Raw genomic sequence first — 57,671 nt, 5'->3', positions numbered from 1 at the left:
GATAATGTTTCCTTCGGCATCGGCAAATGAGTTGATGAATTCCAGCAGATCGGCACGCTGAATGTTTTTATACTGAAATAATCCCCACATTACGTGGCCGTTTCCTTCCATTTTGTAATGCGTACTCCCGCCTGTCCGGAAGTCAAAACGTTCCACGAATAGATTGCTGCCGGCGGGGCCCCACCATTCGCTAAATGCTTCGGGCGATGCAAATGCGTCGAATACAAGCGTTTTAGGTGCTTTAAATTCCCTGACAATTTTTAATCCTTCTGTCTTTGCTGTTTGCTGGTTCATACTATTGATTGTTTGATTGATTCGTATTTGACTCTTTACCTGACTCGTCATTTGCTTGAATACGGCTTAAATAGCTTCCCAGAGAATCGAGTTTTTCATTCCAGAATTGTTTGTACTGATCTACCCAATCCGATACTTCACTTAGCGAATCGAGCTTTGCCTCGCAAAATCGCTCACGCCCTTCCTGCCTGACAACCACCATTCCGCACTCCGTCAGAATCTTAATGTGCTGGGATACAGCTGGTCTGCTGATCTCAAAATTTTCCGCAATGGCATTAAGATTCATGGATTTATGTGCGATCAGGCTGATAATCTGCCGCCGCGTCGGATCTGCTATGGCTTGAAAAACGTCACGTCTTGCTTCAATGGACATATATGTAAGTGTTTGCTTACACAATATTAAATGTAAGTATTCGCTTACGCAAATTTTTGCAAAAAAATCTGCATAAGATTTTACAGAAAGGATTATTTCAGTTTAATAAGCGGATGGTTAAGCCCGTTAATCTCGTTATTAACGATCTTGTATTTGGGCAGACTTTTTAGCAGTTGCGTTAAAGTCTTGAACCCATAAGTGCGGGAATCGAAGCTTGGGTCAATTTTTCGAAGGGATGATCCTAATTTGGAAATAAGCGCTTCCTCTTCCTCGTTGGTGGATATTTCAAATGCCTTATCAATGACCGTCATATCAATTTTCGGATACTTTATCTTAATTTCCGGTTTTTTAGGATCCTTTTTGATTTTCTCTTGTGGTGTGACGTCGATCTTTTTAATCTCCGCTTCTTCTGATGTCGCATCCAGTTCCGCAATCAGGTTTTCGCTGAAAGTAAAGATCTCGCAGGAATTGACGAATGCAAGCGGGGTGGTTTTTCTGCCAATCCCCATAACGAAAAGCCCTTCCTCTCTGATCCTTTTGGCTAGCCCGGTGTAGTCGCTATCGCTTGAAACGATGCAAAATCCGTCCACACTTTTGCTGTGCAAAATATCCATTGCGTCGATTATGAGCGAGCTGTCAGTGGAATTTTTGCCTGTCGTATAGGAAAATTTTTGAATCGGACTGATTGAATGATTGTTGACAGTTTCTTTCCAGCTATTCATGTGAGAACTCGTCCAGTCGCCATAAATTCTCCTAACCGTAGCTTTCCCATATTTGGAAACCTCTTCCAGCATTTCCTTCATAAACTTTGCCTGTGCATTATCGCCATCGATTAATACCGCAATGTTGAATTTTGTTTCGCTCATTAATTTCGACGGTTTTATGAAATTTGCTGGTCCTGGTATAATGGTTTGTTTGGCCTACAAGTTAAGTTTTTGTAAGTAAATAAATATTGCTGCATAACCATTAAAAATTCTTTCCTGAAAATTTGCGCAACTATAAAGTTGCATATATATTTGCAATCATAACGTTGCATAATTATAAAAAGCGTATGGCAAAAGAGTTTAGAAGAGATGTGTTTCAGGCCATTGCGGACCCAACGCGCCGGGCCATACTGAGCATGGTTGCCGTGCAAGCAATGACGCCTAATGCTATGGCTGAACATTTCAATACCAGCAGACAGGCAGTTTCAAAACATATAAAAATTTTGACCGAATGCCAGCTGATAAGCCAAGAATCATCTGGCAGGGAAATTTATTACCACTTCAATGCAAAGCAGATGAAGGATGTGGATCAGTGGCTGGAACAGTTTAAGAAGCTTTGGGAAGATCGATTTAACCAACTAGATGAAGTATTAAATAACTTAAAACCAAATAATTATGAAAACTGATCTTTTTTTGAACTTCACAGTGGACAAGGAAAATAAAAAAATAAACGTTGAACGGGAATTTGCTGCTCCGGTAGCGAAAGTTTGGGCAGCCTGGACCCAAAAAGAACTTCTGGAACAATGGTGGGCGCCAAAACCCTGGAAGGCAAGGACCAAAGAAATGGATTTCCGTGAGGGCGGGCACTGGTTATATGCCATGGTCGGGCCGGAAGGAGAGGAGCATTGGGCGCGCATGGAATACAAATCGATCACGACACAACAATCCTATTCAGCTTTGGATCATTTCTGTGACGAAAGTGGAAAGCCAAGCAACTTTCTTCCAGGCTCTCAATGGCTTATATCCTTCAATGAAAACAATAGCAATACGATCGTGGATGTTTTAATAACATTCAACGAACTTTCCGATCTGGAAAAACACCTTGAAATGGGTTTCAAAGAAGGCTTCCTGATGGCATTCGAAAACCTCGACGACATGTTGGAACCGCAGCAGTAATTTATTCTATATATCTTTTAAAAGCTCCTCAATCTCCGGCCTGGTTGAGGGGCTTTTTTGTTGGTGTATGTTAAAACAAAGTAAAGAAAATTCTTGCGACTAAACAAGAGATTTGATATCATTGTGACCAAGTTATAGATATCAAAAATATCATTTATATATCAATTAATTAATAATCAAGTGTTTATGTGAAATAGTTATTATTATGCAACAGCGCTTTGCCAACATATGGTTTCGACATTTAATCACAGACTGGGTTGTGACTGAACGTCCTGAGCTTACTAACGAGCAGTTTGTTTTGGCAGCTCCCGAGCGTGGAAGAATGGTCGTAAAAGCGGCCAGTCCGAAAGCGATTGAAAGCGGGATCATGGTAGGAATGGTGGCTGCTGATGCCCGGGCCCTTTTTCCGGCTTTAGAGGTGATAGATGACGACCCCGACAAGGCAGCCGGGTTGCTGAACGAGCTGGCCGAATGGTGCCTACGCTATACGCCCATTGTTGCAGTAGACTTGCCCGACTGTCTGATGCTTGACATCACAGGATGTGCACACCTGTGGGGAGGTGAGCGGGCTTACTTGAAAGACATCGTCATCAAACTCAGGCACAAGGGTTATGAGGTAAGCGTCGCCATAGCGGATACAGTGGGCAGTGCTTGGGCAGTTGCGCATTATGGCCAGGATAAGCGCATTATTCCGCCAAATGGCCTTTCCGGGGCATTGTTGCCTTTGCCACCGGCGGCCTTAAGGCTGGAAGCAACAGTTCTGGAACGCATGCAGAAGCTGGGGTTATATCAGATCCGGGATTTTAGCGATATGCCGCGTTCGGTGCTTCGCAGGCGCTTCGGGCAGCCGCTTTTAGATCGGATTGACCAGGCTTTCGGACATGCCATAGAAATTATTCAATCGGTTAAACCGGCGGTGCCTTACCAGGAAAGGTTACCGTGCATGGAGCCGATTGTGACGGCCGTTGGCATTCAGATCGCTTTAAAACGGCTTTTGGAAATTATCTGCCGTCGCTTGGTGAAGGAAGGGAAAGGGTTGCGGTCGGCCGTTTTCACAGGTTATCGCGTGGATGGAAAAGTGGTGCAGATCGACATTGTAACCAACCGGGGATCATTTCATGTAATGCACCTTTTCAAGCTTTTTGAACTGAAAATATCCACCCTCAGGCCAGGAATGGGTATTGAGCTATTTGTGCTGGAAGCCCCTGTTACAGAAGATGTTACTGAGGTCCAGAAAAAGCTTTGGAATACGCAGGCGGACTCGGGAAATGTAAATCTGATCGAGCTGCTGGACAGGCTTGCTGGCAGGGCAGGCATGGAGACGATCCACCGGTATCTTCCGGATGAACATTATTGGCCGGAAAGGTCTGTGAAAATCGCTGATTCCCTGGTAGAAACGCCTCAAACGGCCTGGCGAATCGACAGGCCCAGGCCGATTATTTTATTGGCAAACCCGCAACTGATCGATGTGGCTGTGCCTGTGCCGGATTATCCGCCGGTGCTGTTCCGTTTTAAAGGAACGGTCCATTATATGAAACGCGCCGACGGCCCGGAGCGAATTGAAAGGGAATGGTGGCTGGAACAAGGCATGCATCGGGATTACTATTGTGTTGAAGATCAGGATGGTGCGCGGTTCTGGATTTTCCGTCTCGGACATTATGATCATAATGATTCCAAATGGTTTATCCACGGTTTTTTTGCTTAAATGAATATGTGCTACACGGAATTACAGGTGACGACTAATTTCAGCTTCCTTCGTGGTGGATCGCACCCGGAGGAATTGGTGCAGCAGGCATTGCTATTTAAATACAAAAAAATCGCAATTACGGACCGGAATAGTCTGGCCGGAATTGTCCGGGCCCATGCGGCTGCAAAAGGAAAGGACATTCGTATCATTCCGGCTTGCCGCCTGGACTTGCTGGATGGGCCCAGTTTGCTGGCTTATCCCACTACGCAACAAGGTTATGCCCAGCTTTCTTCTCTGTTAACCGAAGGCAACCTGAGGACGGAAAAAGGTCAGTGTCATTTATACAAAGCAGATGTTTTTCGCCATGCGGGTGAAATCAAGTTCATAGTGGTTCCTCCTGCTGCTTTGAACAGTCATTTTGATTTTGAACCTGATTTCAAAAAAACATTAAAAGAATATAAGAGGGCTTTTGGCAAGGACATTTACATGGCTGCGGCCCGTTCGTACCAGGGCGATGATACGAAGAAGCTGCACCGGATTTCGCAGCTGGGCCATCAGCTGGACATTCCTATGGTGGCCACTAATGATGTGTATTATCATAATCCGGTGCGAAGGGAATTGCAGGATATTCTTACCTGTATCCGTGAAAAATGCACGATTCACAACGCAGGATTTAAGCTTTATCAGAATGGGGAAAGGTTCCTGAAGCCGATTGATGAAATGCAGCGGCTGTTCAGGCAATATCCGGATGCGATCCAGCGCACGCAGGAGATCGCGGACGCCTGCCAGTTTTCGCTGAATGAACTCAAATATGTTTATCCTGAGGAAATTACGAGCTCCGGAAATTCGGTAATGATAGAGCTGGAAACGCTAACCTGGAAAGGGGCCAGGGAGCGTTTTGGCGATTGCATTCCTCAAAAAGTTGAAGATGCGATTGCATATGAAATGAAATTCGTGGAGGAAATGGATTATGCGCCCTGTTTCCTTACCGTTTATGACATTGTCCGGTTTGCGCGTGAACAAAAGATACTTTGTCAGGGCAGGGGATCAGCGGCTAATTCCACGATCTGCTATTGTCTTGGCATTACGTCGGTGGATCCTTTGGAAATCGATCTGCTTTTCGAGCGGTTTATATCTTCCGCACGCAATGAGCCACCCGACATTGATGTGGATTTTGAGCATGAGCGCAGGGAAGAAGTGATCCAGTATATCTATAAAAAGTACGGTCGTGACAGGGCCGGCATTGTGGCTACGGTAACACAAATGCATCAGCGCGGGGCCATCCGTGATGTTGCTAAGGCAATGGGCATGTCGCTGGACGCTATTAATCGCCTGGCCAATTCAATCTGGGAGTTTACAGATGAGTGGTTTGAAGGCAAACGTGTTGCTGAACAGGGATTTAACCCTAATGATCCGCATTTGCTCAAAATCCTGGACTTGACCAGGCAGTACGTTGGATTTCCCCGTCAGCTAGGGCAGCATACCGGCGGTTTCGTGATTACGCAAGGCAAACTTTCCGACCTGTGCCCGATCATGAATGCGCGTATGGTGGACAGAACCTGCATTGAATGGAATAAGGATGACATTGATACCCTGGGTTTTCTCAAAATCGACGTGCTTGCTTTGGGAATGCTCACCTGCATCCGGAAAGCTTTTGATCTGGCCAAAAAACATTACGACAAAGACTATACGCTGGCCAACATTCCCCAGAATGACGAAGGTGTTTATGATATGATCTGCAAGGCGGATACGATCGGTGTGTTTCAGATCGAAAGTCGTGCACAGCAGTCCATGTTGCCCCGATTGAAACCAAGATGTTTTTATGACCTTGTTATTGAAGTTGCTATTGTACGTCCTGGCCCTATTCAAGGGGATATGGTGCATCCTTATTTACGCCGTAGAAATAAGGAAGAGGAAGTAATTTATCCTTCCAAAGAACTGGAAGACATTCTGGGCAAGACACTCGGCGTGCCGTTATTCCAGGAACAGGCTATGAAAATCGCGATTGTGGCAGCCGGTTTCACACCTTCGGAAGCGGACGAATTGCGGCGGAGCATGGCTACTTTCAAAGTGAAAGGAATGGTCACCCGGTTCGAGAAAAAGCTTGTGGCCGGTATGACGGCACGTGGTTACACCGAAGAATTTGCATTGCGTGTTTTCAGGCAGTTGGAGGGATTCGGGAGCTATGGTTTTCCCGAAAGCCATGCTGCAAGTTTTGCTTTGCTGGTGTATGTTTCCTGTTATCTGAAATGTTATTATCCCGATGTGTTCGCCGCTGCATTATTAAACAGTATGCCGATGGGTTTTTATCAGCCGGCGCAGATTATCATTGATGCCAGAAAGCATGATGTGGAAGTAAGGCCTGTGGATATCAATTCCTCCGATTGGGACAATTTACTGGAAGAGAAAACCGGGACATACTGCCCGATCAGGCTGGGTTTCAGGCAGATTAAGGGAATGCGGGAGGAAGATATTGCGGCGCTGCTAACGGCAAGGCAACGGCCATTTACAAACATTCATGCCCTGCGTGATGCTGGTGTTTCGCAAGCTTCCCTGGAAAAACTGGCCGATGCCGATGCATTCCGGTCCATAGGGCTGGACCGGCGGCAGGCGCTCTGGGAAGTGTCCGCAATGAACGACAGGCCTATCGGATTGTTTGAAGGCCAGCCATCGGAAAGCGCGTCGGAAGCAGCCGTGAATTTGCCTCTCATGAGCGCTTCGGAGCATGTGGTTCAGGATTATGCTTCAACTTCTTTGTCCTTAAAAGCGCACCCGGTCAGTTTTGTGCGGGAAAAATTGGAAATGCTTAATGTTTTTTCAACCAGAAAACTGGATCAGATCGGAAATGCAATGAAGGTAAAAGCCGCAGGACTGGTGCTGGTAAGGCAGCGGCCCGGAACTGCCGGCGGGGTTTGTTTTATTACCATTGAAGACGAAACAGGCTTTGCAAATCTGGTCGTATTTCAAAGTCTTTTTGAAAAATACCGAAAGGAAATCTTGTATGCCAGACTGTTAATGGTTGAAGGGAAATTGCAGCGTGAAGGAGATGTGACGCATGTAATTGTATCAAAATGCTACGACCTTTCTGTTTTACTCAAAAAACTGACAGCCGTTGAGGATGAAAAACCAAACATTCTGACCCTTTCGCGGGCGGATGAAAAGGATGAGTATGCCACAATGGCCGTGAACAAAAGGACACAGGTCCGCAAGGATGTGCAAACAGAGATTTTTCCCAATGGTCGAAATTTTAGATAGCGCTTTTACAACACATTACCGGCCGAACCTCAGACCTGCTAAAACACCCACCCGGTAAGGCTGGTAATAAAACGGGTCGCCTGATCCGGTGAATTTCACCGGACTGAATTCTGCATAGGGGCCAATGTGCAGGGAAGTTTTTCTGTTAATCGGGAATTGCTTGCCGATGCCCGCATTCACCCAGCCAATGCTTTGCTTCCTGATCATTCCATACGAATATTCCAGTCCTGCGGACGCATAATATTTGCCCACCGAAGCATTTCCCCATTGCACCTGCTTGTTGACGCCAATCCCTAAGAGACTAAATTGATTCTCCTGACTAACCCGCGTTCCCTGGCGTATCACGACAAATTTACCCTGATCAACCGTGTGTACAACGTAGTCATTACCAGCTATTTCGTACGAATAGGACTGCTGAAAACGGCTATAATGCAGCATAAACTGAAAACCTTTTTTCTCTGCACCCACACTGACTTTATATCCAAGTGAACGAAGAGAAAATGTAGAAGGGAATTCAAAATTCTGGAAACTCTGGCCACCAGCCGGCACTGTTAGGATCTGGTAAGATTGCAGCACAGCCGCATTCACAAGCCAGTTAAAATGGCCTCTTTGATAACGAACAACGGGTTTAACATCAGCCTTTGGAATATCAATATGCGGTAAGCTGGAATGATCAGCTGAAAATTTATATGGTTGATTATCAAGTATATCAGCGGTAATGTCAATGGCTTCACCAGCAGCCGGTTCCGCACCAGGCTGTGCTTTTTCAGAGTTGACAATAATGTCTGATTCAGCATCATTACTATCGCTTCCATAGAAGCTTGGCATTTCGTGTAGCTGGGATTTTAAAGACTCATTCTTCAACTCACCTCTCGAACCAGCCAAACTGTTTTGATCAACATGATCTGAATTCTTAAACGTTGCCTTTGATAAATGAATAACCTGACTTGCCACAACCGACTTTTTGGAAATTCCCCGTTCCAAGAAAGCGGACTCCTTAACCGATGATTCTGCGGCAGACGCTTCTGCGGCGGGCGATCCCGCGGCGGGCGATTCTGCGGCAGACGATTCTGCGGCAGACGATTCTGCGGCGGGCGATCCCGGACTGGAATTTTTTAGGTTAGCTGCATGCACGGAGGTTAGTTTCTCAGCTCTGTTCTTTAAGAAATGTTGGTCTGTAATGATGCCAGTAACGGCTATGCCTACGAACAACAGGCTGAAAAACAAATATTTCCACTGCGGAATAGGTTTGATATTGGCGCGAATTTTCTCAAATGCAGACGGGTCAGGTGCCTTTTCAAAATTGTCGAATTTGCGTTTAAGGGCTGACCGCAGTGCCTCATTGAGTTTGTTCTCAGAAGTTTTCATGATGCACGATCCCTTTAAGTTCTAATTTTTTTAACAGCAAATTACGCCCCCTCATAAACTGTGACCGCGAAGTCGCGTCGGGAATGGAGAGTAATTCGCCAATTTCAGCATGTGTATAGCCGTCGATCAGGTGCAGGTTTATAATGGTCCTGTATTTGTCGGGCAGCTCGTTGATGATGGCCAGCAAATCTTCCACATTCAACTGGTCGACAATTTTTTCATAATCATCGGATTCCAGCTGAATATCCATATTGTGAATTGAACCATTGAGGTCCTGTTGCTTCGTGGTGCGATGATAATAGTTAATCGCCGTCCTGACGACCGTTACTTTAACCCAGCTGTCCACCGATTCCGGGTCCTTTAATTCCTGAATGTTATTGAAAATCTTAATAAATGCTTCCTGAAAGATATCCTCTGCTTCCATTTTTGTCCTCGCATAACGCTGGCAAACACCCGTCAACCGGCCTTTGTATCGCTCATAGAATGCAGTCTGCGCACCTGGATCCTGCTTTTGACAAGCTTTCACCAAGGAGGTCAGGTTACTGAATTTCTTTGAGAGAAAAAACTTCATAAAGTACGGACCGTGAGCACGTTGTGAGTAAATTTATTACGATATAATCAATTTTATTGATAATAAATAGAGTACATTTTGTTAACCAGTTTCCCATCTTTGCTAAACTGCAAATCACACGAATCGAAAGTGGTGTTATTAAGATATCGGATCCAGTAGCATTTCTCTCCCCGATACTCCGCCATCCACTGCATGCCGGCGATCGGCTGGCTGGAAAATCCAGCTAGTTCTTTCGAAGAGTCCAGATATTGCTGCATTGCCTCAGGCAGTTTATCATAATTGGGCGGCCCATTAAGGTCTTCCGGCTCATTGAATGCCCTGCTAAACCATTGTAAATCACCTGCTTCGTCAAATATAAAAGTTGCATACGTTTTCACCCCCGCCTTATCAAAACTGACCTGCACCTCGTAAGACTTTTTATAGCTCATATCAACTTGCAGTTCCAAACCTTCGAATTTGATCTGTGGATCAGCATTAATGAAGTCTTGTGCTTTTTTGGGCACCGTGCTCATGTCATGATATGAAATCCAGTAGAGCTTTTCCCCAAAAGCCGCACCCGCAACCCTATTATCAACATAGACCCAGTTAAAACTATAGTCACTCCCATGCAGTTTATATATCAGCCTGTTATATTCATTCGGAGGAACTGGTCCGATCATGTCCCTGTTCGCACTAAACGTTCCTCCCCGGAAGGCACTTTTCTCCAACAGCGCCAGCATTTTTGGAGGTGCATTTTCTGCACTAAAACGATACGTCTCCCAAATTTTCGTGCTGTCTGCAAGCGATATATACTTATCTGCGCCTTCATCAAATTTCACCTCCCAAACCAGCTTTTCAACCAACGGTTTAAACACCAGGTTTTCTGCCTTCGGATACCACTGTTTTACTTGTGCAATCACTTTCGAAGGCACCGGCTCCGGTTCAAGTGGCTCCAACTGATTCACTTGGTTACAGGAAACAACGGAAAGCAAACAAATGACGCACATTAAAAAAACTCTCATACCAACTAAAATCTTATGTCTTCAAACCCATAGACACCATATCAAAATCAAAGCGTTGCGTTAAATTGAAATATATTTTTTTAAATAAAATCTCAATAAAAATGCAACGCATTAAAAGATGATTCGTGTCGTTAGAGTGAGCAATAATATTAGTTTTCTTTTCATCTTTATTACTACGTATATATTCATAGGTTAAGCTAAAATAAAGCTTTAACCAATTCCTTTTTTTGTTGCCATTGTGATATGCACGGATGGTAACCATGAAATCTATTGGCCATATATTAATTCCCTTTCGTTATGATCAATTATATCACATCAAAACCAAAAGTTATTTCATTTGTTTCGGGCTATAATTTTATTCTAAAACGGAAGAGAGTTTATAAGCCATCTAATAATGTAGCATCTTCTCATAATTTTAAAATAGTCGACAGGGCTAATTTTATCAATGTTTTGATCGGTCTGTCATTTATTTACCTGACATTACCAGTCATTATTTTTATAAATGGCTATTTAAAATTGGAGCTCGCTATCCCTTTGGATGCACTCATTTGTTTTTCTCTTTATAGATCTTTTTCGACAACAGTTCAATTCAATCAAGTGTTGAAATCTGTCCGTCACGCTTATTACTATGCATTGAATCATCGCATTGCCTTGATTTTCCTGGCAACATTAACTTTTGTATGGCTCCTGTTTTCAAGCATTGGCGGCATCGGTTACCGGAATTTCGACTCAGGAATCAGGAGTTCGTTGCTGTGGCATTTGACTGTGGATCCATGGCCGGTTTGGTTTTCGCCTGCATACATGGGGGAGCGGTTCGGGTATGCTACGGACAAGCCGTACGTTTATTATTTTGCTTATTATATGCCTGCTGCACTTGTAGGGAAGGTTTTTGGATGGAAGGCCGCAAATCTTGCTTTGTTTGCCTTCTCCTATTCCGGCACATTGCTTTCTCTGTTACTCGTCGCATTTTCACAAGTGCAGAAAAGCCTGCTCGGCATGTTTTGCATCTTTATCAGCATTTGTTTCTTCGGTGGCTTCGACTATGTTGTAAACCTGCTTTTTCATGTGACCGAAGACCGGGCTGAGACTTGGCTGACACCATTCTTTTATTTTTCAAATATGTGCAATTTATATTGGTCCCCGCAACATTGTATTCCTGCGTGGATTATAATTGGCATTTTATTAAATCGAAGATACATTAATCCCACTCTCAACAAGATTATGACCATTGCTGTGGTCTCGCTCATTCTTTGGTCGCCATTGTGTCTGCTGGGATTAATGCCTTTTTTTATTCCTCATTTTATCAATCATTGGAAGCAGTATTTTTCTTTTTCGTTGATTAACCTTTCTGCATTTATTTTTTTCTGTGTGCTGATCTTGTTTATATTATCTAATGACTTTTCATTTCCAATTCACTTCTCTATTCTGATTTTTAATGATTTTTGGAAAAGATATCTGCTATTTATTTTGGTAGAGTTTATTTTTATTTTGCCTATCATAATTTACAGAATCAGTCATTTTAGCACTGACGAAACGCAATTTATTTTCACAGCTATATTTTCTTTAATTCTTATTCCGTTTATTATTCTTGGCACCTGGAATGATTGGGCTATTAAAGTTTGCATGCCTTCCATATTTATCCTCAGTATTTTTGTAGGCAAGCAATTTATTTTATTGATAAAATCTAAAAGCAGATTGCTTTACTACGCTGGCTTCTTGTTTTTCCTCGCTTCTTTAACCGCAGCCGAAGAGCTTATTTTCAGTGCGACGCACTACGAGATTAGTTTCAGGTTCCCGCCGGAACTTCGTGATTTCGGGCCCGGATACATTGTGAGTCAGCAGCTGGGGAAGGGGGATAGTTACTTCTTTAAGTATCTTGCAAAAGCCCAGTAAGTCAGCGCTTTATTTTATGCTGTTATGCACCCAGTGCATAGGTTCGTTCAGGCGGAATGGCTGGCTCTTTTTGCGCAAAAGAATGTGCAGCGAATCATTGCCGCCTTTCCCGTAAAGGAGCATGCGCGAGCTATCCGGTTCTTTATAATGCAATGTAAAGTTGCGGGTTGAGTCTCTGTATTGCATTTCAAATGTCTTTTTCGCAGTGTCCGCTTTGTAAGTAAAATACTCCCGTCCGTAGCGCATCAGCGGGCTGTCCGCAGGCTGACGTTTGATGCTGCCGCCATTCCATTTTTCAAAAATCACATTATCCCAGCGGGTTGTGTCCGAAAGAAGCGTTAGTGGCTTTTTGTTAACCTCAAATGCTTCCACATCGAAAAATCCCTCGGTAATAGTCGGTTTGTCCAGAGGCATATAGCCACCTTTCCCGTATGCCGACATATTTTCGTAAAAAGAAATCAGGCAAAACACAGCGATGAATAAGGTTTTCAGCGCTATTCTGGTTGTCCGTTGCCATTTTTTAGTGAGGTTAATCACTGGAATGGATAACCTCACATGTTGATTTTGAATGAAAAATGCCCAAAGCTTTTGCATATGCGGCACCTGGAGGAAGATAGCCATGAGCAGCAGCGCCGTGCTGAAAAGTTTCACCTGAATGTCAAAAAAGAAATTCAGCGCCACCACGTGGCCGATCACACCCACCAGGATCATCGCACCAAAAGCCGTGGTGCGCCGCGAGAGCATGAGCAATCCACCGAGCACTTCGCAAATGCCTGAGAATATCTCGTAGGAGGGAGAGGAGCCAATAAAAAGCCACGCAAAACGCATTGACGTGAATTCGCCAAGCGGCGTGGCAAGCTGACTAATGCTGGGTTCCGGCATCTGCATCGGGAAAATTTTGATAAACCCGTAAGTAAACATGCTAATTGCCAGCTGGTAACGTACAATCACTTGCAGCCACGTGTAAAGTGCATTATACTCCCGTCTTCGTGCATCCACAAGCGACCAAATTGCGGTCCCGATAGAGGAAATGAACAGCATGATCCCATTCCAGGTCCAGTCGTCGACCGTATCGCCGCTGCCGTTGGGCGTAATCTTGATATCAATGTGCAGGATATGTTTTTTCACCAGCTGAATCAGCCAATCCGCCGCGCCCCAGTGCAGGTCGTTGAAGAAACTCAGCAAGTCCCCGGTGAAAGGCATGCTGGAAGGCCAGGTCCACGGAGCAATGTAGAGCATAAAAAATAGGAAGAAAAAGCGAAATGCAACCTTTTCTTCCCATTTCCAGGAGCGTTCTGTGAGTGTAGCGGAGGCGTCCATATAATTGATCAGGCACATTTTGACCAATTAATATAGAAAGAAATTCTATTATCTATCCATTATAGCGCACACCTGTAAAACGAAGCCCTGTAAACCCATCCCAGTTATAGACCCATTCCGTCCAGCTGCGTTCCAGATATCTGGCTTTTAATTTTTGGTGCAACGATTCAGGCTGTTCAACGCCGTTAACGATCAAAAACATGTTATGGAGCTTGTAGGAAAGGTTTTCACGGGTTGTGATGATGCCCTCAGCCAGCAAATCCTCGATAAGGTTTTCCTGCATTTGAACTTCCTGCGCCTTTCTGTTTTGGCGATTTTCTTCGGCCAGCGCTTCTATTTCTTTATGCAATGCATCAATCTCAGCATTTCGTTTTTCTATAATTGCAGAAGAAATGCTCACCACTTGCTCTTGAAAATTAGCAAGCGTCGTGTTTTTCGATAACTGCTCCTTCCTTTTATCAAATGCATCAGCAAGCATTTTGGCTTCTAGCCTTTTGGAGTGAATGTCGCTTTTTTCCTGCCACACTAATAAATAAGCCTTATAATGTATCTGCTCCGCTTTTTTCAGATCCCGGGCCTTGATAGCAGCTCTTAACTCAGCTAATAACGCTGAAATGCTCGATGCTGAATCGTTTTCAAGTTTTTTCGGGTTTGTAATAATCCGCTTGCTTGACATGGTTGGAGCCAAAACTTTTGGTTTGTCTAAGCCGGGAGTCGCTTTTTTAAGAGTAAATGCCTGCTGCCGGATTGCTGCAACCGGCTTTGTATCAATTGTCTTCACAGGTGCAAAAAAGGCTGCTGAAATGAACGCGACGGCGATCAGGCTGCTGGTTATTGAAAATGTCTCCATGGTCGTTAGCTGTTTGTTCTTGTTGAAAATAATCCTTTTGATGCGGTTCAGTAGGTGGTTGCTGGTGCCGACAAACGATAATCCGCTGCTGGATAACCTCAACTCCTGGAATGCTACAAGCGCCTGCACCAATATGCCGCGCTCCTTCATAACCCCGATCACCAGCTCGTCGCAGCAATTTTCCCTTTCCAGGCGGATCAATTTCGATAACCATAGGAAAGCAGGGTTGAAGAAATAGATGTTTTCTGCCAGACTTTGAAGCAGATTCACAAGGTAATCCTGTCGCTTTACGTGCGCTATTTCGTGTAAGAGAATGGCTTCAACCTGTTCGTGGGGTAAACTCGTGAAAAAGCCCAGCGGGACAATGATTACCGGTTTCCAAAATCCTTGCAAAACCGGCACCTTTAGAATCCCGGATTGCAGCAGAAGAATCTTTTCATACACACCCATCCGGGCTGCAAGCTGGCGCATTTGCCATTTCCAGGCATCATCTACCGCCTGTACTTTCGTGTGCCTTATCCTGTGCAGGTGCAGGAGGCCGGTAACTGTCCTTACTGATTTGAATAGAAAGATTGTTAGCCAGACCATTATAATTTGCATCTGGTAATGGTCTGTAAATCTGCTAACTCCGTTTGTAAATGATGTACTGAGTTGCTGCGTTAAGAAGTGATCTCGTGCAAGAGTAATTTCACTACTATTGGCAATGCTGTCCGCAGCAAATGTCACATTCAAATCATTGATTTCATTCTGATGAATAATAAAAAAGGTGAAAGCATTACATACGATAAATGCCAAAAGCAGCCCCGCAAATAAATTATAGCGGAGCGCTGGCCGCGATCTGCCGGAAGTGAGCAAAATTATCCCGGTTAGCATTGCAACAATTAGCCCTTGCCATAGCGAATGGATCAATGTCCAGCACAATGCTTTTGCCAAAGGTTGAAAATCATGTGGATCCAAAAAATTGATAGCCATAGTTATAATGCTGTTGAGACCGCTTTCAAGACTTTTGTTAAAGGTAGGAAATAATTCGTACGAACAAATGTTTATGGATATTTTTTAGAAAAACTTTACTTTGTTAACGGATTATCATTTTTTATTTTACAATCCTACTGAACGAGTCCTATGGTCAAAGGTCAAATGTTGTGGAGCGCAATGTTGATGGGCATTCTTTGCCTTGTAGTGGTCGGTCAAAGTGCCGGTTCAAACCAGGTTTCTGGTAAAGAATTGATTGAAGTCAAAGGGACCGTCAGGGACATTAATGGTGTTGCGGTTTCAAATGCAGCGGTTTTTATCAAAGAATCCATCCTTGGAACCGTTACCAATGTGAAGGGCTATTTTGAGATCGCCGCTGTTCCTGAAAACAGTGTGATGCTGATCAGTCATCCTGATTTTGAGCCGGTTGAAATGCAGGCGAGGAAATCGGGAAAAGAGTATGAAATTGTTTTGAAAGGTAAGCCGGGGTGGGTCAGCCGAGCGGCGAAGGCCGAAGTCACTGCTAAAAAGCCGGTTGATAACCATGAAAATTCGGGAAGTGGGTTAGCATTGGAAAGGTGGCCGCGTTTTCCGGGAGGGACCAAAGAATTGGTTAAATTTCTTGCGCACCACATGCGTTACCCGGCAGAGGCAGTTGCAGCGGGTGTTGAAGGACAGGCTTCGGTTTCATTTTTTTGGACGAAAAAGGGAACATCAGCAGCCCGGTTATCGTGAACGGACCGGGGTGGGGGATTGACGAGGAAGCTGTTCGGCTGGTTGAGCATATGCCGCAGTGGACGCCAGCCAGGCAAAATGGGAAAGCCGTTGCGGTGCGCTACACCATTGTCATCCCGTTTGATCTGGAAGTGGAGAAGCTGCCGATCCATATCCGGGAAAAGTTACCGGATTTTTTCAACCGTAAAAGCCGCCTTACAGTCAACAAGCCTACATTCAAGAGCGGCACCGAATTCAAGGCGTTCTTTGACAAATCACTGAACCTCTCTCAAAAGGAGCCGCCGAAGACGGAGCTGTATCGGTATAATATGATCGCACGGCCAGTTATGATGCCTTTGCCCACCATTGATTTGAAATACAAAAAATAAGCGTGGCCGAAATCAGCCACGCTTATCACAACACATCTATTAGTCACACAAAGTTTCTGGCTTTGTACGATCAAGGGTGAAGTGAACTTTCGAACATTTTGGCCAGTACAACCGGATCGCTGATCTCACTTTCTGGCGAGTTGGCGAACACCGCAACCTGCACACTGCCGAAGTCGATCACCATTGTTTCGCAGTTTTTGCCATTGCCTCTTTTCCAGTAATAAGCGCCCTTGGATCCGTTCAGCTTACCGTCAAATCCGAGGAGCTTGTTTTTCATCGCAGATACGGATTCCATTTTTATCACCTTAAATGTCTTAACTGCATATTGCAGCTTTGCAAATTGGGAAGCGCTGATATAAAGGCCCGTAGCACCACCATTAATCAGATTATCTTCCTTCAACAAGCCGGGTTCTGAGCCGGATCTGGACGGATATCCCTTCGTTGCTTTTTCTGCGCTAAGTGGCCCGGTCGGAGACCAGGCTCGCCATTCTATTTTGTCTGCATGTTCCAGTCCGGCTGCGCCAAAAACATAGGTCCTCACAAAATTTCCATAAATCGAGGTCGCTACATAATAGACACTCGTATTTGTTGGTTGAGAATTTAGTGTATTCAACAGTCCGCTATCGCCTTGTTTGGCTAACTCTTTGGCCTGTACGTACGGTAGGATCAATGCCAGCAGCTCATAATTCGCATCGGAATACTGGTAGGCCTTTTCATTGAAAACGGTTGTGTTTATCGGACCTTCAACTGTTTTTTCCAGGTCATTCAGATTGGCATAATCGATCAATCCAGTGCGGTGTGCAAGTAGCCGTTCGAATGTCAGCGCTTTAAAGCTTGCGCTTGGCACCCAGCCCTTGGGCAGATAATTGTGCACAGTGTGCCCGAGCGTTAAGTTATATTTTTCCAAAACCCGCATGACGGCCACCGCTGTTACATATTGCGTAGTGGCAACAATTTCCTGCCTAGCATTGGCGCCATGAAATTCGAAGTTAGACTCGATCTTCTTTCTGGCGTAGCCGTCCCCACCATTGTTCACGTAAAATACTTTCCCGTCTTTAATGATGGAATAGCCAAATCCCGCAACCTTATCTTCCAGATACGTTTCAATGCGATTTGCAAATGCCACCTCGTCAAATTTGGTAGGCACACCTAGTTTAGCCGACTCGTCCGAACCGTCCAGCTCGACTTTTTCGTTTTCGGACAGGATTTCCTGATCCTTGCAACTTGTTGAGAATAAGACCGCGCCGAGCATTAAGCCACAGCTAACTGTTTTGAGCAAGTGATTTTTCATTGGATTTGAGTAGTTACCTTTTCAAATGGTTGATGTGAATATTTGATGGCAACAAAGGTATCGCAGCAGGGAAAGCCGAACTTTTAAGGGTTCGTTAAAAAGTATAAAAAAATATAAAATAGGTGACACTATCTTTTCCTCGGGACAGGATCCTGGGAACGGTTATTTTACACAGCCGCATTGGAACTGTGTGTGGAACGGATTACACTAAAATGAATAACAGCATATTACTTATCGACGATGATCCGGATGATCATGATATATTTGAATTTGCATTGGAAATGGCTTTCCCAAAAGCCACTTGCGAGCATTCCTTCAACTGTCAGGATGCGGTTAACAAAATAAAGGAAAGGCTTTTTCCATTGCCTGATAATATTTTTCTTGACTTCAACATGCCGAGGATGGAGCTTCCCATGTGCCTGTTTGCAATCAATGAGGCATTGGGCGTAAACCATGTGGATATTGTTATTCTTACCGGTCTGAAAGCGGCTGACCTTCCCAACTATCAGTCTTTTGGTGTAATGAAGGTTATTTCAAAGCCAAGCACCATTGAATTGTTGGCGGGTGAAATCAAAGATGTGATGAGTTACAAGGCCAGCGCGTGACGCTGCCGACAACCCTTTATCTTTTATTTACAAAATATATTTGCAGAGTGATAATTTACATCTAATTTACGTAGAAATAGTTGTAAATTGATTGTGACCCTGCATGCATAAAACCTTTACGCTCCTCTTTTCTCTTCTTTACTTATTTACACCTTCGTTCGCTCAGCATAAGCAGGCAATATTCCGACATTTAACGACCGGAAACGGCTTATCTCAAAACAATGTGACCTGCATTGTGAAAGACAGGCGCGGTTTCATGTGGTTTGGCACCCAGGACGGACTGAATAAGTTTGATGGTTACAAATTCACAGTTTACAGGAATGACCCCCGTAACCCACAGAGCATCAGCCACAATTATATTCATACCATATTCGAGGATAAACAAGGCAGGCTTTGGATCGGGACGGACGACGGAGGTCTGAGCCGGTTTGACAGTGAACAGGAAACTTTCACAAATTATCTGCACAAAGCGGGGAATAACAACACCGTCAGCCACAATAAGGTGCATGCCATTGATCAGGACAAGGCCGGAAATCTCTGGCTGGGCACCATAGGAGGCGGCATCAGTGTCTTTAATCCGGAAAAAAACACATTTCAAAATTATTCAAACAGTCCTCGCGTTGCCGGCAGTTTGAGCCACAATGTGGTGAGCGACATTACGGTAGACCGGAAGGGGGCCGTTTGGATATCCACCAGCGGAGGAGGACTCAACCGTTTTGATGCGGCTGCAAAAAGGTTTGTCATTTATAAAAACGATCCTCAAAGTCCGGCATCCCTGAGCAGCAATGATCTGAATGAGGTTCTGGAAGATTCCCGCGGCAGAATTTGGGTGGCCAGTGAAGGCGGAGGTCTTAATCTTTTGAATGCGGACGAAAAAACGTTCACCATTTTCCGGCACGATGATCAGCAATCGACAGGACTTTCTCATAACGATGTCATCTCTCTGGAAGAAGACAAAAACCACCGACTTTGGGTAGGAACCAGGAACGGGGGCATTAATGTGTTGCAGGAAAACAACCAATTTGCCCATTACACATATGACAAGAACGATGCGAGCGGGCTAAATAATGGATCTATATACAGCATGTTTTGCGATCCACAGGGCACCATGTGGGTCGGCACTTATAGCGGCGGGATTAATGTAATGGACCGGGAACCATTGAAATTTGGCTTGTTAAAAACGAACATTAACGATCCGAAAAGTCTGAATAATGATAACGTACTGACTGTTATTGAAGACAATGAAGGAAAGATCTGGGCCGGGACAGATGGAGGAGGAGTGAACGTGGTGAACCTTGAAACCAACCAGACCACTTATTTTACACACAATCCTAAAAACGAAAGCAGCATTGCCAGTAATTACGCAATCGCTATTTGCGAGGACGCTTACGGAAGCATATGGGTGGGAAATTACAAGGGCGGTTTGAGTTTGTATGATAAGAAAATCAATGCATTTAAGAATTTAAACCAAAGTGAAAATCCGGCTTCTGCAATTTATGCCAATGTTCACGTGATGATCAATGATGAAAGCGAGCATTGCTTGTGGATCGGCACGTCGAGAGGTTTACTCAAATACGATAGGACTTCGGGGAACGTAACGCAATTCCGGGCGGACGCCAATGTTCGGGGCTCTATCAGCAGCGACATGATTCTTTCATTAATGGTGGATTCCGCTGGGAATCTCTGGGTAGGAACCGAGGGAAGCGGGCTGAACCGTTACAATAAGAAAACCAACCAGTTTGCCAAATTCACATCGGATCCTGCACAAATCACAAGCTTGTCCAATAACCAGGTCAATGCCATTTATGAGGATAAAAACGGGCACATTTGGGTTGCGACCAGTGGCGGTCTCAATTTGTTAGACAAAAAAACGAACACTTTTAAGCATTACCAGCAATCGGATGGCTTGCCTAATAATGTCGTTCAGGCAATCACCGAGGACGACAGGGGCTTGCTCTGGATAAGTTCTAATAAAGGCCTTTCCAGGTTTAATCCAAAAACCGGTGAATTCCGCAACTTCGATTTCAGTGATGGCTTGCAGCAAGGTTCTTTTAACCGTCTTTCCCTGTTTAAAAACAAAGAAGGAGTCATATATATCGGAGGGCAATACGGGCTCAATTTTTTCCATCCCGACAGCATTAAGTACAATGCATACGTCCCACCCGTCTTTATCACTGATTTTCAGATTTTCAATCAACCCATCAAAAACCAGGAGGAGGGATCGCCTTTAAAAAATCACATTAGCGCAGCCAAAGAAATTACCGTTTCCTACGCGCAGTCCATGCTTTCCTTTGAATTTACCGCGCTGAATTACACACTGTCTGAAAAGAACCAGTATGCATACCAACTCGTTGGTTTTGACAAGGATTGGATTTACAGCGGGACGAACAGAAAAGCGACTTACACCAATCTCGATCCTGGTAAATATGTTTTCAAAGTAAAAGCTTCTAATAATGACGGAGTTTGGAACGACCAGGGAACAAGCATTGTCCTGCACGTTACGCCGCCATTCTGGAAAACGCTCTGGTTCCGCACATTGGCGGTTTTGTTGGCAGCGGGCCTCATTTACTGGTTCTATCGATGGCGGATCGGCGCTATGAAAAAGCAAAAGGATTTGTTGCAAAAGCAGGTTGAAGAACGCACCGTTGAGGTGATCCGGCAAAAGCAGGAACTTGAACTGCAATCCGCGGACCTGCAAACAATGAATTCCCGTTTGCAGAATCAGAACGAAAGAGAACTGGTGGCAAGGCAGGAAGCGGAAAAAGCGAACATGGCCAAAAGCGTGTTTCTGGCAACGATGAGCCATGAGATCCGCACGCCTATGAATGGGGTGATTGGTATGGCGTTGCTGCTGGCGCAAACGCCTATGAATGAGGAACAAACCGAATATACCGACACCATTATCAAATGTGGCGACAGCCTGCTCATGGTAATCAATGATATCCTGGATTTCTCGAAGATCGAATCGGGAAATATGGAGCTGGAACACATTAGTTTCAATCTTCGCGACTGTATTGAGGCGGTTTTGGATATATTTTCTTCCAAAGCGGCGGTAATTGGTCTGGACCTTGTTTACCAGATCAGTCCGCAGGTTCCTAACCAGATTATCGGCGACAGCCAGCGGTTGCGCCAGATCCTGATCAACCTTGTCGGGAATGCGATCAAGTTTACGCATGAGGGTGAAATTCTGGTGATTGTAAAACTGGTTAAGTATGTCAGTGATGATGAACTGGAAATCAGCTTTCAGGTTCAAGATACGGGCATAGGCATCCCGGCAGATAAGCTGGACCGCCTGTTTGTAGCCTTCTCACAGGTCGATTCGTCTCATACGCGCAAGTACGGAGGCACGGGACTCGGGCTGGTGATCAGTCAGCGCCTGGTGGAACTGATGGGCGGAACAATCAGCGTTGACAGCGAGCCTGGCAAGGGAACCAGCTTCCATTTCTCCATCCAGGCACAGGTCAGTCATGAATCCCAGCGGCAATATGTGCATTTTAACACTTCTGAAAACGACGGCAAAGCAGTCCTGGTCGTTGATGATAATGAGACCAATCTGCGGATTTTCCATGCACAAATGGAGCAATGGAAACTGGTGCCCACGCTTGCGTCATCGGGAAAACAGGCGCTCGAAATTCTGGATAGCGGCATGAAATTCGACCTGATCATTACGGATCAGCAAATGCCTGAAATGGATGGCGTTACGCTGGCCGGGATCATTAAGCGGCGCTTCCCAACATTGCCTCTTTTCCTGCTTAGCTCGGTAGGCGACGAAAAACGGCATACTTTCAAAGATCTATTCGCCGCTATTCTTACCAAACCGGTTAAGCATCAGCAGCTTGGGCAGCTGATCCAGATGGAGCTGAAAAATCAGGGCGACTCGGCCAAGCTGGTTTTACCTGCGGTGCAATCGCCACTCTCGGAGGCATTTGCTATTCAGTATCCACTGCACATTCTGATTGCGGAGGATAATCAGATTAATGAGAAACTATTTGTCAAAATACTGGGAAAACTGGGTTACAGCCCGATCGTTACCCGCGACGGCGCTGAGGTGGTCGCCAAAACCTTTACCAGAAAGTTCGACGTTGTTTTCATGGACGTTCAAATGCCCGAAATCGACGGTTTAGAAGCTACGCGGCTGATCCGCAAGCAGGAGATCGAGCAGCCTTACATCATTGCCATGACCGCCAACGCCATGAAGGAAGACCGCGAAGAATGCCTCGCCGCCGGCATGGATGATTACATTTCCAAACCCCTGCGCTACGACGACATTACATCGTCCTTAAAGAGGGCATATCTGGCTTGCATTTCGGCTGGGTAAAAGTGCTTGCAAGTATTCCGCTACGAACAGGCCGTGATCTTTTCGCAGAGGATTCTCAATGTACCGGCTAAACAAACTCAGCGTTTTCGGGAGCATTGCAAAACCACTGCTGGCGTTGAGGTTAGGATTTTTATTATCTTGCATTGCGTAGTTGCGCTTGCCCGAAATTTTTGAAAATGCTTGAAAATTTGATTGTATTCCTGATTGACGATGACATCGAAGATCAGGAAATTTTTTCTATCATGCTGGAAGACGCACTTCCTGATGCCAAATGCGTTTTTGCCAAAGACGGGATCCAGGCGCTCGAAAAACTGGAACAACCCGCATTCTCCCCAGATGTCATCTTCATAGACATCAATATGCCCAGAATGAATGGTATGGAATTTTTAGCAGAAATGAAAAAAAGGCCGTCGCTCATTCATATCCCTGCTGTTATGTATTCGACTTCCGATGAGAAGGCTATTGTTCAGCAATGCAAGGCACTCGGAGCATCAGGGCTTATTAAGAAACACGCCAACACGGATGAGGTAAAGGAAGAAATTAAAAGAATCGTAACGACCCTTTTCTAGTCATTTCATGGTAGACAATGAGTTAAAAAAGCTGGAATTCCTCGCAGGAGGAGGCGAAATGGGCGAACGCATCCGGCAATTTGATTGGGAAAAAACAAAACTCGGCATCCCCGAACGATGGCCGCAAAGCCTTAAAACCTGCGTGCGGATCATGCTCAGCTCCAAACAACCGATCTGGATCGGCTGGGGGGATGAATTGATTAAATTTTATAATGATGCATATATCGATATCGTTCGCGGGAAGCATCCCGTTGCATTAGGGCAGCCGGCTTCGGTGGTCTGGAAAGATATCTGGAAAGACATTGAACCGCTGCTTTCGCGGGCAATGAAAAAAGATGAAGGCACCTACGTGGAATCCCAGCTGCTGATCATGGAACGAAGCGGCTTTCCGGAAGAAACGTATTATACTTTTTCCTACACACCGGTGCTGGGCGCAGACGGATTTCCATCAGGCATAATTTGTTATAACACAGCTGATACAGACCGGATTATCAACGAGCGGGCATTGAGAACAATGCAGTTGCTCGATACAGTTGCGCAGAAGAAAAACGAACAGGAGGTGTACGCGCAGGCAACAAAAGCGCTTGCAGGGAATCCCCAGGATTTTCCTTTTTCTATGGTCTATAAGGTCAAAATGGATGGCAGCAGCGCCGAGATCGTCGCTTGCTCCGGCTTTGAGGAGGCTCCTGTGAGTGGGTTGATAGACCTGACCAACCCGGAAATAGCCGCTCCCGGCATTACAACGGCCATTCAGGAAAATCATATCGTGGAATCGGTCGTGGATGGTCAGTGGAAAGAGATCCCGAAAGGCGCGTGGGACATTGCGCCGCGGATTTTTGTGGATATTCCTATAAAATCCGCTAACCGCCAGTTTCCACTTGCAGTGCTTACCGTAGGGCTCAATCCATATCGCAAATTCGATGACGCATACCGTAATTTTATTCAACTGATTGCGGACCAGATCGCGCTGGGTGTGAACAATACGCTCGCGTACGAGGAAGAGCGGAAGCGCGCTGAGGCACTGGAAGCATTGGATAAGGCTAAGACGCTATTTTTCACCAACATTAGCCACGAGTTCCGGACGCCACTGATGCTGATCCTTGGACCACTGGAAGAATTGCTGAACAAGCCAGCAGGCAACCTCAATAATGCGGAAAGGCAGAGTATTGAAGTAACACATCGGAATGCTTTGCGACTATTGAAGCTCGTCAATTCGCTGCTGGATTTTAGCCGCATTGAAAGTGGCCGCCATCAGGGAAATTTTGTATCGACAGATCTGGCAACATACACCCGTAACCTGGCGGCGAATTTCAGATCGGTGATAGAAAGCGCTGATCTTCAATATAATGTGGAAGTTGACGACAACCTTCCGCCGGTTTATCTGGACCGACAGATGTGGGAAAAAATTGTCTTCAATCTGTTGTCGAATGCTTTCAAATTTACACTGGAAGGCACCATAACAGTGAGACTTTTTGCCCATGGTGACCATGCCGTGCTTACCGTGACCGACACCGGCGTCGGGATTCCGGAGAACGAGCTGCCGCATATGTTTGAGCGTTTCCACCGGATCCAAAGTACGGCAGGCCGAACATATGAGGGGACGGGGATTGGGTTGTCGCTGATTAAGGAGCTCATTTTGCTGCATAATGGTAACATCGAAGTGGAAAGCGTTGCAGGTGAGGGAAGTTGCTTTACGGTTTCCATTCCGTTTGGCACTAAACATTTATCCCATACCCAGATGCTGGAAGATGACGGCGGCCTGGCGAATGCGGGCTCAAATGTATATGTACAGGAAGCAGCCGCGCTGGTGGACACGCAATCGTTGTTGCCAGATGGTGGCAGCCCAGAGGTTGAGGCAGGATCGGGAGAAACAAATGAACTGGTGCTGATTGTAGACGATAACGCGGATATGCGCCAGCACATTGAGTCATTAGTCTCAACCAGATATGAAACCATTACGGCAACCAACGGCCTGGACGCACTCGATAAAATACAAAAATATAAGCCTACGCTCGTTTTGAGTGACATTATGATGCCGGAAATAGATGGTATCGAGTTGCTCAGGCGCGTAAAAGCCAATCCGGAGACCAGCCAGCTTCCTGTGATCCTCATCACCGCCCGGGCAGGAGAAGAATCCAAAATTGAAGGTTATGAAATCGGCGCGGATGACTATCTGGTAAAGCCATTTTCATCCAATGAAATGCTCGCCAGGATTACATCCCAGATCAAAATTCAACGGGCCCGCAAGCGGATCGAGGAAAGCCAGAAGTTATTTACAGAAGAGTTGGAGCAGCAGGTGCAGCAACGCACCAAGGATCTTTTATTAGCCAATAAGGAACTGGAATCGTTCAACTACATTGCCAGCCACGATTTACAGGAACCGTTACGAAAAATCCAGACATTCATCCATTTAATCCAGAAAAACAAAGCCGACGAGAACGCCGCAGACATGTATTACCGGAAAATTTCATCGTCGGCACAACGCATGAGCGAACTGATACAGTCGGTGCTGACATATAGCCGGCTGGCTAAGACGGGCGACGACCATACTGCGGTGGACCTTAACGAGATTGTAGCGAACATTGAAATCGATTTTGAATTGCTTATTGCTGAGAAACAAGCTGTTATACTTTGCGAGAATCTGCCCGTTATCAGGGCAAATGGTTTTCAGATCAACCAGCTCTTCTCTAATCTGATCAGCAATTCCATCAAATTTTCGACGGAAAAGCCCGTAATAACCATTAAAGCAGAAATCGTTGAAGGGGCAGATGTGGTGGCGTATGCTGCCATTAATCACGATCAGCTATTCCATCACATTACCTTTTCAGACAACGGAATCGGGTTCGAACAGGAGTTTAGCGAGAAGATTTTCAGCCTTTTCCAACGGCTGCACGGCAAGCACGAATATTCGGGAACCGGGATCGGGCTGAGCATTGTGAAGAAAATCGTGGAGCAGCACGGCGGTTACATTTCAGCACATTCAAGCCCGGGTAATGGTGCTGTGTTTAACATCTGGCTTCCTGTTTAGCATTTTTAATTTTAACTATATAAAAAAATCGCCTCCCAGATTAGGAAGGCGATTTTTTTAGCTAATGGATTCTTGATCCGTGTTAATAAGTGAGCTTATACACTTTACTGTTTCCAAGTGAAACGGCATAGTATGTGTTTGTATAAACTTTTTCAATGTCCGTTGGCATGTTCAGTCCGGCCATAACAACAGCACCGTCTTCACTGGTAACTGTTCCTGTATTTTGCTCAAACATGAAAGCGGATGAGAAACTGGCGAAATGTACAGCCAATGGCTTATTGCTGTCTGTTAGTACAACATCCACCAGTGTTGTAAATCCTTTTTTATGATCCGATACATTGCCATGCTGGTCAACAGTTTTAATTTCAGCCAGGCCCTCATTGAAAGGGAAACCTGTTAAAGATGTAACGTAGAACTTGCTGCCGTCCCAAGCGATACCCGTTGGAACAAAATCCACTGTCGGGCCGCCCACAGGTTTTTTAGGATTGTCGAAATCCGGGAAAGTTGCAAATACGCTTTTCGAGCCGTCACTTTTTCTGCGAATGATCATGTTACCCGCTGCGTCTGTGATGAAAAGATCTCCCTCAGGCCCCCATGTCAGGTTGTACAAATTGGATTCCGCAGTTGCCGGATCAGGAAGCTGTGATTTTACAAAACTGCCAAGATCTTCAAAACTAAGCTCACTTGCTTTCAATGGTGCGTCGCCAGGATTCCAGGACGAAACATTTGCTTTGTAAAGCCTGCCTTCCACGCCGTGAAGAATGTACAGCATTCCATCTTTATATAAAAGGTGCGTAAGCCCGCTAGGCATTTTTTCAACGCTGCTTTTAGATAAAAAGCCGGTGATTGCAGGATAAACCGTGCCATCAGGCCCGATCATGGAAACCCGGCCGTCATAAGTGTCGCCCTTGTCGGTAGCGCTGCCTTGTTCGGTTACCCAAAGTCTGTTATTATCGCCCTTGGTAATAGCGATCGGAGCAATTAGCGCACCTTTTGAAAATTCAGTAGAACTGAATTCAACAGGATCCGGCGCGTGGTCGGTGCAACTGAGGGCAGAAGCAAAAAGGAAAAAGCTCAGGCCAAGTAAACGAATGGTTTTCATAGGAATGAGATTAGAGAATTGTGAGTATAATTAGAAGCGGCAATATTAATAAAACAAGCTGCAAACGGACTATTCCGATATAGAGTTCTTATTTAATGGTAAGGTCACCCAGATGATCAGGCAGTGGGCCATTTGTATGTAGGGTATGAATGATAATGATTCGTCTTAATAATGAAACTTCTTAACTGATAAAATGAAACTCAAAAGAATACTCGTAGCAACTGTTGCCTTTGCATTGGGTGTCAACACGCTTTTTGCCCAAAAAACAAAACCCCTTTTCCCTGACATGCCGGGGATGGTTTCTTACACTTTCCGCAAGAGTCTGGCCAAAGACCCTGCGGCTACGTTGGACACATTGCAGCAGCTTGGCATTAAAGACATGGAATTTTCAAGTTTGTTCGGAAAAACGGCAGCTGAGCTGCGCAAGCTTCTGGATGAGCGGGGGATCAAATGTTCATCCTTTGGTGTGCAATATCCGGACGCATTGAATAAAACGAAAGAAGTGGGAGAGAATGCCAAAGCGCTGGGAGCGAAGTTCGTACGCGTTGCCTGGATTCCGCATAAAGGCCCTTTCACATTGGAGATGGCTCAGCAGACTGTTGCTGATTTTAACAAGATCGGTAAGCAATTGAAAGAGGAATTCGGCCTCACATTTTGCTACCATAATCATGGTTATGAGTTTGAAAAACATGAAGACGGCACTTTGATGGATTATCTGATCCAGAAAACAGACCCGAAATATGTCAGCTTTGAAATCGATCTGTTATGGACTTTTTTCCCAGGCGCCGACCCCGCCGCACTGATCGCAAAGTATCCTAAGCGCTTCAAATTAATGCACATGAAAGATTTGAAAAAGGGAGTGACCGGAAACATGTCCGGCGGAACGCCTGTTGAAAACGACGTGGCATTAGGAACCGGACAACTCGACATTCCAGGCATTCTGAAAGCCGCGAAAAAATCGTCTATTGAACATTACTATATAGAAGACGAGAGCCCGAGTTACGCTACGCAGGTGCCGCAGACCATTGCCTATCTGAAAAGTCTGACTTACTAAATAAAAACGAAACCGGGCCGCTTAGCAGTCCGGTTTCGTTTTTTAATGCCTACGGCAGTGAACTGAGCCGCTCTTTCAACGATGTAAATTCCAGGGGAGGCTCTTTCCCCCAGCTATGAAACTGCTTGTCCTGGTAAGCAACTGCTTTACGGATGTCCCAGCCGCCAGCGGTTTGATAATCTGTTTTCGCACCGTGGTTAAGCAGCAGGTTGCAAATTTCCCATTGTTCCAGGCCAGCCGCCGTGCATAGGGCCGATGAAACGATTACATTCTCATCATATTTAGGAGAAAACGCATTAGGATCGGCACCATATTCCAGAAGCAAACTCACCTTTTCTGTCTTAGCCGTATCATTCACATCCAGAAATAATGCTTGAAAAAGGATGGGATAGTTACGCTCTGCTTCTATTGCATTGGGGTTTGCCCCGTTTTTTAGGAAAAATTCGAGAAAAGCAGGATCATCTGCCAATACAAGAAAGTGCGTTGCCGTGCGCATAGGATCCGGTGTCTCGGTTTTAGCACCATGAGCCAGCAACAATTGAAGAGATTCGAGCACTTGTGCTTTGGGATTTTTCTTTGCCTGCATTGCAGCAAAATCCAGCAGGGTTATATGGTCTTCGCCGCTTGCATTGATGTTGGGAATGGGTTGATCCAATGCGGTTTTCAGTTCCTCAATATTTCCTGCTGCCAGGGCCGCTGCCAGATTTCGCCGTACAGGATCCGGGAAATAATAGGTGCCATTCGCTTTTTCAGTCAGTTCAAGGTCATAGCTTTTTGATTGATAATTTGTAATGACGCGGCCGAGACCGAGATAAAAAATGCCCATAGCCAGCGGATAAATATTGATGGCCAGGGCAATGATCTTGGTTGTTTTGTAAGGCAGGTAATTCAGCAGCGCCAGTATGGCAAGCGGTATGTAAACCATTATGAGCATGCCGCTCGCCATACGGTCCGATTGCGTTTTTTCCAGGAGCAGCGTCCATAGGATGCCCAGCGCGTACACGCTCACAGCCGCCCAGTTAAACAGTGTTATTGTTTTCATGCAAGCAAAATAAGCAATTTCGCACGCGGCAGATTTCCTACTTATTTACAGGCAGGGCAGGGTTAGCAAGCGGTTTAAACTTTATTCTTCCGGATCGGCAATCTCAATCCAGGTAGGTGCATGGTCACTCGATTTTTCCCAGCCGCGAACATCCTTATCCACACCCGCCGCAAGCAGGCGCGCGTCCACATGCGGACTCAGCAAAAAGTGATCGATACGAAGGCCGGCATTGCGGCCGTAAGCATTTCTGAAATAGTCCCAGAATGTGTAAATCGTTTCATCGGGATGCAATTTCCGGATGGCATCCGTCCAGCCCTGGTCCACAACCGTCTTAAAAGCCTCCCGGACCTCGGGACGGAACAGCGCATCGTCTACCCACCGTTCAGGCTTGTAAACGTCCAGCTCAGTGGGCATCACATTGTAGTCGCCCGCCAGGACGACCGGCACATCGTAAGCCAGCAATTCCGCAGCGTGTGCTGTAAAGTGTTCGAACCAGCGCAATTTGTATTCCAACTTCGGCCCGGGCGCCGGGTTGCCATTGGGCAGGTAAAGACAGCCTACGAGCATTCCGTTCACAATGGCCTCAATGTACCGGCTATGCAGATCATCTTCATAGCCGGGAAGCGTTCTGCGCACTTCTTTCAGTTCCAAGCCCCGTGCCAGGATCGCTACGCCATTCCAGCTTTTCTGACCATGCCAAATCGCATTATAACCTGCGTCCAATAGGGCTTTTTCAGGAAATTTCTCCTGCGGCGCTTTCAGTTCCTGCAAACAAACGACATCGGGTTTTGTCATTTCCAGCCAGCGCAGCAGCACTGGCAGCCGGCCATTGACTCCATTGACATTATATGTGGCAATTCTCATAGCAGTCGATCAGTGATTTAAATAAAATATGAATATAAAAATCAGTCCTGATACAAGTGAAGTCTGGCTGTGTGCCAGGAGACATTATAAGCCTGGATTAATCAAAAATCGGCTGCTATCCGCCCTAAGCCGGTAGAATAGGGCTTGGGCAAGCCTTTTTTCAATAACATTTACAGTACACAAGAGATGAAAATCAAGTTCTATGCGCCGCAATGGGGCAACACCCTGCCTTTTGACGCTTTTTGCAGCCATGTGAAATCAGCAGGTTACGACGGCGTTGAGATGGCCCTGCCTTTTGACCGGGAAGAAACGGACGTAATCCTGGAAGCGCTGGCCAAGCATGGTCTCGAACTGATTGGTCAGTATTGGCAGTCATTTGAGCGGGACATTGATGCGCATGCGGCTAGTTATGAAAAATATCTTCGAAACCTGATCGCAGCCAGGCCGGTTTTTATCAACTGCCAGACCGGAAAAGATTACTTTCCTTTTGATCATAACAAGCGGCTTTTTGATCTGGCTGCTTCACTTGCAGCAGAATCCGGCATTCCTATTATTCATGAAACGCATCGTGGAAAAAGTTTATACGCCGCGCACATTACGCACGGATATCTTTCACAAATCCCGGATTTGCGCATCACGCTGGACATTTCGCACTGGTGCAACGTGCACGAATCGCTGTTGGAAGATCAGGTGGAAGCAGTTGCATTGGCAATCGCGCATACGGATCACGTTCACAGCAGGGTAGGGCACGCCGAAGGGCCGCAGGTAAATGACCCCCGCGCACCCGAATGGGCAGAAACGCTTGAAACACATTTGCAATGGTGGGACCAGGTGGTTGCTTCGCATCACGCAAAGCAGTCGCAGCTCACCGTCACCACCGAATTCGGCCCTTCACCTTACATGCCGTCGATACCATACGCACAAACGCCCGTGGCGAGCCAGTGGGACATTAATGTATACATGATGAATCTTTTAAAGGACCGATATCGTCAGGAGACCGCCTCTGCGAGACATTGATTGCTATAACATTCAGGCAAATGCATATTATTTTCAGGAACCAAAATCGAGATGGGGCGCTTGTATAATGTAGCATGGACCAGAAATCTTATCACGTAAAGAAAGGCCAGAGAGTCGTCGGAGTGTTAATTGCCGCCGCATTTACAGGTGTAATATCCGCATTGATCGCAGATACGCTTAAAGTGATCACGGAACATTACGAGGAGAATTTGCTTGAAAAGATCCATGAAAACACCTATCTCATTTTTGTTTTGCCACTGATCGGCATCACAACGATCCATTTGCTCAGGCGATTTCTTTTCCGGAATAAGGCCAATAAAGGCATCAAAGAGGTTTTGGACACGATCAATAAAAATGGAAATACGCTTCCCGCATACAAGGTCCCTTCCCATTATTTTAACGGATTCCTGACAGTCATTTTCGGCGGATCAACTGGCATCGAGGTTTCCACAGTCGTTGCTACGGCGTCGGTAGGCGCATTATCGAGTCGCAAAGTGAGTTATCTCAAAAAATACAGGACCGATCTCGTTTGTTCGGGCCTGGCCGCGGGCGTTACAGCATTGTTCAATGCGCCTATTGCGGGTTTTTTGTTTGCATTTGAAGTTTTTACCAAAAGAAAAAGCAAGCTGCATACAGCCAGCGTTATTACGGCCGTGCTGGTTTCTTACCTGTTAACCCGCTATTTCTTTTTCAAACAAATATTCAGTTTCAATGTCTCCGTTTGGAATGGCTACGCCTTGCCTTACTTTATATTGCTCGGGGTTATCGCTGGATTTAATTCGGTGTATCTGACAAAAAGTGTCCTCTTTTTCAAACGCTTTTTCAGCTCTTTGAACAATGACCTCACTAAAATCCTGGCTGGTTCGTTGCTGATTTCGTTGCTTGTTTTCTTCTTTCCCAGCTTATATGGCGAAGGTTATGCCGGGATCAATAGCCTCTTGAAACTCACACCGGACACTGCAATGTCAACCATTTTACCATTGTTGCTGATCTTGCTTTTGAAACCGCTCGCAACCTCCATAACATTAGGCGCCGGGGGCGATGGCGGGGTTTTCGCACCCAGCTTATTCATTGGCGCGTTCCTTGGATTGATTGTTTGTACGGTCTTAAACCATTTTTTCGGTCTCAATCTGATCGCTGTCAATTTCATGGTCATCGGCATGGCGGCGGTGCTGAGCGGCAGCATTCACGCACCCTTCACTGCAATTTTCCTGGTTTGTGCCATCGCTGACAACTATATGCTTTTTGTCCCTATTGTGGTGGCCAGCCTTATTTCCAAGCTGGTTGCGCATTACATTTTCCCTTACACCGTGTACACATACAAAGCACCTGCTTTGGCGAAAGTCCAGCAGTAATCATTCAGGAGATATCACAATAAGGTAATTTGTTAGCACATATATTTGACTAATTTTATTGATCAAATATATCCTAACCTCATGATCTTACGCAGCGCGCCGTTTTGGCTCTGGCTTTCAGTCAGCAGTCTTTCTTCCTCATATTGTTTTTCCCAAAGTGTAACTGAAATCCGGTCATTTCAGGTAACCGAAGCAAAGCAGGCCGTTGCCGTTGATGCAGATCATTTTTATGTCATAAACAACAGCACCATAACCAAACATACCAAATCTGACGGCAAGCAAGTTGCTGTCTGGGACGGTTCAAAAGAAGGCATCAAACATTTAAACAGCGGCGTGGTCATTAAAGGGAAAATGTATTGCGCCAACACAAATTACCCTGAAATTCCGATGGCCAGCTCCATTGAGATCTTCGATGTGAAGTCAATGCAACACATTGGTAACCATAGCTTTGGCATCGCTCAGCACGGCTCCTTGACATGGATAGATCAGAGAGATGGCCTTTGGTGGTGTGGGTTTGCACATTATTCCGGAAAAGAAGCCAGCGAAGGCAGGGACACCCGCTGGACAGCGGTCGTAAAATTCGATCCCGAATGGCGCCAGCTTGAATCCTGGGTCTTCCCCAAGCATATCATAGCGCTTTTTACGCCAAAAAGTAATTCAGGCGGCGCCTGGGGCGAAGACGGATTGCTCTATTGCACAGGTCACGACGAGCAGGACCTTTACGTCATGCGCCTCCCGAAGTCCGGATTCACGCTCGAACACGTCCGTACGCTCCCCGCACCAATGCACGGTCAAGGCATCGCCATGGACCATTGGATAAAGGGCAAGCAAATCATCTACGGCATCAACCGCGCCGAAAAAAAAGTGATTGCAGCTGAAATCAAGTGAGAGGCTTGCTCCGACGCGGAGCGGATGGTAAGTGTTGGCTGGACTATCCAAGAAGCACCTGTGCAGGAATTCCGAGCTTCTCATGAAATAACTTGGCCAATTTCAAGGTCAAAGGTTTTTTCCGGTTCAGTATGGCCGAAACATAGCTTTTGCTGCCAACCCAATCCACCAGATCTTTACTTTTCAGCCCTTTTTCATCCATCTTAAGCTTGATTGCTTCGATCGGGTCAGGAGAGGGGATTTTGTAATGCACATCTTCATACGCTTTGATCAATAGCAAAGCGATTTGAAGGTTATTTCCTTCCTTGCTTTCAGGATGCGGTTTCTTGTCAAACTGCCCGTCGATCCATTCAAGCATCAGCTCATACTCCGCATCATTTTTTATCAGTTTTAATTCCATTTGTTTAAGGTTTATATTTTATTGATTTCACGTCCACCTTATCATATTCCGAATGGCTTCCAAACCATTTGATCTGGATCGTCTTATATTCAAATACAATTCTGACAACGAGCCGGTAATGATTACCCATTATATTAAAAACGACCCGATCATCTCCAACCAAGCTTGCCTTAGCAAACACCGCTTTTAATTCCTGAAAACTGCTAAATTCCGCGTTGACGATTTCCTCATACCATTCTCTTAATGCATTGGAAGCCTGCGGATACGTGACGCAATATGCTAAAAGCGTTTTGCGTGCGATAATATTAAACATAGGAAAGTTTACTATTAGTGAACAAAATTACATCTTTAATTCTTTATTTCAAATCTTTAGACGTAAGTTTTCACAATGGTCACAGGCAACTAAGAAATTTTCTATTTCCAAATCCCTAAGCTCGCTTCGAGCGCATGGCTTTTACGGTTTTTAGCTTTTCGTCGGAGGAGAGTTTGTTATATTCTTTTGATTCCAGGCCGTATAACGCAACTTTTGCTTCGGCGTTGCTGTGGACGCCCCAGCCGTATCGCTTCGTGAGTGGTGAGGCTCTCAGGCAGGGCTGGCCCTTGGAAAAGAATTTTTCGCGCTCTGCTTCAAGCTCCGCCTCGTCCAGACCCTGGCGAACGGCGTAAGTCTGGAAGATCACGTCGTCGGATGTGTATTGATAGGGATGGGTGCTGATGATTTCAAACTGAATGTTGGCGACAGATTTTTCGGTCCCCTTTGTTGGCGGCACTTCGCCCGCCTTTGCCTGGCTGTCTTCGGCGACTTGGATGAATGTGTCGAAGTAATTAGTTGTATGCATCTTCATTTGTTCGGAATAGGTGTTTTTGATACTAATGTAAACAATATAAAAAGTCAGGAAGTAATTACAAAAAGTTAACTTTGAACAAACAAACTGATATAAAATGAAAGCAACATTTGCACTCTTATTTTTACTGATTTCGGCTCCTTTATGGGCACAACTTCCTGCGACCGATGATCTGTCGACGTCGAAAGGCCCCCTGAAAATACAGCCGCTCAACCACGCCACGATGTCGCTGACCTGGGCCGGAAAGACAATTTATGTGGATCCATATGGCGGCACGAAAACATTCAAAGGCATTGCTGCACCCGATCTTGTCCTGATTTCAGACATTCACGGCGACCATTTCGATCCCAAAACATTGGATTCTCTGGACCTGAGCAAAGCCATCATCGTAGCACCGAAAGCGGTCATTGATATGATGTCGGACAAGCTGAAAGCCAAAGCCGTTGAAGTTAATAACGGTCAGACAATCAGCAAACTGGATATTTCTATCATGGCTATTCCTATGTATAACCTTCCCGAATCAGCGGATGCAAAGCATACCAAAGGCCGCGGCAATGGTTATGTATTGAAATTTGGCGATAAAACGGTCTATATCAGCGGTGACACAGCCGGAATCCCGGAAATGCGCGCGTTAAAGAACATTGACCTGGCATTCGTCTGCATGAACCTTCCCTACACTATGGACGTGCCAGAAGCTGCCTCCGCAGTCCTGGATTTCAAACCAAAAATCGTCTATCCTTACCACTACCGTGGCCAAAACGGCCTAAGCGACACCGAAGCTTTCAAAAAGCTGGTGAACGCTGGTGATAAGAAAATCGATGTGAGGCTTAGGGATTGGTATTCGATAAAGTAAAAGGTTATATCTTCGAAAAAGCCAGGAGTCCTTTACAGAGACTTCTGGCTTTTTTTGTCCTACAATCTTTTCAAAACCGGAATGGATTCGAAATGTGCATCCCTTGTGAATAACGGGATATTATAAAAACTACAAATAGCGGCTATCCAGATGTCATTTTCGGGAATCGGGCAGCCGTTATCCCGCAAATGTTTCTTGATTTTTGAGTATTCGCTTGCAACAGGCTCCTGAGCATCAAGAACTTCACAGTCCGAGATAAATGATTCGTATCGCGGAAGATTATAATGTACGCGGCTTGAATTCCTGGCACCATAGAGCAGTTCTCCACATACCATGACTGGCAGATAGATCAGATCAAACCTTCCCAATGTTGTGATTGTCGAAGAATTACCATTAAGCGCTTCAATTGCGACGTTTGTGTCGATTGCAACCCTGCTTAATGCCATTCCCCATCAATCTTGCCGAATTCTGCATTGATTATTTGGGTAACCTCGTTCGCCGCGGAATCGTCGACTGTTCCGGCATGAGACAAGACGCGCTCTACATTCCTTATCGGTGAAGTCTGGATTTTGAGGCTTTGAAGGAAATCGAGCAGTTTTGCCTGCATGGAGCTGCTCCGGGAAACCCAGGCCACGTCCTTATCTATTTTTTCCTGTATTGTCATAGTGATGTGAAATAGAGTGATAAAGGCAGCAAGTTAACATTTTTCAGTTTATCTGAAAAAATCGATATCCATTTTAACATATTGACAGACTGTTAAATTCCAGCTATGGACTTAAACCAGAATTGTCGCAAAACACCCTGCGATTTGTCGTATAATCCCTGTTGCTTGTGGCGGCTGGGCGGTATTTTTGTTTAGGCACCGACTCTGGTTTGAAAATGGCGACGCGTATCTCTCCCTATCTGACATTCAATGGTAATTGCAAGGAAGCAATGCACTTTTATAAGGAGTGCTTTGGTGGGAAACTCACGCTCGAAACGATCGGCGACACGCCTTACTCCATAGAGTTTCCGGATGACATGCAGCATCAGGTTATGCATGCAATGCTTACGACTGTGGAGTTTACTATCATGGCCACTGATTTCATGGGTGGGCACGTGTTTGTTGCTGATAATGATATTTCTATCGCATTGTTATTTGATGATCAGCAGGAGATCATCCGTTGCTTCTCCAAGCTTGCTGTTGACGGTAAGGTTATTTACGCACTAAATCCTGAACCCACCGACGTGCTTTTCGGTGTGGTCCAGGATCAGTTTGACATCATCTGGATGTTTAATTATAATACCAATTAATATAAAATCCCTTGGTAAGCAATCACGTTAGCCAGACTACTTTTTGACTGGAAGCATGATCTGCGCCGATGACGTCGCTGTACAGTTCTGGACGGCGTGCCATTCTGTAACGGTGACCGCCCGCCTGGGTCAGTTTCTCCGGTGTGCATGTGGCGATCGCGATGTCATCGCCAAGTGTTCTGCATTCTGCTATAATGTCGCCAAATGGGTCCAGGATCATAGAGCAGCCGTTTTTGAGCTGATCGTCGTCCATCCCGATCGGATTTGAGAATATGGCATAAATCCCGTTGTCATAAGCTCTGGCCGGCAGCCATTTCATAAGCCAGGCACGCCCTTTCAAGCCGTCAAATTCCAGCCGGAGCGCGGTCGGATCTTCGTGCCTTTTTTCCCATAAAGCCGGATCGGCAAAGCCAGCGCCGGGGCGGGTGGAGGGTGTCATCATGGTCACGTGCGGCATGAAGATAATGTCCGCGCCAAGCAATGCAGTAGCACGCACATTTTCGACAATGTTATTATCGTAGCAAATCAGTATCCCGCATTTCCAGCCATACAAATCGAACACAACGTATTCGCTGCCCGGCGTAAGGTTGCTGTTGATGAACGGGTGCAGTTTTCTGAATTTGGCGATCAAACCTGTTTTGTCCACGCAAACGTATGCCTTGAAAAGATTTCCCGCTTCGTCTTTCTCAAAAAGTCCGGCCAGTACGGCAATGTTATGTCTGGCAGCAATTTCTATGAGTTTCGTAATGCTGGGCCCGTCGGGAATGGGCTCGGCAAGTTCGGTGAGTTGCTCGCGATCGAGCTTTCTGGCGAATGTGTAGCCAGTCACGGAACATTCGTGAAAAGCGATAACCTGCGCGCCGTCGGCTGCTGCTTTCTCCGCCAGCCTGTCGATAGCGAGCAGATTGTAGGCCTTGTCACCGCTTTTGTTTTCAAACTGGGCCGTAGCAATTTTTAGATTCTGCATACAAATAAGATCTTTTTGTACAAAGCTATATGCTATGAGCATAACTGGAAATAGAAAGCGCCGAGAAGTTGCAACCGAGTTTCTGAACGGTAAATTCCCGGCAGTCTTAATTATTGGATTATTTTATTTAATAATTAGATAAAAAAGTTGCCAGGTAAGGTTTGGTTAATCTTTTATTAATCTTTTCTTAATAAGCCCCGCTTTACTTTGACCCATGGTTTGGCCAACCTGCTACACTTGAATTGCTGTCACCGACTTTAAATGACTTTATGGAAAATCAACTTTTATTAAAACGGGAAGTATTGCGAAGCTTCCAGAAATACCTCTTGCAATGCTGCCTGGCATTCGCTGTCACACTGCTGGCGGGGCACATGGCGCTGGCGCAGGAAACCAACATTTCCGGTGAAATCAGGGATGAAAAAAACAGCGCGATCCCTGGCGCGAGCATTGTTTTGCAAGGCACCGCAAAAGGAACTACAACCGACGCAGATGGCCGTTTTTCATTGAGCGTTCCAAGATCAGGCTCCGTGCTCATCGTGAGCTTTCTGGGTTATAAGCGCCAGGAAATTGTGGTGGGAAGCCAAACGAATTTTCAGATCAGACTGGAACCTAGTACGGACGACTTACAGGAAGTGGTGGTTGTGGGATACGGAACGCAGCGTAAACAAACGCTCACTGGTGCAATCTCCAACATTGTTTCCGAAGACATTAAAACCACCACGCATACGAGTCTTGCGCAGAGCTTGCAGGGAAAAGTGGCTGGTGTGCAGATCCGTCAGAATTCGGGCGAACCTGGCTCATTCAGCACGAGCATTAACATCCGTGGGTTTGGGGAGCCGCTTTATGTGGTGGACGGCGTAGCGCGTGACGGCGGTTACGAATTCCAAAAGATCAATCCGGATGATATCGAAAGCATTTCTGTGTTAAAGGATGCTTCTGCTGCGATTTTCGGGATACGGGCGGGTAATGGTGTCGTAATCGTAACAACCAAGAAAGGCAGTAAGGGCAAGCCTAAGTTCAGCTATAACGCGGTTTACGGACGCCAGAGTCCTACGGATGTTCCGCAAATGACTTCTGCATTACAATGGGCGGAAATGCGGAATGATGCTGCCAGAAACCTGGGCGAAACGCCGGTTTATACGGCAGAAGAAATTGAAAAGTTCAGATCGGGAGCACCTGGTTATGAAGGAACAGACTGGTATAAGACAGTTTTGAACAAATCAGCTTCACAGCAGCAACATTTCTTGTCTGCTTCGGGTGGGGAAGGGGCTGTGACGTATTTTACGAGTTTCGGTTTTCAAAATGAAAATGGTCTTTTGAAAAGCAAGGATATGGGTTACAAAAAGTACACTTTCCGGGCGAATGTGGGCATTGATCTTACCCAAAACCTGAAAGCAGACCTGATCCTTTCCGGGCTATTTGACAAAAGAGATCAGCCTGGGGACAACTTTTTCAATATTTACAAAGGAACAAGGATCGCACTGGCGACAGAGCGGCCTTATGCCAATGACAATCCAAAATATCCTTCGTTGCTGAGCGGTGGCTATAATCCCGTTGCGCTTGCAGACGGCGACCTGACCGGCTACAATGAAGAAGCGAACAAATTTTTCCAGTCGACCTTTGCATTAACGTATTCGGTTCCGTTTGTTCCGGGATTGAAATTGAAGGGATTGGTAGCTTACGACAGCAACAATTACCGGAATAAATCAGTCTCAAAAAGCTATAACCTGTACACTTACGATGCAGCGACGGATAAATACACGGCGCATTTGCAACGGAATCCTTCACGCATTGGCAATAATTTTTCAGATAACAACCGCGTCACATTTCAGGGACAGTTGTTTTACAACACAGTAATCGCCAAGAACCACAATGTAGGGGCAACATTGGTTTACGAACAACAGGAATCCAAAAACCGCTGGGCGGGATTAGGAAGGGAATATGCTTTTTATACCAATGACCAGATTGACCAGGCGGGGCTTAACAACCAGACGACCAGCGGCTCAGAAAGCGAATATGCGAGCCAATCGTTTGTAGGAAGATTGAACTACGATTTTAAAGAAAAATATCTGCTTGAAGTTGCGGCGCGCTGTGACGGTTCTTACCGCTACCACCCGGATCGTCGCTGGGGATTATTCCCGGTAGTTTCAGCAGGCTGGCGGGTTTCCGAAGAACAATTTATGGACAAGATTCCATTGATCTCCAATCTTAAACTGAGAGGTTCTTACGGGCTTGTAGGCGCCGATGCAGGCGCGCCCTTCCAGTATGTGCCCGGCTTCTCGCTCACGGGCGGAGGCGGATATGAGTTTACCAACGGCAACTACACAACCGGAGCCGCTTCACCCGCCATTGTTAACGAACAACTAACCTGGTTCAAATCGAAAATCAAGGACGTCGGCATAGACATCGGGCTTTGGGACAACCGCATCGACCTGACTTTTGATGTTTACCAACGCGACCGCAAAGGCTTGCTGGCCAGAAGGAATGTTTCATTGCCCAACACATTCGGCGGAACATTACCAGACGAAAACCTGAACAGCGACCGGGTGCAAGGCATTGAGTTTTCAGCAGCTTACAATGGTCAGATCCGCGATTTCAAATATGGCATTTCGGGGAATTTCAACTTTGCCCGCACCATGAACCGTTACGTGGAAAGAGGTGATTTCCTGAATAGCATGGATAAATGGAAAACAGGAACAACCAACCGCTGGAACGACGTCGTATGGGCTTATCAGTTAGAAGGCCAGTTCCAGAACAAAGATGAGGTGATTTATGCGCCGATTCAGAATGGCGACCTGGGTAACACACGTGAACTTCCGGGTGATTTTAAATACAAAGATGTGGACGGAAACGGCATGATCGATGGGAATGATGCATTGCCTTTGTTCTTTGGCGGCGATCCGAAAATGTACTACGGTGTGACATTGAATGCTTCCTGGAAAGGTTTTGACTTCAAAGCATTGTTCCAGGGATCGGGAAAATACAGCGTGCGTTTCCGCGAAGTATATGCTGAGGTGTTTGCCTTCCGCGGCAACACGCCAGAATATTTTTATGACAGATGGCATCTGGATGGTGATAATGAATGGATTCCAGGAAAATGGCCTGCTTCGCGTTTCAATTATAATGTCGGAGCGATGTATGCAGAAAGCTCGGCGTGGCGGAAAGATGCTTCTTATCTGCGGTTTAAAAGCGCGCAGCTTGGTTACACTTTCAATCTGGCATGGCTTAAAAAGATCGGTATCGATGACGTGCGGATCTACGGAAATGCGCACAACATTTTCACCTGGGCCGATCCATTCGTGAAGCCATTTGATCCTGAAAAAATTGAAGGGTTGTTTGGCGCGGGGCTTACCTATCCTGTAACCAGAAGCTACAACTTTGGTATTAATGTTACATTCTAACAGCTGAAATAATGAAATTGACCAAACATATATTCATGCTCCTTGTGCTGCTAACGGCCATTAGCTGCGACAATGTGCTCGACAAGCAGCCATTGGATAAATTGCAGGGAGAAAACCTCTTTTCCAATCCGGAAGGGGTCAAATTATACATGGCGAATTTGTATTATCAATTGCCTATCGAGGATTTTACGTTTTTCAGACAGGGTTTCAACTGGAATACAGGCGACCCGAACAATGGTGGATTTGCACCTGCTATGATCACCGACGAAGCGGTTCACACGGAGTTCGGGGATTTTATCGGTAATGATGATTTTCAATGGTGGGACCAGGGTTATAAGCTCATCCGCGACACCAATATCCTGATTGACATTATCCCTACATTGGATGTGAGCGAAGACGAGACCAAAGCACTTGTGGGCGAAAGTGCATTCATTCGTGCATATGCCTATTTTGCATTGGTAAAACGATACGGCGGCGTTCCTTTGATTACGGCGGTTCAGAAATATGAAGGCGATGTGGAAGCGCTGAAAGTGCCGCGCAGCACAGAAAAAGAGACGTGGGATTTTGTCTTAAAAGAATGTGATATAGCCATTGCAAACCTGGCCGATTCATGGCCTGGCGGTGAGAGGCGTGCTACGAAATGGGTTGCTTATGCACTCAAATCCAGGGCTGCATTGCACGCTGCTTCGCTGGCAAAATATGGAGATAGGGCACCAATTTCCGGCACTGCGGTGGATCAGAAACTGGTTGGATTGGAAAAATCGGCTGCTGCGGAGTACTATAAGGCTGCCATCAAAGCTTCTGAGGCGATTATCTCATCGGGTAAATTTGCGCTTTATAAGCCTTCACCTGCCAGTCCTGAAGAAGCGGCTGAAAACTATCGCAAGCTTTTCGAAGATCCGAACATTGCGCCTACGGAAGCTATTTTCATCAAAGGTTACGCACGTCCAGGTTCAGGAACGGGACATAATTACGGCATCTGGTTTCAGCCCAACCAGACCGCTAACGGATGGCCGCACCCAGGCCGCATGAATCCGACGCTGGACCTGATCGATGCTTATGAAAGTTATACAAATCCAGGACAAAGTGCACCGGTTACCACGACCGTTGCGGGCAATGATGTGAGCGATTACAATGGTTTTGATCCTGCCAAGAATTACAAACGTTACGACGATCCTGCTGGAATTTATAAAGATAAGGATGCACGCTTATGGGCAACGGCTATACTGCCGGGAACTGCCTGGAAAGGCCAGAAGATTATCATTCAGGCGGGTTTCATCAAACCGGACGGCAGCGCACAGCTGTTTGGCGGTGAACCAATCAAGGTTGGTAGCGCGACAATTTATCCATACGGTGCAGCCGACAGGACACAATATTCCGGCTTCGATACCTGGGGAGGAAATAACACCCGCACAGGCGTAAGCTTCAAGAAATTTTTGAATGAGGGCGTGAATGTTGCGCCGGGCTGGAATCAGACCGTTTCTGACTGGGCAGACTTCCGTTATGCCGAAATCCTGCTGAATTACGCAGAAGCCATCGTTGAAAGCGGCACCGGAACGGCGACAAAAGGGGCACAGGCATTGAATGACATTCGCCGCCGGGCAGGCCATACCAAAGACATTCCTTTAACGATCGATAATGTGATCCGGGAAAGAAGGGTTGAGCTGGCTTTTGAGAACAAACGTTTCTGGGATTTGATCAGAAGGCGTGAATATCATACGCTATTCAACAACCGGGTACGCCATGCGCTTGTTCCGGTGCTGGATCTGCGTGTTACGCCTGCAAAATACATTTTCATCCGTCAGAACATTGCAAGGCTAAACCCGGCAACATTCGATTACAAGAACTATTACCGCTATGTTCCGGGTATCGGTGCGAATGGATTGGTACAAAATCCGCAGTATTAGGCCGTTCAGCCAGTCATCTGATTATAAATTAAAACATTAAACTAAAATCGCAAAAATTGTGAAATCACAGATATACGTAAGCGCGCTGGCATTAATGCTCTTTGCAGCGGGCTGTAAAATAGACAATTACCCTGCGCCGGATGCGCAGCTTTACGGAACTTTCCTGGATGCGGAAACCAATGAGCCGGTGGAGCAGGACATCATTCGCGGCAGCACGATTGAATACATTGAGCACGGTTATGCTTCTCAGACAAAGCAAGTTATGCTCGTCAAAAATGATGGGACATACCGTAACAACCTGATCTTCGCGAATCAATACACCATTACACCGGTGCGCGGAAACTTCGTTCCTACGGAGCCGCAGGAAGTGACCGTTGCTGGAGAAACCCAGCTTGATTTTAAAGTGCAGCCTTACATTCGATTGAAAGATGCGAAAATCGAAAAGTCTGGATCCAAGGTGATCGCGACGTTCAAAATTCAACAGACCGTAATCAACAATGTGCGGAAAATTGGTCTTTATGCACATCCTGAACCGTCGGTGGGGGAGCCTATGCGGACTGTTTTGTCAGAAACGGAGATCAATGGTGTGACGGATCCGAATAAGGTGTACAAGCTGGAAATTGATATTCCTTCGAACAGCAACAACTTGAAAACAGGTAACCAATATTTTTTCCGGGTCGGAGCGATTATTGATGCCCCGGAATCCAAGTTTAACTATGCGAAGGCGGTGCGGATTGCTTTGTGATGGAGAGATGAGAGCTGTTGGGCTGTGCGAGATGAGCGCTGTTAGGCTGTGCGAGATGAGAGCTGTCAGGATGTGCGGGATGAAAGCTGTCAGGTGTGGTGTCCCTGGATTAAAATCCAGGGTTAGGGTGCCTTTCGAGCCTGACGGCTCTTTTGGGGAGGAACCTGCTTTGGGCAGAAAAGAGCCGTCAGCTCGACCATTTCTTGCGATGGATTTCAATCCATCGGCTTGATGATCTTTAAAGCCCTGGATTAAAATCCAGGGTTAGGGTGTCTTTCGAGCCTGACGGCTCTTATGGGCAGAAACCTGCTTTGGGCAGAAAAGAGCCATCAGGCTCGACCATTTATTTGCGATGGATTTCAATCCATCGGCTTGATGATATTGAATCCATCAGCTTGATAATATTTGAATCCATCGGCTTGATGATTTTTCAATCCATCGGCTTAATAATATTTTAATTCATCCAATACTAAGATTTTAAACTAAACCTTTAACCATGAAGTTTTTTCGATTCCTTTTACTCTTGCCTTTTCTTTCATTCGGATGTAATGGTTCGGATGGTGTTAAGCAACCTGTTGATCCTAAACCAATTGAGGAAGTTAAGTATGATGAAACCGGTGTGCTTTTTAAGAGCTACAAAGGACTGGTAATGGCCGGTTACCAGGGCTGGTTTACTGCCGAAGGTGATGGTGCTGGCCGCGGCTGGCACCATTACCAAAAAGGTGGCAAGTTCGAGCCAGGTTCCACTTCTATCGACTTTTGGCCGGATGTAAGCGACTATCCTAAAACGTATAAGACCGCCTTTAAATACAAAAACGGTGAAACAGCGCCGATTTACAGCCCATACGATGAAGAGAGCGTCGACCTGCATTTCAAGTGGATGAAGGAGCATGGCATTGAAGGCGTTTATATGCAGCGGTTTGTGTCGGAAGTGAAGGGCGAGAGCGGCAAAAAGCATTTTAATAAAGTGCTGGCCAATGCATTGAAAGCTTCCAAAAAATATGGCAGGGCGATCAGCATTATGTACGATCTGAGCGGCTCTACATCTGCGGATATGGATTTTATCGTAAAAGATTGGGAGGAGCTGCAAAGCACATTTAAGCTTTTTGATAACAAAGAAAATCCGCAATATCTGCGCCATAACGGCCGGCCTTTGCTGGCGATCTGGGGCGTGGGATTCAATGACGGGCGCAAGTACACCATTGCAGATATTCAAAAACTCGTTGAAAAAGTAAAAGGGCCGACCAAAAAGGCTTCAATCTTGCTGGGCGTGCCTTATTACTGGAGAAGTCTGGGCAAGGATACGGAAAATTCCACTTTGCTGCATACAGTTGTAAAAAGCGTGGATGTGGTGATGCCCTGGGCAGTTGGGCGCTACAATGCATCCACGTATACGAGCGTTGCGGGACCTAATTTACCGGCCGACATCGCCTGGTGCAAGGCCAACAATGTGGATTACGCGCCGCTCGTTTTTCCTGGTTTTAGCTGGGGTAATTTGAAGAACGACAAATCGCTCTATAACGAGATCCCCCGCGGAAAAGGGGACTTCTTATGGCAACAGATTGCAGGTGCAAAGCTTTCGGGCGCCGAGGCGTTGTACGTGGCAATGTTCGACGAGGTGGATGAAGGAACGGCGATTTTCAAATGCCGGCGTGAAGGTGAATTGCCCGAAAATGCAGGCGGGAAATTCGTAGGGATAGAGGCGGATCTGAAAACGGATCACTATCTGTGGCTCACCGGACAAGGCGCCAAATGGTTTCACGGAGAGCCGGGTTTCAGTGCTAAGAAACCTGAAAGACCGAATTAAGTTTGGAAACGGGCGGTCAGGAATGTAAAACTTCCGGCATGTCCTTTTGAAATTCTTCCCCGTAAATCCGGCTGTATTCTCTGGCGAAATTCTCAAAAGTCGTTTTCGCCAGAGAATGCTTGCCCAAAAGCGCCAGCGCCTTGCATTTGATGGTCATCGCTTCTTCATTAACCGGGTCAAAATAAAAGATATAATTGGCAACTTTAATCATAAATTCCGGATCATCCGTGATTTTTACGGAAGTAACATAACGCAAGTAAGCATCGACGATCTCGTTCGAAATTTCAGATTTAAAGCTGTCCAGCCACTCATATTCCAGGTCGGCGAGAAATGTGCCGCGTTTGCTGATCTGTGACAGGTCTACAATGTCCTGCTTCGAAAGCACGCGCTTATCGGACACCAGCTTCAAATATTCGGCATAATCGACGTGGATCTGCTCATAATCAATGTTGACGCGCCAATAACCGCTTTCCTTGGAAACATGGCACCATTTGAGTTTGTCCAAAATCCCTTTCAGCTTCGCAATGTTAACGGCGCGGTTGTTGCGGGCACTCTCAGACGATTTATCGGACCAAAGCAATTCCTTCAATCTTTCAGAACTAATCCCTTCCCGGCGCACGGAATGTAACAGGATTACCAGGAAAAGCTCCTTCAACAAAGGCGTGAATAACCTTGTAATCTCAGTCCCTTCATCATCAAACAATTGCAGGTTACCAAAGAGCATAATGCTGCTATGAAGCGGAAGGACCTTCGTTTCAATGCTTTTTTCAGGAATGTTAATGACAGGAACGGTTGCAAGGCCAGCCTCCATGTCCGGATGTTTTTCGGCAGGAATAGGAAGAGTTGTTTGAACCGTTTCAACGGGTTTACGCCTTTTGTAAAAATATATCCCTGCAATCACGGCCACCGCCGCTCCGATGATCCAGAACATATTTCCTGGCTTCGCAGAAGCCTGCGCAATAGTGGGAACTTTTGCTAATGGCGGGGAGAAGAGGGAGTAGATCGAGACTTTTGTCTGGTTTTTGTCTGTCCGGAATAGGGTTACTGCGACAAACCTGTCTGTCGATTCATCGAAAAACAGGTCTGCAAATGATTCCGTATCAATGAATTCGAAAGGGATCTTTGAGCCGACGGCCTTGTATTCTGGCTTCGAAAGCGATCCGGTGATGAGCTGTAACTCAGAGTTGAATTTGTCTTTTGGGAAAATCAGCGCATAATATGCGTTTTCTTTTTCCCGGACGATCATGGAGTTGGCAAATACAAAATCCTCCTGAGGAGCTTTCAGCTCATATATTTTTTTAAATGTCCCGGTTTTGGTATTAAAATAAATGAGATCGTACCAGTTTCTCGGGTTCAGAATTTGCCTGCCGGTAATGCTGCCATATCCGCCCATTATGTACGCACCGCCCGTTGCCTCGCCTGCGGCCGCCAGATAACGCGGCGAAAAAACACTGTCTTGCGGGCTCGCTTGCGACCATTGTCCGGTTGCCGGCTTATATTTTTGAATAATGTTTTTGTATTCAAGATGGCCGTAACCGCCTAGTATATAAATCGTTGAATCCGTTTTGGAGTAAAATTTATTGGCATGCAGGAAATGCGTTTTCAATTCGGCCTTTACATTGTTTTTGTCCCATTTGCGGCCGATCGTATCAAAACTGGCGACCTGTTTTTCGTTGATAAAAAGGTTATAGATCCGGTTTTTTGATTTCTCATAAAACACCTGATTGTCCATAAAAAGTGGCTGGTTCTCATGCGGAATGCGCTTTGTCAGGTTGTTAGAAATGTGGTAGGATGTCAATGTATCGGTTCCAGCCACGTAAACGATCCCGGTTGATTGGTCGCAGGTAACGCGGGCCGGGCCTTGCACCAGGAACGTTTGCAATGGCTGCCATTCGTGATGCATCTTTTTGATCCATAAGGGATTCGTAACGAGGCCATCTGTATTTTTTGTCGTTCCAATTGCTTTAACCCCGGCCATTTCATCCAGATTCCACCGGTATTTTTCACTGCCGTTTTCGCTGATGGCCACATTCCGGATTTTCATCGGCGGAACGTCCGTCGTATTGAAGTTTTTGTATTTGTTTGCCCCAAAGAGAATCTTGAAACAGCCATTTTTCTCCAAAGCAACTGCCTGCCTGAATTGTTGCGTCCGGCTGAAAACCGTAAGCGTGCCAGTGCTTTTATCAAACACCAGCCTTATTTTGTTCCAATGCTGGTAAAGCGCGTTTTCGCTGATATCAAAGGCAATCTTGGAAAATTTATCGCCTATAACCACCTTAAAGCGGTCTTTATTCAAAGAAGAGTTGTCATAGAGAATGTCAATGTTCTTCTGGTCGTTTTCGATAAGACGGACAATGTAGCCGAAGTAATTTTTTTTGTGTTTGAGAAAAGAAACCTCAAAGGACAGCTCGAAATTTTTATCAAAACATAATGTCCCGTCCGGCGAAAGATCCAGGCCGGTCCTTTTATCCTGCACCGATTCAAAACTTTCAAAACCAAGTCCGTAAGATTGGGCAAGGCACAAGTTGATCATCCCGTATCCAAACTGGAATGCAAGCAGGATGACAACGACTTTTAAACATTTACACATATTCAAACGACCACGATCTGGCAGGGTACTAATATTGGCTTAATAAGTAAATATTAAGATTTTTTTGTCTCTATTTTACTTTGCTCCCAATTTATTTGTTTCACCAACAATCCAGCCAGGTTGCCGGGAAGCAAAAAAGGCACCGGAATAATATCCCGATGCCTTTTCGATATGCAACTTTAAGATTCTATTTTACCGGTTTCTTGAAAACAGCTGAGTCCACAGGCGTGTTTACGGATACTTTGTTGGTAATGAACGACATTGTGCCCATTTGCGCGTTGGTAATGTCCATGATGTTGGGAAATTTAACGCCTTCCACTTCCTTGTAATCCGAAAGCTCGATCTCGCCGCTCTGCCCATTCATGTCCACTTTTACCTTACTAACCAGGAATGTTTCCGCGTCCAGATATTCGTCCATTGATGTGCCTTCCTTCGAAGTTACTTTCAGGTGATACACATCTTTCTTGTCCAGTTTTTCTTTGCCGACAAGCTCCACTTTGTTGCCCTTTTCCTTATAGTTAACAAGGCCGCCAAACGGATCCAGGGATGCAATCTGTTGTTTCAGCTGATCGGCAGGCATATCCTCAGGCTCGCCCGTTCCGCCCATTTGTGCCGGACGGATCATCCAGCCCTTGGAATCGTCCACAACCTGCACCATTGAATTGCCCATAATAGTCGATTCATTGCGAAGCGATTTGCCCACCACAAGAATCGTTTTCGTTGGGATTTCCATTCCCTGAACAGCCAGTGAACGTTCGGTGATAACCGTGTTAACGGCTTTAATTTTATCCATTCCGCCAAGCGCAGCCACATGCTTATCCACGATTTCATCGACAGTTTGCGCAAAGGTGCTTGCCGAGATCAATGCCGCTGCAACAGCGACGAACAATTTGGTTGTTTTCATATGTAAGTTTATTTGGAGTAAGTAGCTTGTATCTTCTTAAAGTATTGATAGTTAAATTACTACCGGGGTGTTCCGCCACCTGCCGGAGCCGGACCGGATTGCTGTCCGCCGCCTTCGCTTTTCACATCGTCGTTGTTAACCGATTTCGCCTTGCGTTTTGGTGCGTCCATAGTCATTTTCCCGATTTTGTATGTAAATGTCAGCCTGATGCCGCGGTTGTACATGTAAATGTCGTTTACCTGGTTGAATTCCTGCGATTTCAGCTCGGTGTGCATTTTAAAACGTCTGCTCAGGAAGTTTTCGGCTGCAAGTCCAACGCTTGCTTTTTTATCCGCAAATTCTTTTTTCACACCCACGGTATAAAATCCGAAACCGCCCTGGTAACCTTGCAGCTGGACCGTATTTCCCTGCATAAATCCGAATGCTTGTGCGCCCCAGCCGTTCTTAAATGTTGCCTGAGAAAACAACCCTCCGCTCACTACAAAACCTGTATTTTCCAACTTCCGTGTAACACCTTTTTCCAATGTCTGACCAGTCAGCGTGGCATAATACATGTTGGAGAAGATCCCGAAGCTGATCTTGGAAGTGGCAGCCACGTTCGCGAAAATGTTTACACCATAAGCGTGTTGTTTTCCAATATTCTCATAGGTGGTAATAATGGCTCCTTCAAGCGTATCGGATGGCTGGCGCACTTGCGAGATGGCATTGTTGGTGACGCGGCCAAAGAAAGTGGCATTCACAAACGTCTTTTTGATGTTTTTACTAACGCCTAACTCGAAATTGTTTGTCAGCTCGGGTCTCAGTTCGGGGTTACCGATGGTAATGTTCTGCGGGTTGGCCGAGTTGAAGTTCGGGTTCAGCTGCTGTAATCCGGGACGTTGGATCCGGCGGTTATAACCCAGTTTTAATGTTGTTCCTTTGAAAGTTTTGGAAGCATTTACACTCGGCACAAGCACGCCATAATTTCCTACGCCCACAGTTCCTTCATTGGTGCTTGCATCGATAAATGTATGCTCGTAACGCAAACCTCCTTTGAAAGTATAACGCTTTTTGGTTGTATAAGTGTAGGAACTGTAACCAGCCGCAATGTTCTGGTGATAGGTCAAATCTCCCGCGGGCTGATCCAGTTCGGGACGGAAGTCGCCGGTTGGTTCAGCGATCAGGAAGTTGTATGCGCTGGTAACCTCTCTGAAAATAGCTTTTCCACCAAATTCCAGCAACTGGTTTTTCTTGATAGGTGTCTGATAATCAGATTGGAATGTAAACTCCTGGTTGATGCTTTTGTTCAGGTTGCGCTGACGGTTAACCAATTCGCTGCTGCCATTCAGGATATCTGCGTCAAAGTCGTTGGTCAGATCGTTTCGGCTGTAAAGCGTCGAAATGCTCCATTCCTGCTGTGGTTTGAAAGTATGCAGGTAATCAATGTTCGCATCAATCGTTCCCGAAAGATTCTTTGCATCCACATTGCGGGCGGTGTTGAAGTCCATTTCACCCGTTTTCATAATGCGTGTCATCAGGTCCTGCTGGCTGCGGAAATTCCGGACTCCATAGCGCACACCGGCCGTAATGCTTTGATTTTTGGCCAGATCATAATCAAATCCAAGGTTGTAATTTCCAAATAACCCACGGCTTGATCCGTCGCCCGTTTGGCGCGTTACCGTGGAAACGTTGTCGACAATGCTGGTCTGTTCGAGGTTTGTTTTCGTGATCGTATTGTACATCCCACGTCCGAAACCACCGATGGTGAAACCAGCCTTTCCTTTGCGGTAACCACCATTCAGTGAAAGAATAGATCCTCTGTTTCCAATGCCGGAGTCCACATTCAGGTTCAATCCCTGCAAGCTGTTTTTCTTGGTAATAATGTTAATGATCCCGCCTGAACCTTCTGCATCGTATTTGGCCGATGGGCTTGTGATCACTTCCACTGTTTTGATCTGATCGGCAGGAATTTGCTTCAATGCGTCTGCAACGCTGTTGGCAATGATCGTGCTCGGTTTGTTGTTCACCAGCACGCGAATGTTCTGGCTTCCGCGCAAAGACACATTACCGTCCAGGTCGACTGTTAGTAACGGCACTTTTCTCAAAATATCCGTCGCATCGCCGCCTTTTGCCGTAATGTCCTTTTCTGCATTATAAACAAGCCTGTCAACTTTTTCTTCTATCAAAGCAGCTTGTCCGGTAACCGTAACTTCGTTCAAAGTTTTCGTATTGGATGATAGGGTGATTACGCCAAGATACAGTTCCTGGCCTTTCCCGATTGCAATGTTGTCTATTGTTTTATTTACAAATCCAATAAATGAAATCAAGACCTTGTAATCGCCCGCTGCGAGCTTGGATAATGTGAATTTTCCTTTTTCATCGGCTACTGTTCCGTCCACAGCCTGGCCGGTTGCTTTGTTATAAAGTGCAATGCTTGCGAATTCAATGCCTTTTGCGGATGAAGAGTCAACGATTGCGCCGGATAGTTTTGCGTTTCCTTTCGGAGTTTGGTCGCCCGCAGTTCCGGGCAGTGCCTTGGGCTGGGCGGTTCCGCCGGCACCTGGAAATTGTGCAATTGCAGGAGAAACGAAGGTGGCCAGAATGATGATTGAAGCTAGAAAAAGTTTATTCATTTTTATAGGATTGTATTTGCACCATAAAAATGCAACAGAATAAAAAAACCTTATAGTAAATTATGATAAAGGCTTGATTAAACGGGATGGATGAAGCGCTGGGACAGATGGAAGTGTGGGATGATAAGCATGCAGATGCATAGCCTGATTTAGACACTCGTATCGTATATATGGAGATTAGAGAAATAATTAGGATTAAACTTTGAATCCTATTTTTAAAATGACTAAAATCGGTATGACTATCTCGGTTAAAGCCATATTATTTGCGTCATGCGTCTTGGGAATGCTGGCTTGCGGACCTGAGCTGCCTCAGGATGTACAGCTTGCGTATGAGGAACTGCCGGAAAACCTGGATTATAATCAGCATGTGAAACCGGTGCTGTCCGACAAATGCTTCGCCTGTCACGGACCGGATAAAGCCAAACAAAAGGCCGGATTAAGGCTTGATTTACAGGAAGCTGCATATAGTGATCTTCCGGAAAATAAAGGAAAAGTGGCGATTGACCCGGGCAGCCTGAAAAACAGCGAAGTATTCCACCGCATTCTTTCAGGCGATCCTGACTATATGATGCCGACGCCGGCATCGCATTTGAGTTTGAATGCCAGGGAAAAGGCAATTTTGATCAAATGGATCGAAGAAGGCGCTGCTTACAAGCCACATTGGGCCTTTGAGAAGCCTGAAAAAGTGGAAATGCCAGACGTCAAAAATGTTAATTGGGTCAAAAACCAGATCGATCATTTTATCCTGGCTAAGCTGGAAACCGAAAATCTCAAACCTTCCGCCGAAGCAGATAAAGAGCTGTTGTTGCGTCGGTTATCACTCGATTTAACCGGATTGCCTCCATCCATTGCAGAAATGGATGGCTTCTTGAATGACCAGTCGGCCAATGCTTATGAAAAACAGGTTGACCGGCTCATGAACTCACCACATTATGGCGAAAAAATGGCTGTCGACTGGCTGGATCTGGCGCGTTTTGCGGATTCGCATGGCTACACTGTGGATCGTCTCCGTGACATGTCGCCTTACCGCGACTGGGTTATCGGCGCATTCAATCGGAACTTGCCCTATGATCAATTTCTGCACTGGCAGCTTGCCGGCGACTTGATGCCGAAACCTACGAAAGAAATGCTGATCGCTACTGCATTCAACCGGAACCATCAGCAGAATATGGAGGGTGGGATCATTGAGGAAGAGTTTCAAACGGAGTATGTCGTAGACCGCACCAATACATTCGGCGATGCAATGCTTGGATTATCAGTAGGTTGTGCAAAATGTCATGACCATAAATACGATCCGATTTCCCAAAAAAACTACTACGAGCTTTTCAGCTTTTTTAATAATGTAAAAGAAGCGGGACAAATTTCCTGGGACGACGCGCTTCCCACACCAACGCTCATGTTACCGACCGATGCGGAGGAGAAAATGCTGAAATTCCTGAAATCGCAGGAAATGGAACTGGAAAAGGCTGTCGTGCAAATGAAAAACAGTGATCACGCTGGTTTCGAGAAGTGGCTCAGCAGTGCTGGTTTGCGGAAGTTGGCGGGTGAAAGAATTCCGTCTGCGGGCTTACAGGCACATTTTTCGTTTGATAAAGGCGCATTAAGCAGTAAAGGTTTATCCAATGAGGTCAATCAGGCGGAAAAGGCAGTGATGAAACGGGAGGCGGGCCAGCCTGGCGGAAAGCCGGTTTTTGTGACAAATCGAGATGGTTATGCCATGCGATTTGACGGTGATGTATTTTTGGATCTAAATCAAATCGGCGTTTTCAGAAAGTCGGAACCTTTCAGCATCGGTATTTGGGTGAATGTTCCTGAGGAAATGAAGGAGGGGGTGATTTTGCATAAGAGTCAGGCGGAGCGACTTTATAATTACCGCGGCTATCATCTTTATCTGAAAAATAATAAGCTGGAACTGAATATGGCGCATACTTCGCCTTCAAATGCGATTACAAAAGTTTCGAAAGACAATGTGCCGAGAAATAGATGGATCCAGCTGACAATCACTTATGACGGATCGTCGAAAGCCGCGGGCTTTAAGCTGTTTATGGATGGTGCAGAAATGGCGATGGTTACGGAAATGGATCAGCTGACAAAAGATATTCTATTCAATTCTAAAATGCAGCCCGGCCTGCAAATTGGTGCCTGGTGGCGCGGTAATGGTTTTAAGAATGGTCTGGCAGACGATATAGTAGTGTACAACCGGGCGTTAACCCCGTTTGAAATCGGCATTTTGGCAGCAAAAAATGATTGGAAGTTGATTCTTTCCATAGATCAAACCGCATGGACGGACGAGCAGCGAAAGGTGTTGAAAGAATATTATTTATCGGCTGTTTCTCAATCGGTTACCAAAGCGGAAATGGATCTTCAAAAGACCCGGACTGCGCTGGCTGATTCTACGGAGCATATCAAGGAATTAATGGTGATGCAGGAAATGCCAAATCGGAAAAAGGCGCACATTTTGCTGCGCGGAAATTACGATTCTTTCGGGGAAGAGGTTTTTCCTAATACGCCGAAATCAATTTTGGCGTTCCCTGATAATTTACCCAAAAACAGATATGGACTCGCGCAGTGGCTGACGAGTAGGGATAATCCGCTGACGGCCCGGGTGGCGGTGAACCGGTTCTGGCAGAACTTCTTTGGCACCGGGTTGGTGAATACAACGGAAGATTTTGGTAACCAGGGAGAGATGCCCAGCCACCTTCAATTGCTGGATTGGCTGGCGATTCGTTTTCAGGAATCGGGATGGAATGTGAAAGAGCTTAACAAGCTGATTGTCATGTCGTCCACTTACCGGCAGCGCTCGGACGTTTCGAAGGAAGTTCGCGAAAAAGACCCAGAAAACCGGTTGTTTTCGCACAGTCCTGCCAACCGGCTTACCGCCGAAATGATCCGGGATAATGCATTGGCAGCGAGCGGATTGATCAATAAAAAAATAGGCGGAAAGAGCGTCAAGCCTTATCAGCCGGATGGGCTTTGGGAGATTAATAATACAAGTTATCAGCGGGATTCAGGCGACGCAGTCTACCGGCGGAGCTTATATGTGATCACCAAAAGATCCGTCCCAAATCCTACGCTCGCCACATTCGATGCCACGTCGCGTAGTTTTTGCGTGGTAAGGCGTCAAAAAACCAACACCCCACTGCAAGCGCTTGTCACATTGAATGATCCGACATTCAACGAAGCCATGAAAGTGATGGGGCAGCAAATGGCTGCAATGAAGAATACAAATGATGCCATTATAATGAGTTACCGAAGATTGACAGGCAGAAAGCCTTCGCCGATGGAAGTTGTGCTTTTGATGGATCTGCAAAAAAAGCAGGTCGAAAAGTTTAGCAAGGAACCCGGAAAAGCGATGGGCTGGCTGGCGCAAGGGCAGTTTGTTATTGACAAAAAAATGGATTTGACCCAAATCGCGGCTAATGCAGTTGTAGCAAGCACGATATTGAATTCGGATGCATCCCTAACCAAGCGATGAACCATGGAAGACCATCATAAAGAACCGTTCAGGATCAATAGCCCTGAATTTGATATACTAAATAAAAAGCTGGAAAGGCGGAATTTCCTGGTTAAAACCTCGCTGGGACTGGGCGCGCTGGCGATGGGATCGCTATTTGGTTCGCAAAAGCTCTTTGGTTCCAATGCGGCCGCCACCACCGAAGGGGCGGCAGCATTGGAAGAAAAAGTCCTGAAAGCGCTGCCACACATTGCGCCTAAGGCAAAACGGGTGGTTTACCTGTTCATGGCGGGCGGCCCTTCACAGTTTGAAACATTCGATTACAAGCCAAAACTGGTGAATATGGCCGGCCAGAACTTGCCAGATTCAGTCAGGAAAGGGCAGAGGCTTACGGGCATGAGCGCGAACCAGAGTTCTTTGCCAGTGGTCCCGTCGGTTTATGGATTTAACCAGCATGGCAAAAGCGGCACCTGGGTGAGTGAGTTGATGCCGCATACTGCCAAGGTTGTGGATGAGTTGTGTATGATCAAATCCGTTTATTCCGAGGCCATTAACCACGATCCGGCGATCACTTTTTTCCAAACGGGCAATCAGCTCCCGGGCAGGCCGTCTATCGGTTCGTGGGTTAGTTATGGGTTAGGGACCGATAATCAGAATCTGCCATCATTCATTGTTTTGGTTTCAAAAAATGGTGCAAAAGATCAGCCTTTGTACGCCAGGCTCTGGGGAAACGGCTTTTTGCCTTCCAAACACCAGGGCGTTCAGTTCGGGTCGGGGAAAGATCCGGTGCTTTTCCTGAATAATCCCGAAGGCTATGACGGCGCCGACCGGAAGGAAATGCTGGATTATCTGGCAAAGCTGAATCAACTGCAAAATGAGCCCTACGGCGATCCGGAAGTGGACGCGCGCATTGCGCAGTATGAAATGGCTTTCCGGATGCAGACATCCGTGCCGGAAGTGATGGATACTGCCGGTGAACCGGATGAGGTTTTCGATTTGTATGGGCCGGACGGCCGTGATGCAGGGACTTATGCAGCCAATTGCATTCTCGCCCGCAAGCTTTTGGAAAAGGATGTCAAGTTCGTGCAGCTCTATCACCAGGGCTGGGACAACCATGGCGGACTGCCCAAAAGCATTGCCCAACAATGTAAAAACACAGATCAGGCGACGGCTGCATTGATCATGGATCTGAAACGCAGGGGTTTGCTGGACGATACATTGGTTGTTTGGGGTGGAGAGTTCGGGCGCACCGTTTATTCACAAGGCAAACTTACCGCCGATGATTACGGCCGCGACCATCACCCACGCTGCTTTACTATGTGGATGGCCGGGGCGGGAGTGAAGCCGGGAATCAGTTTCGGTGAGACGGACGATTTTAGTTATAATATTGTAAAAGATCCTGTCCATGTGCATGATTTTCAGGCAACATTAATGCACTTAATGGGCGTTGACCACGAACAGTTGACTTATAAATTTCAAGGTAGAAGGTTCCGGCTCACGGATGTGCATGGCCATGTGGTAAAAAGCATCCTTACTTAGGCAATGCGCAGTGCAACCGTTTTAAGGGATTTTGTGTCAAAAGTTATGATGTGCAAAATTTACTTTCTGCTTGTAATGATTATTGGCGTTGCACTAACGGGCTGCAAAACTGCTGAATCGACACTTTCGATCCGGCAGGTCAGAAATTTTGATCCTAATGCGGCAAACCACATTCTTTTCCTGGATTTCAAGATTAGTAAAGGGAAAGGGAAAATGGAAACGGTTGAGCTGGTTAATGCAGTTTCAGGAAATGGGAAGCTGAGAAATTTGACTGCGCCTGTTCATAGTCCGTATCGGATCATTGTAATCCCGCGCTATCCGGTTAATGATATGGAAAACGAATTGGTTTTCGAGCATCCGCTTTACAAGTCCGTAGAGGTTGCCAGCGAGGACGGACGATTGACCAAACAGAATTTAAATGCAAAGGAGGGCATACTTTCTGTTCGCATTCAAAATGAAAATGGCCTAAAAAAGATCGAATTATACAGCATTATGCCTGGAAAAGAAAACATTAAAATCTACACACTTAACTTAGAATAGATGGCCAGATTTTTTACCCTCGTATTATTTTTAATTTCATCTTTTGCCTGCTTCTCTCAAACTTTTGAGGTCGACACTATCTATAAACATGGCTCCATCGATAACAGGGTTAAT

Annotated in this window: 46 protein-coding genes (2 of these 46 running past the window's edge); 25 read left to right on the top strand and 21 right to left on the bottom strand. The window is 46.0% G+C overall.

Annotated elements, in window-relative coordinates:
• From LZG74_RS21420 to LZG74_RS21410, 3 genes are all read right to left on the bottom strand, one after another.
• A protein-coding gene (locus tag LZG74_RS21420) for an SRPBCC domain-containing protein (protein ID WP_233798533.1) crosses the window boundary here: on the bottom strand, nucleotides 1-294 show its 5' portion. Its footprint begins 216 nt before the window's first position; only the first 294 of its 510 coding nucleotides appear in the window; it begins with the start codon at nucleotides 292-294; its stop codon lies off the left edge, out of view.
• A gap of 1 nt (nucleotide 295) precedes the next feature.
• Nucleotides 296-667 (bottom strand): helix-turn-helix transcriptional regulator, encoded by a 372-nt coding sequence (locus LZG74_RS21415; RefSeq protein ID WP_233798532.1) that lies wholly within the window; start codon nucleotides 665-667, stop codon nucleotides 296-298.
• Nucleotides 668-759: 92 nt separating this feature from the next.
• Nucleotides 760-1,533 carry an NYN domain-containing protein gene (locus tag LZG74_RS21410; RefSeq protein WP_026628914.1) on the bottom strand — a complete coding sequence of 258 codons (774 nt, stop codon included), beginning with the start codon at nucleotides 1,531-1,533 and terminating at the stop codon, nucleotides 760-762.
• 185 nt (nucleotides 1,534-1,718) lie between these two features.
• Between LZG74_RS21410 and LZG74_RS21405 the strand changes: the two genes are divergently transcribed.
• The 4 genes from LZG74_RS21405 (at nucleotide 1,719) to LZG74_RS21390 (ending at nucleotide 7,489) form a co-directional block, all read left to right on the top strand.
• On the top strand, nucleotides 1,719-2,057 hold the full coding sequence (locus LZG74_RS21405) for a helix-turn-helix transcriptional regulator (RefSeq protein WP_233798531.1): 339 nt from the start codon (nucleotides 1,719-1,721) through the stop codon (nucleotides 2,055-2,057).
• Nucleotides 2,047-2,547 (top strand): SRPBCC domain-containing protein, encoded by a 501-nt coding sequence (locus tag LZG74_RS21400; protein WP_233798530.1) that lies wholly within the window; start codon nucleotides 2,047-2,049, stop codon nucleotides 2,545-2,547. Before LZG74_RS21405 ends, LZG74_RS21400 begins: the two co-directional genes overlap by 11 nt.
• Nucleotides 2,548-2,752: 205 nt before the next feature.
• On the top strand, nucleotides 2,753-4,252 hold the full coding sequence (locus tag LZG74_RS21395) for a DNA polymerase Y family protein (RefSeq protein ID WP_233798529.1): 1,500 nt from the start codon (nucleotides 2,753-2,755) through the stop codon (nucleotides 4,250-4,252).
• A gap of 6 nt (nucleotides 4,253-4,258) precedes the next feature.
• The gene (locus LZG74_RS21390) at nucleotides 4,259-7,489 is read left to right on the top strand and encodes an error-prone DNA polymerase (RefSeq protein WP_233798528.1); all 3,231 of its coding nucleotides are present in this window, start codon (nucleotides 4,259-4,261) and stop codon (nucleotides 7,487-7,489) included.
• 15 nt (nucleotides 7,490-7,504) lie between these two features.
• Here the strand turns inward: LZG74_RS21390 and LZG74_RS21385 are convergent, their stop codons facing one another.
• From LZG74_RS21385 to LZG74_RS21375, 3 genes are read right to left on the bottom strand one after another with little or no spacing between them, the layout of a single operon-like run.
• The gene (locus LZG74_RS21385; protein WP_233798527.1) at nucleotides 7,505-8,857 is read right to left on the bottom strand and encodes a hypothetical protein; all 1,353 of its coding nucleotides are present in this window, start codon (nucleotides 8,855-8,857) and stop codon (nucleotides 7,505-7,507) included.
• On the bottom strand, nucleotides 8,844-9,428 hold the full coding sequence (locus LZG74_RS21380) for an RNA polymerase sigma factor (RefSeq protein ID WP_233798526.1): 585 nt from the start codon (nucleotides 9,426-9,428) through the stop codon (nucleotides 8,844-8,846). The genes LZG74_RS21385 and LZG74_RS21380 overlap by 14 nt, the downstream gene beginning before the upstream one ends.
• Before the next feature lie 53 nt (nucleotides 9,429-9,481).
• Nucleotides 9,482-10,429, bottom strand: coding sequence for a hypothetical protein (locus LZG74_RS21375; protein WP_233798525.1), 948 nt, complete (start codon nucleotides 10,427-10,429; stop codon nucleotides 9,482-9,484).
• Between the two features lie 597 nt (nucleotides 10,430-11,026).
• Here LZG74_RS21375 and LZG74_RS21370 point away from each other — a divergent pair.
• A complete protein-coding gene (locus LZG74_RS21370; protein ID WP_233798524.1) occupies nucleotides 11,027-12,322 on the top strand; it encodes a hypothetical protein in 1,296 nt (431 codons plus the stop codon).
• Between the two features lie 9 nt (nucleotides 12,323-12,331).
• Here the strand turns inward: LZG74_RS21370 and LZG74_RS21365 are convergent, their stop codons facing one another.
• A complete protein-coding gene (locus tag LZG74_RS21365; protein ID WP_233798523.1) occupies nucleotides 12,332-13,660 on the bottom strand; it encodes a hypothetical protein in 1,329 nt (442 codons plus the stop codon).
• Between the two features lie 34 nt (nucleotides 13,661-13,694).
• Nucleotides 13,695-15,464, bottom strand: coding sequence for a M56 family metallopeptidase (locus tag LZG74_RS21360; protein ID WP_233798522.1), 1,770 nt, complete (start codon nucleotides 15,462-15,464; stop codon nucleotides 13,695-13,697).
• 150 nt (nucleotides 15,465-15,614) lie between these two features.
• Between LZG74_RS21360 and LZG74_RS21355 the strand changes: the two genes are divergently transcribed.
• Both LZG74_RS21355 and LZG74_RS21350 read left to right on the top strand, forming a co-directional pair.
• Nucleotides 15,615-16,199 carry a carboxypeptidase-like regulatory domain-containing protein gene (locus LZG74_RS21355; protein WP_233798521.1) on the top strand — a complete coding sequence of 195 codons (585 nt, stop codon included), beginning with the start codon at nucleotides 15,615-15,617 and terminating at the stop codon, nucleotides 16,197-16,199.
• Nucleotides 16,196-16,567, top strand: coding sequence for an energy transducer TonB (locus LZG74_RS21350; protein ID WP_233798520.1), 372 nt, complete (start codon nucleotides 16,196-16,198; stop codon nucleotides 16,565-16,567). Before LZG74_RS21355 ends, LZG74_RS21350 begins: the two co-directional genes overlap by 4 nt.
• Nucleotides 16,568-16,637: 70 nt before the next feature.
• Here LZG74_RS21350 and LZG74_RS21345 read toward each other — a convergent pair whose 3' ends face one another.
• A complete protein-coding gene (locus tag LZG74_RS21345; RefSeq protein WP_233798519.1) occupies nucleotides 16,638-17,858 on the bottom strand; it encodes a serine hydrolase in 1,221 nt (406 codons plus the stop codon).
• A 122-nt stretch (nucleotides 17,859-17,980) separates the two neighbouring features.
• Here LZG74_RS21345 and LZG74_RS21340 point away from each other — a divergent pair, with 122 nt between their 5' ends.
• The 4 genes from LZG74_RS21340 to LZG74_RS21325 all read left to right on the top strand — a co-directional run bounded on the left by LZG74_RS21340 (nucleotide 17,981) and on the right by LZG74_RS21325 (nucleotide 26,378).
• Nucleotides 17,981-18,463: a response regulator gene (locus tag LZG74_RS21340; RefSeq protein WP_233798518.1), complete on the top strand. Its 483-nt coding sequence runs from the start codon at nucleotides 17,981-17,983 to the stop codon at nucleotides 18,461-18,463.
• Between the two features lie 103 nt (nucleotides 18,464-18,566).
• On the top strand, nucleotides 18,567-22,781 hold the full coding sequence (locus tag LZG74_RS21335) for a hybrid sensor histidine kinase/response regulator (protein ID WP_233798517.1): 4,215 nt from the start codon (nucleotides 18,567-18,569) through the stop codon (nucleotides 22,779-22,781).
• Nucleotides 22,782-22,957: 176 nt separating this feature from the next.
• Entirely contained in the window at nucleotides 22,958-23,350 is a 393-nt protein-coding gene (locus LZG74_RS21330) for a response regulator (protein WP_233798516.1), read from the top strand.
• 7 nt (nucleotides 23,351-23,357) lie between these two features.
• A complete protein-coding gene (locus LZG74_RS21325; RefSeq protein ID WP_233798515.1) occupies nucleotides 23,358-26,378 on the top strand; it encodes an ATP-binding protein in 3,021 nt (1,006 codons plus the stop codon).
• An 82-nt stretch (nucleotides 26,379-26,460) separates the two neighbouring features.
• On the opposite strand, the gene LZG74_RS21320 is transcribed toward LZG74_RS21325, so the two are convergent.
• Nucleotides 26,461-27,480: a ScyD/ScyE family protein gene (locus tag LZG74_RS21320; protein ID WP_233798514.1), complete on the bottom strand. Its 1,020-nt coding sequence runs from the start codon at nucleotides 27,478-27,480 to the stop codon at nucleotides 26,461-26,463.
• 193 nt (nucleotides 27,481-27,673) lie between these two features.
• Between LZG74_RS21320 and LZG74_RS21315 the strand changes: the two genes are divergently transcribed.
• Nucleotides 27,674-28,534, top strand: a complete 861-nt coding sequence (locus LZG74_RS21315; protein ID WP_233798513.1) for a sugar phosphate isomerase/epimerase — start codon at nucleotides 27,674-27,676, stop codon at nucleotides 28,532-28,534.
• A 49-nt stretch (nucleotides 28,535-28,583) separates the two neighbouring features.
• Here LZG74_RS21315 and LZG74_RS21310 read toward each other — a convergent pair whose 3' ends face one another.
• Both LZG74_RS21310 and xth read right to left on the bottom strand, forming a co-directional pair.
• Nucleotides 28,584-29,576 (bottom strand): ankyrin repeat domain-containing protein, encoded by a 993-nt coding sequence (locus LZG74_RS21310; protein ID WP_233798512.1) that lies wholly within the window; start codon nucleotides 29,574-29,576, stop codon nucleotides 28,584-28,586.
• An 81-nt stretch (nucleotides 29,577-29,657) separates the two neighbouring features.
• Nucleotides 29,658-30,440, bottom strand: coding sequence for an exodeoxyribonuclease III (gene xth / locus LZG74_RS21305; protein WP_233798511.1), 783 nt, complete (start codon nucleotides 30,438-30,440; stop codon nucleotides 29,658-29,660).
• A 186-nt stretch (nucleotides 30,441-30,626) separates the two neighbouring features.
• Between xth and LZG74_RS21300 the strand changes: the two genes are divergently transcribed.
• The 3 genes from LZG74_RS21300 (at nucleotide 30,627) to LZG74_RS21290 (ending at nucleotide 33,700) form a co-directional block, all read left to right on the top strand.
• The gene (locus LZG74_RS21300) at nucleotides 30,627-31,457 is read left to right on the top strand and encodes a sugar phosphate isomerase/epimerase (RefSeq protein ID WP_233798510.1); all 831 of its coding nucleotides are present in this window, start codon (nucleotides 30,627-30,629) and stop codon (nucleotides 31,455-31,457) included.
• A 74-nt stretch (nucleotides 31,458-31,531) separates the two neighbouring features.
• On the top strand, nucleotides 31,532-32,812 hold the full coding sequence (locus LZG74_RS21295) for a chloride channel protein (protein ID WP_233798509.1): 1,281 nt from the start codon (nucleotides 31,532-31,534) through the stop codon (nucleotides 32,810-32,812).
• Between the two features lie 81 nt (nucleotides 32,813-32,893).
• Entirely contained in the window at nucleotides 32,894-33,700 is an 807-nt protein-coding gene (locus LZG74_RS21290; protein WP_233798508.1) for a hypothetical protein, read from the top strand.
• Nucleotides 33,701-33,743: 43 nt separating this feature from the next.
• Here LZG74_RS21290 and LZG74_RS21285 read toward each other — a convergent pair whose 3' ends face one another.
• From LZG74_RS21285 to LZG74_RS21275, 3 genes are all read right to left on the bottom strand, one after another.
• Nucleotides 33,744-34,100, bottom strand: a complete 357-nt coding sequence (locus LZG74_RS21285; RefSeq protein WP_233798507.1) for a type II toxin-antitoxin system HigA family antitoxin — start codon at nucleotides 34,098-34,100, stop codon at nucleotides 33,744-33,746.
• A gap of 4 nt (nucleotides 34,101-34,104) precedes the next feature.
• Nucleotides 34,105-34,413 (bottom strand): type II toxin-antitoxin system HigB family toxin, encoded by a 309-nt coding sequence (locus tag LZG74_RS21280; protein ID WP_233798506.1) that lies wholly within the window; start codon nucleotides 34,411-34,413, stop codon nucleotides 34,105-34,107.
• Between the two features lie 115 nt (nucleotides 34,414-34,528).
• Nucleotides 34,529-34,945 carry a DUF6157 family protein gene (locus LZG74_RS21275; RefSeq protein ID WP_233798505.1) on the bottom strand — a complete coding sequence of 139 codons (417 nt, stop codon included), beginning with the start codon at nucleotides 34,943-34,945 and terminating at the stop codon, nucleotides 34,529-34,531.
• Nucleotides 34,946-35,042: 97 nt separating this feature from the next.
• On the opposite strand from LZG74_RS21275, the gene LZG74_RS21270 reads away from it, so the two are divergent.
• Complete coding sequence (locus tag LZG74_RS21270) at nucleotides 35,043-35,798, top strand: MBL fold metallo-hydrolase (RefSeq protein WP_233798504.1); 756 nt, start codon at nucleotides 35,043-35,045, stop codon at nucleotides 35,796-35,798.
• A gap of 59 nt (nucleotides 35,799-35,857) precedes the next feature.
• On the opposite strand, the gene LZG74_RS21265 is transcribed toward LZG74_RS21270, so the two are convergent.
• Nucleotides 35,858-36,244: a type II toxin-antitoxin system VapC family toxin gene (locus tag LZG74_RS21265; RefSeq protein WP_233798503.1), complete on the bottom strand. Its 387-nt coding sequence runs from the start codon at nucleotides 36,242-36,244 to the stop codon at nucleotides 35,858-35,860.
• On the bottom strand, nucleotides 36,235-36,462 hold the full coding sequence (locus LZG74_RS21260; RefSeq protein WP_233798502.1) for a hypothetical protein: 228 nt from the start codon (nucleotides 36,460-36,462) through the stop codon (nucleotides 36,235-36,237). Before LZG74_RS21260 ends, LZG74_RS21265 begins: the two co-directional genes overlap by 10 nt.
• 215 nt (nucleotides 36,463-36,677) lie before the next feature.
• On the opposite strand from LZG74_RS21260, the gene LZG74_RS21255 reads away from it, so the two are divergent.
• Entirely contained in the window at nucleotides 36,678-37,091 is a 414-nt protein-coding gene (locus tag LZG74_RS21255) for a VOC family protein (protein ID WP_233798501.1), read from the top strand.
• Nucleotides 37,092-37,113: 22 nt separating this feature from the next.
• Here the strand turns inward: LZG74_RS21255 and LZG74_RS21250 are convergent, their stop codons facing one another.
• On the bottom strand, nucleotides 37,114-38,058 hold the full coding sequence (locus tag LZG74_RS21250; protein WP_233798500.1) for a nitrilase family protein: 945 nt from the start codon (nucleotides 38,056-38,058) through the stop codon (nucleotides 37,114-37,116).
• Nucleotides 38,059-38,327: 269 nt separating this feature from the next.
• Here LZG74_RS21250 and LZG74_RS21245 point away from each other — a divergent pair, with 269 nt between their 5' ends.
• From LZG74_RS21245 to LZG74_RS21230, 4 genes are all read left to right on the top strand, one after another.
• The gene (locus LZG74_RS21245) at nucleotides 38,328-41,459 is read left to right on the top strand and encodes a TonB-dependent receptor (protein ID WP_233798499.1); all 3,132 of its coding nucleotides are present in this window, start codon (nucleotides 38,328-38,330) and stop codon (nucleotides 41,457-41,459) included.
• A gap of 11 nt (nucleotides 41,460-41,470) precedes the next feature.
• Nucleotides 41,471-43,366 (top strand): RagB/SusD family nutrient uptake outer membrane protein, encoded by a 1,896-nt coding sequence (locus LZG74_RS21240; protein ID WP_233798498.1) that lies wholly within the window; start codon nucleotides 41,471-41,473, stop codon nucleotides 43,364-43,366.
• A gap of 58 nt (nucleotides 43,367-43,424) precedes the next feature.
• A complete protein-coding gene (locus LZG74_RS21235; RefSeq protein WP_233798497.1) occupies nucleotides 43,425-44,111 on the top strand; it encodes a DUF3823 domain-containing protein in 687 nt (228 codons plus the stop codon).
• Nucleotides 44,112-44,607: 496 nt separating this feature from the next.
• Nucleotides 44,608-45,918, top strand: coding sequence for a glycoside hydrolase family 71/99-like protein (locus LZG74_RS21230; RefSeq protein ID WP_233798496.1), 1,311 nt, complete (start codon nucleotides 44,608-44,610; stop codon nucleotides 45,916-45,918).
• A gap of 16 nt (nucleotides 45,919-45,934) precedes the next feature.
• On the opposite strand, the gene LZG74_RS21225 is transcribed toward LZG74_RS21230, so the two are convergent.
• From LZG74_RS21225 to LZG74_RS21215, 3 genes are all read right to left on the bottom strand, one after another.
• Nucleotides 45,935-48,508 (bottom strand): galactose oxidase, encoded by a 2,574-nt coding sequence (locus LZG74_RS21225; RefSeq protein ID WP_233798495.1) that lies wholly within the window; start codon nucleotides 48,506-48,508, stop codon nucleotides 45,935-45,937.
• A gap of 187 nt (nucleotides 48,509-48,695) precedes the next feature.
• Nucleotides 48,696-49,412 (bottom strand): outer membrane lipoprotein-sorting protein, encoded by a 717-nt coding sequence (locus tag LZG74_RS21220; protein WP_233798494.1) that lies wholly within the window; start codon nucleotides 49,410-49,412, stop codon nucleotides 48,696-48,698.
• Nucleotides 49,413-49,471: 59 nt separating this feature from the next.
• Nucleotides 49,472-52,024, bottom strand: coding sequence for a TonB-dependent receptor domain-containing protein (locus LZG74_RS21215; protein WP_233798493.1), 2,553 nt, complete (start codon nucleotides 52,022-52,024; stop codon nucleotides 49,472-49,474).
• Nucleotides 52,025-52,259: 235 nt separating this feature from the next.
• On the opposite strand from LZG74_RS21215, the gene LZG74_RS21210 reads away from it, so the two are divergent.
• The 4 genes in view from LZG74_RS21210 to LZG74_RS21195 are tightly spaced (at most 45 nt apart) and all read left to right on the top strand, a layout consistent with a single transcriptional unit that may run on beyond the window.
• Nucleotides 52,260-55,499: a DUF1553 domain-containing protein gene (locus LZG74_RS21210; RefSeq protein WP_233798492.1), complete on the top strand. Its 3,240-nt coding sequence runs from the start codon at nucleotides 52,260-52,262 to the stop codon at nucleotides 55,497-55,499.
• Nucleotides 55,500-55,502: 3 nt separating this feature from the next.
• Nucleotides 55,503-57,017, top strand: a complete 1,515-nt coding sequence (locus tag LZG74_RS21205) for a DUF1501 domain-containing protein (protein ID WP_233798491.1) — start codon at nucleotides 55,503-55,505, stop codon at nucleotides 57,015-57,017.
• A 45-nt stretch (nucleotides 57,018-57,062) separates the two neighbouring features.
• On the top strand, nucleotides 57,063-57,557 hold the full coding sequence (locus tag LZG74_RS21200; RefSeq protein ID WP_233798490.1) for a hypothetical protein: 495 nt from the start codon (nucleotides 57,063-57,065) through the stop codon (nucleotides 57,555-57,557).
• A protein-coding gene (locus tag LZG74_RS21195) for a M64 family metallopeptidase (RefSeq protein ID WP_233798489.1) crosses the window boundary here: on the top strand, nucleotides 57,558-57,671 show its 5' end (the start). It continues 1,701 nt past the right edge of the window; only the first 114 of its 1,815 coding nucleotides appear in the window; it begins with the start codon at nucleotides 57,558-57,560; its stop codon lies off the right edge, out of view.

Origin of the sequence: Dyadobacter sp. CY327, from assembly GCF_021390415.1 — a bacterium.
In the GTDB taxonomy this organism is placed as follows: domain Bacteria; phylum Bacteroidota; class Bacteroidia; order Cytophagales; family Spirosomataceae; genus Dyadobacter; species Dyadobacter chenhuakuii.
The sequence above is the reverse complement of the archived record's forward strand: the minus strand, read 5'-3'. Positions and strand labels throughout refer to the sequence as shown.

Coding starts and splice junctions, on each gene's coding strand:
- LZG74_RS21415 (WP_233798532.1), bottom strand. CDS start 667: ATGTCCATTGAAGCAAGACGTGACGTTTTTCAAGCCATAGCAGATCCG.
- LZG74_RS21410 (WP_026628914.1), bottom strand. CDS start 1,533: ATGAGCGAAACAAAATTCAACATTGCGGTATTAATCGATGGCGATAAT.
- LZG74_RS21405 (WP_233798531.1), top strand. CDS start 1,719: ATGGCAAAAGAGTTTAGAAGAGATGTGTTTCAGGCCATTGCGGACCCA.
- LZG74_RS21400 (WP_233798530.1), top strand. CDS start 2,047: ATGAAAACTGATCTTTTTTTGAACTTCACAGTGGACAAGGAAAATAAA.
- LZG74_RS21395 (WP_233798529.1), top strand. CDS start 2,753: ATGCAACAGCGCTTTGCCAACATATGGTTTCGACATTTAATCACAGAC.
- LZG74_RS21390 (WP_233798528.1), top strand. CDS start 4,259: ATGTGCTACACGGAATTACAGGTGACGACTAATTTCAGCTTCCTTCGT.
- LZG74_RS21385 (WP_233798527.1), bottom strand. CDS start 8,857: ATGAAAACTTCTGAGAACAAACTCAATGAGGCACTGCGGTCAGCCCTT.
- LZG74_RS21380 (WP_233798526.1), bottom strand. CDS start 9,428: ATGAAGTTTTTTCTCTCAAAGAAATTCAGTAACCTGACCTCCTTGGTG.
- LZG74_RS21375 (WP_233798525.1), bottom strand. CDS start 10,429: ATGAGAGTTTTTTTAATGTGCGTCATTTGTTTGCTTTCCGTTGTTTCC.
- LZG74_RS21365 (WP_233798523.1), bottom strand. CDS start 13,660: ATGTGCCTGATCAATTATATGGACGCCTCCGCTACACTCACAGAACGC.
- LZG74_RS21360 (WP_233798522.1), bottom strand. CDS start 15,464: ATGGCTATCAATTTTTTGGATCCACATGATTTTCAACCTTTGGCAAAA.
- LZG74_RS21355 (WP_233798521.1), top strand. CDS start 15,615: ATGGTCAAAGGTCAAATGTTGTGGAGCGCAATGTTGATGGGCATTCTT.
- LZG74_RS21345 (WP_233798519.1), bottom strand. CDS start 17,858: ATGAAAAATCACTTGCTCAAAACAGTTAGCTGTGGCTTAATGCTCGGC.
- LZG74_RS21335 (WP_233798517.1), top strand. CDS start 18,567: ATGCATAAAACCTTTACGCTCCTCTTTTCTCTTCTTTACTTATTTACA.
- LZG74_RS21330 (WP_233798516.1), top strand. CDS start 22,958: ATGCTTGAAAATTTGATTGTATTCCTGATTGACGATGACATCGAAGAT.
- LZG74_RS21325 (WP_233798515.1), top strand. CDS start 23,358: ATGGTAGACAATGAGTTAAAAAAGCTGGAATTCCTCGCAGGAGGAGGC.
- LZG74_RS21320 (WP_233798514.1), bottom strand. CDS start 27,480: ATGAAAACCATTCGTTTACTTGGCCTGAGCTTTTTCCTTTTTGCTTCT.
- LZG74_RS21315 (WP_233798513.1), top strand. CDS start 27,674: ATGAAACTCAAAAGAATACTCGTAGCAACTGTTGCCTTTGCATTGGGT.
- LZG74_RS21310 (WP_233798512.1), bottom strand. CDS start 29,576: ATGAAAACAATAACACTGTTTAACTGGGCGGCTGTGAGCGTGTACGCG.
- xth (WP_233798511.1), bottom strand. CDS start 30,440: ATGAGAATTGCCACATATAATGTCAATGGAGTCAATGGCCGGCTGCCA.
- LZG74_RS21300 (WP_233798510.1), top strand. CDS start 30,627: ATGAAAATCAAGTTCTATGCGCCGCAATGGGGCAACACCCTGCCTTTT.
- LZG74_RS21295 (WP_233798509.1), top strand. CDS start 31,532: ATGGACCAGAAATCTTATCACGTAAAGAAAGGCCAGAGAGTCGTCGGA.
- LZG74_RS21290 (WP_233798508.1), top strand. CDS start 32,894: ATGATCTTACGCAGCGCGCCGTTTTGGCTCTGGCTTTCAGTCAGCAGT.
- LZG74_RS21285 (WP_233798507.1), bottom strand. CDS start 34,100: ATGGAATTAAAACTGATAAAAAATGATGCGGAGTATGAGCTGATGCTT.
- LZG74_RS21280 (WP_233798506.1), bottom strand. CDS start 34,413: ATGTTTAATATTATCGCACGCAAAACGCTTTTAGCATATTGCGTCACG.
- LZG74_RS21275 (WP_233798505.1), bottom strand. CDS start 34,945: ATGAAGATGCATACAACTAATTACTTCGACACATTCATCCAAGTCGCC.
- LZG74_RS21270 (WP_233798504.1), top strand. CDS start 35,043: ATGAAAGCAACATTTGCACTCTTATTTTTACTGATTTCGGCTCCTTTA.
- LZG74_RS21265 (WP_233798503.1), bottom strand. CDS start 36,244: ATGGCATTAAGCAGGGTTGCAATCGACACAAACGTCGCAATTGAAGCG.
- LZG74_RS21260 (WP_233798502.1), bottom strand. CDS start 36,462: ATGACAATACAGGAAAAAATAGATAAGGACGTGGCCTGGGTTTCCCGG.
- LZG74_RS21255 (WP_233798501.1), top strand. CDS start 36,678: ATGGCGACGCGTATCTCTCCCTATCTGACATTCAATGGTAATTGCAAG.
- LZG74_RS21250 (WP_233798500.1), bottom strand. CDS start 38,058: ATGCAGAATCTAAAAATTGCTACGGCCCAGTTTGAAAACAAAAGCGGT.
- LZG74_RS21245 (WP_233798499.1), top strand. CDS start 38,328: ATGGAAAATCAACTTTTATTAAAACGGGAAGTATTGCGAAGCTTCCAG.
- LZG74_RS21240 (WP_233798498.1), top strand. CDS start 41,471: ATGAAATTGACCAAACATATATTCATGCTCCTTGTGCTGCTAACGGCC.
- LZG74_RS21230 (WP_233798496.1), top strand. CDS start 44,608: ATGAAGTTTTTTCGATTCCTTTTACTCTTGCCTTTTCTTTCATTCGGA.
- LZG74_RS21225 (WP_233798495.1), bottom strand. CDS start 48,508: ATGTGTAAATGTTTAAAAGTCGTTGTCATCCTGCTTGCATTCCAGTTT.
- LZG74_RS21220 (WP_233798494.1), bottom strand. CDS start 49,412: ATGAAAACAACCAAATTGTTCGTCGCTGTTGCAGCGGCATTGATCTCG.
- LZG74_RS21215 (WP_233798493.1), bottom strand. CDS start 52,024: ATGAATAAACTTTTTCTAGCTTCAATCATCATTCTGGCCACCTTCGTT.
- LZG74_RS21210 (WP_233798492.1), top strand. CDS start 52,260: ATGACTATCTCGGTTAAAGCCATATTATTTGCGTCATGCGTCTTGGGA.
- LZG74_RS21205 (WP_233798491.1), top strand. CDS start 55,503: ATGGAAGACCATCATAAAGAACCGTTCAGGATCAATAGCCCTGAATTT.
- LZG74_RS21200 (WP_233798490.1), top strand. CDS start 57,063: ATGATGTGCAAAATTTACTTTCTGCTTGTAATGATTATTGGCGTTGCA.